Annotated in this window: 53 protein-coding genes, 3 tRNA genes and 1 pseudogene (2 of these 57 running past the window's edge); 27 read left to right on the top strand and 30 right to left on the bottom strand. The window is 26.6% G+C overall.

Annotation, left to right across the window (positions count from 1 at the left end; genetic code table 11):
* On the top strand, window positions 1-559 hold the 3' portion of the coding sequence (locus ACH5BH_RS11030; RefSeq protein WP_404303646.1) for a bifunctional transcriptional activator/DNA repair enzyme AdaA. 302 nt of this gene lie to the left of the window's left edge; only the last 559 of its 861 coding nucleotides appear in the window; its start codon lies off the left edge, out of view; its stop codon occupies window positions 557-559.
* Here the strand turns inward: ACH5BH_RS11030 and ACH5BH_RS11025 are convergent.
* The 3 genes from ACH5BH_RS11025 to ACH5BH_RS11015 form a co-directional block, all read right to left on the bottom strand.
* Window positions 547-981, bottom strand: coding sequence for a hypothetical protein (locus ACH5BH_RS11025; protein ID WP_423298379.1), 435 nt, complete (start codon window positions 979-981; stop codon window positions 547-549). The genes ACH5BH_RS11030 and ACH5BH_RS11025 overlap by 13 nt on opposite strands.
* Window positions 982-1,079: 98 nt before the next feature.
* Window positions 1,080-1,457: a DUF302 domain-containing protein gene (locus ACH5BH_RS11020; RefSeq protein WP_423298378.1), complete on the bottom strand. Its 378-nt coding sequence runs from the start codon at window positions 1,455-1,457 to the stop codon at window positions 1,080-1,082.
* A gap of 9 nt (window positions 1,458-1,466) precedes the next feature.
* Window positions 1,467-1,940 carry a DUF2721 domain-containing protein gene (locus ACH5BH_RS11015; protein ID WP_423298377.1) on the bottom strand — a complete coding sequence of 158 codons (474 nt, stop codon included), beginning with the start codon at window positions 1,938-1,940 and terminating at the stop codon, window positions 1,467-1,469.
* Between the two features lie 93 nt (window positions 1,941-2,033).
* Between ACH5BH_RS11015 and ACH5BH_RS11010 the strand changes: the two genes are divergently transcribed.
* From ACH5BH_RS11010 to ACH5BH_RS11000, 3 genes are all read left to right on the top strand, one after another.
* Window positions 2,034-2,396, top strand: a complete 363-nt coding sequence (locus ACH5BH_RS11010; RefSeq protein ID WP_423298376.1) for a S24 family peptidase — start codon at window positions 2,034-2,036, stop codon at window positions 2,394-2,396.
* A 75-nt stretch (window positions 2,397-2,471) separates the two neighbouring features.
* Window positions 2,472-3,728, top strand: coding sequence for a response regulator (locus ACH5BH_RS11005; protein WP_423298375.1), 1,257 nt, complete (start codon window positions 2,472-2,474; stop codon window positions 3,726-3,728).
* A 4-nt stretch (window positions 3,729-3,732) separates the two neighbouring features.
* Entirely contained in the window at window positions 3,733-4,968 is a 1,236-nt protein-coding gene (locus ACH5BH_RS11000) for a response regulator (protein WP_423298374.1), read from the top strand.
* A 109-nt stretch (window positions 4,969-5,077) separates the two neighbouring features.
* Here the strand turns inward: ACH5BH_RS11000 and ACH5BH_RS10995 are convergent.
* From ACH5BH_RS10995 to ACH5BH_RS10975, 5 genes and pseudogenes are all read right to left on the bottom strand, one after another.
* Window positions 5,078-6,299 (bottom strand): annotated as a pseudogene (locus ACH5BH_RS10995) (IS256 family transposase).
* Window positions 6,300-6,434: 135 nt separating this feature from the next.
* Window positions 6,435-7,700 (bottom strand): hypothetical protein, encoded by a 1,266-nt coding sequence (locus tag ACH5BH_RS10990; RefSeq protein ID WP_423298373.1) that lies wholly within the window; start codon window positions 7,698-7,700, stop codon window positions 6,435-6,437.
* 168 nt (window positions 7,701-7,868) lie between these two features.
* A tRNA-Ser gene (locus ACH5BH_RS10985) sits at window positions 7,869-7,957 on the bottom strand.
* Between the two features lie 15 nt (window positions 7,958-7,972).
* Window positions 7,973-8,059: transfer RNA gene (locus ACH5BH_RS10980), tRNA-Leu, on the bottom strand.
* A 17-nt stretch (window positions 8,060-8,076) separates the two neighbouring features.
* Window positions 8,077-8,161 (bottom strand) — tRNA-Tyr (locus ACH5BH_RS10975).
* A 103-nt stretch (window positions 8,162-8,264) separates the two neighbouring features.
* Here ACH5BH_RS10975 and ACH5BH_RS10970 point away from each other — a divergent pair.
* Window positions 8,265-8,615 carry a RidA family protein gene (locus ACH5BH_RS10970; RefSeq protein WP_404303656.1) on the top strand — a complete coding sequence of 117 codons (351 nt, stop codon included), beginning with the start codon at window positions 8,265-8,267 and terminating at the stop codon, window positions 8,613-8,615.
* A gap of 16 nt (window positions 8,616-8,631) precedes the next feature.
* Here ACH5BH_RS10970 and ACH5BH_RS10965 read toward each other — a convergent pair whose 3' ends face one another.
* Window positions 8,632-8,898, bottom strand: coding sequence for a hypothetical protein (locus tag ACH5BH_RS10965; RefSeq protein ID WP_404303657.1), 267 nt, complete (start codon window positions 8,896-8,898; stop codon window positions 8,632-8,634).
* Between the two features lie 106 nt (window positions 8,899-9,004).
* Here ACH5BH_RS10965 and ACH5BH_RS10960 point away from each other — a divergent pair, with 106 nt between their 5' ends.
* A complete protein-coding gene (locus ACH5BH_RS10960) occupies window positions 9,005-10,855 on the top strand; it encodes a GGDEF domain-containing protein (protein WP_423298372.1) in 1,851 nt (616 codons plus the stop codon).
* Window positions 10,856-10,882: 27 nt separating this feature from the next.
* On the opposite strand, the gene rraA is transcribed toward ACH5BH_RS10960, so the two are convergent.
* On the bottom strand, window positions 10,883-11,371 hold the full coding sequence (gene rraA, locus ACH5BH_RS10955; RefSeq protein WP_404303659.1) for a ribonuclease E activity regulator RraA: 489 nt from the start codon (window positions 11,369-11,371) through the stop codon (window positions 10,883-10,885).
* Between the two features lie 197 nt (window positions 11,372-11,568).
* Here rraA and ACH5BH_RS10950 point away from each other — a divergent pair, with 197 nt between their 5' ends.
* The 9 genes from ACH5BH_RS10950 (at window position 11,569) to ACH5BH_RS10910 (ending at window position 17,838) form a co-directional block, all read left to right on the top strand.
* Window positions 11,569-12,036 carry a DUF2721 domain-containing protein gene (locus tag ACH5BH_RS10950; RefSeq protein ID WP_404303660.1) on the top strand — a complete coding sequence of 156 codons (468 nt, stop codon included), beginning with the start codon at window positions 11,569-11,571 and terminating at the stop codon, window positions 12,034-12,036.
* Between the two features lies 1 nt (window position 12,037).
* A complete protein-coding gene (locus tag ACH5BH_RS10945; RefSeq protein ID WP_423298371.1) occupies window positions 12,038-12,970 on the top strand; it encodes a methyltransferase domain-containing protein in 933 nt (310 codons plus the stop codon).
* Between the two features lie 62 nt (window positions 12,971-13,032).
* Window positions 13,033-13,317, top strand: a complete 285-nt coding sequence (locus ACH5BH_RS10940) for a hypothetical protein (RefSeq protein WP_404303662.1) — start codon at window positions 13,033-13,035, stop codon at window positions 13,315-13,317.
* Window positions 13,318-13,404: 87 nt separating this feature from the next.
* The gene (locus tag ACH5BH_RS10935) at window positions 13,405-13,827 is read left to right on the top strand and encodes a disulfide oxidoreductase (RefSeq protein WP_423298370.1); all 423 of its coding nucleotides are present in this window, start codon (window positions 13,405-13,407) and stop codon (window positions 13,825-13,827) included.
* Entirely contained in the window at window positions 13,817-14,461 is a 645-nt protein-coding gene (locus ACH5BH_RS10930; RefSeq protein ID WP_423298369.1) for a DsbA family protein, read from the top strand. The genes ACH5BH_RS10935 and ACH5BH_RS10930 overlap by 11 nt, the downstream gene beginning before the upstream one ends.
* A 122-nt stretch (window positions 14,462-14,583) precedes the next feature.
* Window positions 14,584-15,765, top strand: coding sequence for a hypothetical protein (locus tag ACH5BH_RS10925; RefSeq protein WP_423298368.1), 1,182 nt, complete (start codon window positions 14,584-14,586; stop codon window positions 15,763-15,765).
* A 1-nt stretch (window position 15,766) separates the two neighbouring features.
* Window positions 15,767-16,057 carry a membrane protein insertase YidC gene (locus tag ACH5BH_RS10920; RefSeq protein WP_404303669.1) on the top strand — a complete coding sequence of 97 codons (291 nt, stop codon included), beginning with the start codon at window positions 15,767-15,769 and terminating at the stop codon, window positions 16,055-16,057.
* Window positions 16,058-16,131: 74 nt separating this feature from the next.
* Complete coding sequence (locus ACH5BH_RS10915) at window positions 16,132-16,707, top strand: TlpA family protein disulfide reductase (protein ID WP_423298367.1); 576 nt, start codon at window positions 16,132-16,134, stop codon at window positions 16,705-16,707.
* 12 nt (window positions 16,708-16,719) lie between these two features.
* Entirely contained in the window at window positions 16,720-17,838 is a 1,119-nt protein-coding gene (locus ACH5BH_RS10910; protein ID WP_404303671.1) for a pyridoxal phosphate-dependent aminotransferase, read from the top strand.
* On the opposite strand, the gene ACH5BH_RS10905 is transcribed toward ACH5BH_RS10910, so the two are convergent.
* The 8 genes from ACH5BH_RS10905 to pgp3 form a co-directional block, all read right to left on the bottom strand.
* Window positions 17,835-18,812 (bottom strand): SPM autocatalytic domain-containing protein, encoded by a 978-nt coding sequence (locus ACH5BH_RS10905; protein ID WP_423298366.1) that lies wholly within the window; start codon window positions 18,810-18,812, stop codon window positions 17,835-17,837. The two genes, ACH5BH_RS10910 and ACH5BH_RS10905, sit on opposite strands and share 4 nt — an antisense overlap.
* Before the next feature lie 63 nt (window positions 18,813-18,875).
* Complete coding sequence (locus ACH5BH_RS10900) at window positions 18,876-19,514, bottom strand: HAD family hydrolase (RefSeq protein ID WP_423298365.1); 639 nt, start codon at window positions 19,512-19,514, stop codon at window positions 18,876-18,878.
* A gap of 3 nt (window positions 19,515-19,517) precedes the next feature.
* The gene (locus ACH5BH_RS10895) at window positions 19,518-19,934 is read right to left on the bottom strand and encodes a ModE family transcriptional regulator (RefSeq protein ID WP_404303674.1); all 417 of its coding nucleotides are present in this window, start codon (window positions 19,932-19,934) and stop codon (window positions 19,518-19,520) included.
* Window positions 19,935-20,246: 312 nt separating this feature from the next.
* Window positions 20,247-21,923: an ATP-binding protein gene (locus ACH5BH_RS10890; protein ID WP_423298364.1), complete on the bottom strand. Its 1,677-nt coding sequence runs from the start codon at window positions 21,921-21,923 to the stop codon at window positions 20,247-20,249.
* A gap of 14 nt (window positions 21,924-21,937) precedes the next feature.
* Entirely contained in the window at window positions 21,938-24,424 is a 2,487-nt protein-coding gene (locus ACH5BH_RS10885; protein ID WP_423298363.1) for an efflux RND transporter permease subunit, read from the bottom strand.
* Entirely contained in the window at window positions 24,425-25,012 is a 588-nt protein-coding gene (locus ACH5BH_RS10880; RefSeq protein WP_423298362.1) for a Tgt2/MlaC family protein, read from the bottom strand.
* Between the two features lie 3 nt (window positions 25,013-25,015).
* The gene (locus tag ACH5BH_RS10875; protein WP_404303680.1) at window positions 25,016-25,837 is read right to left on the bottom strand and encodes an MlaA family lipoprotein; all 822 of its coding nucleotides are present in this window, start codon (window positions 25,835-25,837) and stop codon (window positions 25,016-25,018) included.
* Between the two features lie 70 nt (window positions 25,838-25,907).
* Window positions 25,908-26,780, bottom strand: coding sequence for a peptidoglycan metallopeptidase Pgp3 (gene pgp3 / locus ACH5BH_RS10870; RefSeq protein WP_490372060.1), 873 nt, complete (start codon window positions 26,778-26,780; stop codon window positions 25,908-25,910).
* A gap of 91 nt (window positions 26,781-26,871) precedes the next feature.
* Here pgp3 and aspA point away from each other — a divergent pair, with 91 nt between their 5' ends.
* Window positions 26,872-28,290, top strand: coding sequence for an aspartate ammonia-lyase (aspA, locus tag ACH5BH_RS10865; protein WP_423298360.1), 1,419 nt, complete (start codon window positions 26,872-26,874; stop codon window positions 28,288-28,290).
* Window positions 28,291-28,354: 64 nt separating this feature from the next.
* Window positions 28,355-29,065 (top strand): YebC/PmpR family DNA-binding transcriptional regulator, encoded by a 711-nt coding sequence (locus ACH5BH_RS10860; protein WP_423298359.1) that lies wholly within the window; start codon window positions 28,355-28,357, stop codon window positions 29,063-29,065.
* A 38-nt stretch (window positions 29,066-29,103) separates the two neighbouring features.
* On the opposite strand, the gene ACH5BH_RS10855 is transcribed toward ACH5BH_RS10860, so the two are convergent.
* Genes ACH5BH_RS10855 through ACH5BH_RS10830 form a run of 6 tightly spaced genes read right to left on the bottom strand, consistent with a single transcriptional unit; the run spans window position 29,104 to window position 39,581 of the window.
* On the bottom strand, window positions 29,104-29,934 hold the full coding sequence (locus tag ACH5BH_RS10855) for a M48 family metallopeptidase (RefSeq protein ID WP_423298358.1): 831 nt from the start codon (window positions 29,932-29,934) through the stop codon (window positions 29,104-29,106).
* Window positions 29,935-29,975: 41 nt separating this feature from the next.
* On the bottom strand, window positions 29,976-32,108 hold the full coding sequence (locus tag ACH5BH_RS10850; RefSeq protein ID WP_423298357.1) for an alpha/beta fold hydrolase: 2,133 nt from the start codon (window positions 32,106-32,108) through the stop codon (window positions 29,976-29,978).
* Entirely contained in the window at window positions 32,105-34,465 is a 2,361-nt protein-coding gene (locus ACH5BH_RS10845; RefSeq protein WP_423298356.1) for an acyl-CoA dehydrogenase, read from the bottom strand. Before ACH5BH_RS10845 ends, ACH5BH_RS10850 begins: the two co-directional genes overlap by 4 nt.
* Window positions 34,453-36,561, bottom strand: coding sequence for a 3-hydroxyacyl-CoA dehydrogenase NAD-binding domain-containing protein (locus ACH5BH_RS10840; protein WP_423298355.1), 2,109 nt, complete (start codon window positions 36,559-36,561; stop codon window positions 34,453-34,455). The genes ACH5BH_RS10845 and ACH5BH_RS10840 overlap by 13 nt, the downstream gene beginning before the upstream one ends.
* Before the next feature lies 1 nt (window position 36,562).
* Window positions 36,563-37,837, bottom strand: coding sequence for a thiolase family protein (locus ACH5BH_RS10835; protein WP_423298354.1), 1,275 nt, complete (start codon window positions 37,835-37,837; stop codon window positions 36,563-36,565).
* A 10-nt stretch (window positions 37,838-37,847) separates the two neighbouring features.
* Window positions 37,848-39,581, bottom strand: a complete 1,734-nt coding sequence (locus ACH5BH_RS10830) for an AMP-dependent synthetase/ligase (protein ID WP_423298353.1) — start codon at window positions 39,579-39,581, stop codon at window positions 37,848-37,850.
* A gap of 169 nt (window positions 39,582-39,750) precedes the next feature.
* On the opposite strand from ACH5BH_RS10830, the gene yddG reads away from it, so the two are divergent.
* Window positions 39,751-40,644, top strand: coding sequence for an aromatic amino acid exporter YddG (gene yddG / locus ACH5BH_RS10825; RefSeq protein ID WP_423298352.1), 894 nt, complete (start codon window positions 39,751-39,753; stop codon window positions 40,642-40,644).
* Window positions 40,645-40,658: 14 nt separating this feature from the next.
* Here the strand turns inward: yddG and ACH5BH_RS10820 are convergent, their stop codons facing one another.
* Together ACH5BH_RS10820 and ACH5BH_RS10815 are read right to left on the bottom strand one after the other, a co-directional pair.
* Entirely contained in the window at window positions 40,659-40,913 is a 255-nt protein-coding gene (locus ACH5BH_RS10820; protein WP_404303695.1) for a hypothetical protein, read from the bottom strand.
* A 67-nt stretch (window positions 40,914-40,980) separates the two neighbouring features.
* On the bottom strand, window positions 40,981-42,240 hold the full coding sequence (locus ACH5BH_RS10815; protein WP_423298351.1) for a biosynthetic peptidoglycan transglycosylase: 1,260 nt from the start codon (window positions 42,238-42,240) through the stop codon (window positions 40,981-40,983).
* Window positions 42,241-42,514: 274 nt separating this feature from the next.
* Between ACH5BH_RS10815 and ACH5BH_RS10810 the strand changes: the two genes are divergently transcribed.
* Together ACH5BH_RS10810 and fumC are read left to right on the top strand one after the other, a co-directional pair.
* Window positions 42,515-42,652 (top strand): hypothetical protein, encoded by a 138-nt coding sequence (locus ACH5BH_RS10810; protein ID WP_423298350.1) that lies wholly within the window; start codon window positions 42,515-42,517, stop codon window positions 42,650-42,652.
* A 22-nt stretch (window positions 42,653-42,674) separates the two neighbouring features.
* Window positions 42,675-44,072 carry a class II fumarate hydratase gene (gene fumC / locus ACH5BH_RS10805; protein ID WP_423298349.1) on the top strand — a complete coding sequence of 466 codons (1,398 nt, stop codon included), beginning with the start codon at window positions 42,675-42,677 and terminating at the stop codon, window positions 44,070-44,072.
* Window positions 44,073-44,080: 8 nt separating this feature from the next.
* On the opposite strand, the gene ACH5BH_RS10800 is transcribed toward fumC, so the two are convergent.
* Window positions 44,081-44,521 carry a YiiD C-terminal domain-containing protein gene (locus ACH5BH_RS10800; RefSeq protein ID WP_423298348.1) on the bottom strand — a complete coding sequence of 147 codons (441 nt, stop codon included), beginning with the start codon at window positions 44,519-44,521 and terminating at the stop codon, window positions 44,081-44,083.
* A gap of 371 nt (window positions 44,522-44,892) precedes the next feature.
* Here ACH5BH_RS10800 and ACH5BH_RS10795 point away from each other — a divergent pair, with 371 nt between their 5' ends.
* Window positions 44,893-47,469: a bifunctional aconitate hydratase 2/2-methylisocitrate dehydratase gene (locus ACH5BH_RS10795; RefSeq protein WP_423298347.1), complete on the top strand. Its 2,577-nt coding sequence runs from the start codon at window positions 44,893-44,895 to the stop codon at window positions 47,467-47,469.
* A gap of 61 nt (window positions 47,470-47,530) precedes the next feature.
* Here ACH5BH_RS10795 and ACH5BH_RS10790 read toward each other — a convergent pair whose 3' ends face one another.
* Complete coding sequence (locus ACH5BH_RS10790) at window positions 47,531-48,226, bottom strand: TVP38/TMEM64 family protein (RefSeq protein WP_423298346.1); 696 nt, start codon at window positions 48,224-48,226, stop codon at window positions 47,531-47,533.
* A 22-nt stretch (window positions 48,227-48,248) separates the two neighbouring features.
* Window positions 48,249-49,235 carry an endonuclease/exonuclease/phosphatase family protein gene (locus ACH5BH_RS10785; RefSeq protein WP_423298345.1) on the bottom strand — a complete coding sequence of 329 codons (987 nt, stop codon included), beginning with the start codon at window positions 49,233-49,235 and terminating at the stop codon, window positions 48,249-48,251.
* Window positions 49,236-49,387: 152 nt separating this feature from the next.
* On the opposite strand from ACH5BH_RS10785, the gene ACH5BH_RS10780 reads away from it, so the two are divergent.
* Window positions 49,388-50,245, top strand: coding sequence for an RluA family pseudouridine synthase (locus ACH5BH_RS10780; protein WP_423298344.1), 858 nt, complete (start codon window positions 49,388-49,390; stop codon window positions 50,243-50,245).
* Window positions 50,246-50,311: 66 nt separating this feature from the next.
* On the opposite strand, the gene ACH5BH_RS10775 is transcribed toward ACH5BH_RS10780, so the two are convergent.
* On the bottom strand, window positions 50,312-52,567 hold the full coding sequence (locus tag ACH5BH_RS10775; protein ID WP_423298343.1) for a methyl-accepting chemotaxis protein: 2,256 nt from the start codon (window positions 52,565-52,567) through the stop codon (window positions 50,312-50,314).
* Window positions 52,568-52,723: 156 nt separating this feature from the next.
* Here ACH5BH_RS10775 and ACH5BH_RS10770 point away from each other — a divergent pair, with 156 nt between their 5' ends.
* The 5 genes from ACH5BH_RS10770 to ACH5BH_RS10750 all read left to right on the top strand — a co-directional run.
* The gene (locus tag ACH5BH_RS10770; protein WP_423298382.1) at window positions 52,724-53,320 is read left to right on the top strand and encodes a TetR/AcrR family transcriptional regulator; all 597 of its coding nucleotides are present in this window, start codon (window positions 52,724-52,726) and stop codon (window positions 53,318-53,320) included.
* Window positions 53,310-54,197 carry an NADH-quinone oxidoreductase subunit B family protein gene (locus ACH5BH_RS10765; protein WP_423298342.1) on the top strand — a complete coding sequence of 296 codons (888 nt, stop codon included), beginning with the start codon at window positions 53,310-53,312 and terminating at the stop codon, window positions 54,195-54,197. The genes ACH5BH_RS10770 and ACH5BH_RS10765 overlap by 11 nt, the downstream gene beginning before the upstream one ends.
* A 2-nt stretch (window positions 54,198-54,199) precedes the next feature.
* Window positions 54,200-55,555 (top strand): nickel-dependent hydrogenase large subunit, encoded by a 1,356-nt coding sequence (locus ACH5BH_RS10760; RefSeq protein ID WP_423298341.1) that lies wholly within the window; start codon window positions 54,200-54,202, stop codon window positions 55,553-55,555.
* 261 nt (window positions 55,556-55,816) lie between these two features.
* Window positions 55,817-57,055, top strand: a complete 1,239-nt coding sequence (locus ACH5BH_RS10755; protein WP_404303705.1) for a hydrogenase small subunit — start codon at window positions 55,817-55,819, stop codon at window positions 57,053-57,055.
* Window positions 57,055-57,671 carry the beginning of a nickel-dependent hydrogenase large subunit gene (locus tag ACH5BH_RS10750; protein ID WP_404303706.1) on the top strand. Its footprint extends 1,126 nt past the window's final position, so 617 of the gene's 1,743 nt are visible here — the first part of the coding sequence; it begins with the start codon at window positions 57,055-57,057; the stop codon falls past the right edge of the window. Before ACH5BH_RS10755 ends, ACH5BH_RS10750 begins: the two co-directional genes overlap by 1 nt.

Genomic DNA, 57,671 nt, shown 5'->3' with positions numbered 1-57,671 from the left:
TATTATTGGAGTTACTCCAAAAGAGTATAAAGAATCAGGTAAAAATGTAAAAATTACTTATGGATATGGTTCAACTCCATTTGGGGAAGCACTTATTGCTTTTACTAAAAGAGGGGTTTCTTATCTTGGTTTTGTTGATAGTACAAATGAAAATAAAGAATCTCTTTTTAATAGATTTAAAGAGATTTGGGAAAAAGCAGAACTTATTGAAGATAATGAAAAAGCCCAAGAGTTTTTAAATAATATTTTTGTTGAAAAGAAAAAATTCGACTTGTATGTAAAAGGAACAAATTTCCAAATCAATATTTGGAAAGCTTTATTAAATATTCCAAATGGAACAATAGCAACTTACCAAGATATAGCAAATAGTATAAATAAACCAAAAGCTGTAAGAGCAGTTGCTAGTGCTATTGGTTCAAATCATATTGGATATTTAATCCCTTGTCATAGAGTTTTAGCAAAAAGTGGTGCTATGAGTGGTTATAGATGGGGAATTGAAAGAAAGAAAATTTTAGTTGCTTATGAGGCTTTGAAAAAAGAAGAAAATCAAGTTTTATAGAGATATATAGGCGTTTTATAGATATCATTTATTTCTAGTTTTTCTCTAAATTTTATATGTTTAAAAGCAAAAGTACTACTTATAATTTGTGTATTTATAGTTTCATCAAAGAGTTTATCCTCAAGTTTTTGCATTCCTTTAGGGAAAAGATAACAAATTAAAAGTTTGTTTTTTAAGTTTTGTTTTAAAAAGTTTTTTTTATATATAGTAAGATTTTTTACTCTAAATATAGTTTGTAATATTTTTGATATAAGCCAAGGAAAAAAAGATAATTCATAAGCAATAATTTTTTTATTAGGTAAATTTATTGCTAAAAAAATAGCTAAACTTCCAAAACCAGAACCTAACTCAACAATTTCTTGATAAGGTGTATTTTTTGAAAGTCTTAAAATTTCTTTAGCTACTTTTTTAGAAGAGGGCATAGGTGAGATACCTATAATTAAAGAGTTTATAGATATCACCAGAACTATAAGTAATAGAATTATTAATAGATATATCTCAAACATTAAAGAAATTTAATTTACTTAACTTCTTCAATTAGTTCTAAAAGAATACTTTGTATTTCTTGTGCTTCTTCTATTAAATCTGGATTTATATCATCAACTAATTGTACTATAGAGTTCATTGAAATATATGTTTGATTATTTTTTGAATAAACTGAAATTTTACAAGGCATAATTGATGATAATGTCATGTCACTTTCTAATAAAAGTTTTGCATAATTTGGATTACAAATATCAAGTATTTGACACTCTTCATTAAACTCAACACCTTTTGATTCTAATGTTTTAGCAACATTATGTATGTGTAAAACTCCAAATTTATAATTTGATATTTTAGATTCAATCTCATTTACTAGTTCTTGAACATTTTTATTTGATGTTTCTGTATAAACCATTATAAGCCTTTATTTTTTTAATGTAGTTTTCTTTTTGTTAATAAATGACGTAGTATAGTATATCTCTCTTAGAAATAAAATTAAAGATAAAATAAAAGATAGCATAGCAATGATAAAAAGACTTGCTATAAATAGTGAGTCTTCAAATTTAAATAAAGCACTTAAAAACATAGTTACAATTACCATAGCAATTAAAAGACCTGTACTTGTACCAAAGAAAATAGAATAATTTATATTTTGCATTCGCATTGTTAAGAATCTTCTTCTATCTTTATATTTTTCTATAGCTTTTTCTTCATCTTCTTTTGTTTTTTGATTACTTATGAAATTATCAATTTTTTCTAATTTATCAATAATTCTTGATAATCTTCCTGTAAAAACATTTAAAAGTCCAGCAACTCCAGCTAATAAAAATACAGGTGCAACTGCTAATTGAATTAGTTGAGCTACAGTGTTTACATTGTTTATGTGTTCCATTGACATTTTTTTTCTTTTTAATTTATTTTACTATATAAAAATTAATTAGTATTTAATCAAATAGTCTATATAACTAAAGTTTAAGAATAAGGTTTTATTATGGAAGAAATAAGTTTAGAGTATACAGATGTTTTTGATAAAAATAAAATAAAAAATATAAAGTTTGAAACTTCAAAAATAAAAGAAAAGTTTAATGAAAAATCGTTATTTGCTACAATGGTAGATGGAAAATCAATGCAACCTTTAATATCTCATAGAGCTGTGTTGATTGTAGATATTTCAAATAAACAACTAATACATGATGAAATATATTTACTATATTATGAAAATAAGATGTGGGTAAAAAAATATGATAGTAATAAAAAGAGTTTCATTTCAATCAATCCAAGTTATAAACATTTAGTGTATGATTTAAATAGTATTCATTTAGTTGGAAAAGTGCTTTTATTTTTTAATAATTAACCTAATAATGTTATTTTTTAAAGCAAAATCAACAAAATTATAGTAATATATACTATTACAAGGAAAATAAATAGTATGCTAGATGAAAACTTTTTAAATACACTAGATATATTATATGTTGAAAATGATGAAAAGTTAAGAGATGAATTTTTAAAAAAATTTAAAACTTTATTTAAGTCAGTTACAACAGCATATAGTATTGAAGAAGCTATAAAATCTTTTGATAAATTAACTTCAAGTGATAATGAAATTGATATTATTGTAAGTGAAGCTAATATTTCAGAGTGTTCAGGTCTTAGCTTATTAACTCATGTTAGAAATAATAATAAAAATATACCATTTGTTTTTTTTACAGATCATGCAGATATTGATGTACTTTTAACTTCACTTAGACAAGATGTAACAGCTTATTTTATGAAGCCATTAAAAATAAATGAAATTTTAGAAAAAATTGAAGAAGTTTGCAAGGTAAAAAGAAGAGATGATGAAATTGAAGCTGAACAAAATGAAGTTGAAGAATATTTACGTATAGTAAATAAGGTAGCTATTGTATTTATTTTTGATATGGATGGTAATATTGTTTATGTAAATGATTTCTTAAAAAATGTTATAAATTGTAAAGATGAGGAAATATTAGGACATAATTATCAAGCTATTTATCATCATGAAATGCCTAAAAAAATATTACAACAACAATGGGAAAGTATAAATAATGGAAATAAGTGGGAAGGTAAAATGAAATATCTTACTAAAAACAGTTCCATTTTTTATACTAATGCAACTATTCTTCCTGTTTTTAGTAAGGATGAAAAAAAAGAAATTAGAAAATTTATAAGTGTGAACTTTTTGACTACTAAAGAAGAGAATGAAAGAAGAGAATATAGAAAAAAAGTTTTATATAATCTTCAAGAAACAAAAAGAGTTTATCAAGTAGCACAACAAAAAATAGAGGAACTTAATCAACATCTAAATAAATACAAAGGTTATGATAAAGTTGAAGAATATTTAAATAAGCTTCATAAGGAAAATAAAGATAAATATGGAGAACTTCAAAGCTTAGAAAATCGTATGAAGGCTAGTAAAAAAAGGTTTGAACAATTAACTTTTGGAGTAAACGATAAAATAAATAAAATTTCAATAATGACAGCTGATATGAGAGATATTGAATTTAAAGCTTCTAAAAAAATAGATAAAGTAATTGAAGAAATAAAAATTAGAGAATCTTATATTCATAGAATAAAAGAAGAGATAGAAGAAAAAGCTGCAAAAATAAAAGACTTAGAAGATGTTGTAAAACATAGAACGGAACAATTAGTAGAAAAGAAAGGTTAAATTAGTGTTTAATTATGCATTTTTAAAAAAACTGGATATTTTATATATAGAAAGTGATGTTGAAGAAAACAATTATTTAACAGATATGCTTTGTAAACAGTTTAGAAATGTAATTTCAGAAAAATTAGGAAATGAAGGACTTAAAAAGTTCAAAGAAAATAAAGAACAAGATTTTGATATTGATATTATTATTGTAAATGAAAAACTTGAAGATTTATCTGGATTAGAAGTTTTATCTAAAATTAGAGAGATAAATAAAAATATTCCAGTAATAATTACAACTTGTAAAATTGAAACGAAATCTTTACTTCAATCAATAGAACACCAAGCAACTGATTATCTACAAAAACCCATAAATGCAAAAGATTTAGTTTTTAGTGTAGAAAATGTATGTCAAAATAAATATCATGATAAATTAAGAAAACAAGCACAAAAAGATTTAGAAGATATTATTGATGTAATTAATGAAGTTGCTTTAGTTATAAAGACAGATGAAAATGGAAATATTTTGTATGCAAATAATTATTTTTGTGAAATATCAAGTTATAGTTATGAAGAGTTAGTTAATCATAATTATGAAATATTAAAAGATCCTGCAAGTAATGAATTAGTTTTTAAAAAATTATGGGAAACAGTTTTTAAAGCAGAACCTTGGGAAGGAAAAATAAGATTTATTTCAAAAGATAATGAATTCTTTTATGTCTATTTAACTGTTGTTCCTTTGGTTGATAAAAATACTTCACAAATAAAAGAGTATATGTGGGTTAGCTTTCTAGCTACCCAAGATGAACTAGAACAAAAAGAATTTAAGAAAAAAGCAGCAAAAAATATCCAAGCTAACAGACGAATAAATACACAAGCAAGAGAGAAAATTGATGAATTAATTAATAAACTATCTTTTTATAGAAATATTGATGTACAAATAAAAACAGAAAAAGAAAGAAATGCAAAATTTACAAATCAAATAATTTTTTATAAAAAAGAGTTGTCTCAATTAGATAAAAAATTAAAAGAAACAAGTCAAAAAGCAAGTATAAAGATTAAAAAAGTTGTTTCAGATGAAAAAGTAGTAAGAGAAAAAAAAGATAAAGCAGTTACAGAGTTAAAAGGTTTAACTAAAGAATTAGATTTAAAAAATAAAACTATAAAAGAGCTTACAAAAGAACTTGATGAACAAGTAAAAACTATTGAAAAACTAATGGCATCAATTGAAAGAAAAGAAGAACAAATAGGGATTTAATAGATTATATCAAGTGCATTAATGTGTAGGATTTTAACCACTTAATGAGACCGTTAAATATTCCGTGTCAAAGTAAATTCTGATAGGAGAAATCCTATCACACTTAAACTTAAATTTTAAGTTCATCATCCAATCTACCCTCGAAAAATATAGCTAATTGTGAGAGGGTCAGGTTCCAGTTCCACATTGGCATATTCCATTTTTTAGTAGCATTTTTTATTCCCATATATAGTAATTTTAATAGGCTGTTTTCATTTGGGAAAGCTCCTTTTGTTTTTGTAAGCTTACGAAACTGTCTATGTACAGATTCAATAATATTGGTAGTATAGATAACTTTCCTGATCTCTGGTGGGTATTTGAAATATACAGATAAATTTTCCCATTTATTCTGCCAAGATTGAAGTACAATAGGATATTTCTTGCCCCCACTTTTCATCAAGTAGTAGAAGTGCATCTTCAGCAGCTTCTTTTGATACTGCTTGATACACTGGTTTTAAATCTGCCATAAACTCTTTATGATTTTTAGACGCTACATAACGTATTGAATTTCGTATTTGATGAATGATACACAGTTGTACCTCAGTTTGTGGAAATATTGCTTTTATAGCTTCTGGAAATCCTTTTAAACCATCAACAGAAGCAATAAGTATATCTTGTAATCCTCTATTGTTTAAATCAGTTAAAACACTAAGCCAAAAGTTTGCACCTTCACTCTCACTAAGATATAATCCAAGTATATCTTTTTTACCCTCCATAGTAACACCAAGTATTGTATAAACAGCTTTAGATACATACTTTCCACCATCTTTGACTTTATAGTGAATCGCATCAAGCCATACGAATGGATATATTACATCAAGAGGTCTAGATTGCCACTCTTTTACCTTTGTAATGATTTTATCAGTGATTGTACTTATAGTTGCAGTTGAAATTGATACATGATATATCTCTTCAATATGAGATGATATATCACTATAGCTCATACCTAAGCCATACATTGAAAGTATTTTCTCTTCTATCTCGTTTGATATTGTAGTTTGATGTTTTTTAACTATTTGAGGTTCAAAGGTACCATTTCTATCTCGTGAAGTCTCAAGTTCAAAAGAACCATCAGATAATCCTTTGATAGTCTTTTTATTTACACCATTCTTTCTATTCTTTTTTCCTGTGAGAACATCATTAGCAATATGAGATTCTACTTCTGCTTCAAGTGCAGCTTCTGTAAGTTGTTTGATAAGTGGAGCTAACAGTCCATCTTTACCTGTTAGATTCTTACCACTTTTAAATTGTTCTAAAACTTCATTGAAGTCAAACTCTATTTGTTGTTCCATTGTCAATCCTTGATATTATTTTATCAGATTGACACGGAATTTCTAACACTCCCTTTTTATTTAAATTATTTTATAGTTATAGGGGGATAGTTGTTTTGTTCCTATAACTATAATAATTTTAATTGTAGATGTTCTTTAATTAAAACTCTTTATTGAATAATTATTAACTTTATATAAATTCTTAATAATATTCTGATTTATCATTTTGTAACCAATTGAAAAACCATAAGGCACTTTTTGATTTTTATCATTTACTAATAATAATTCGTATGAATAATCAGTTTTAAATATTTTATAACTCATAGGAGATATATTAATTCTTTTCATATCTTTCATATCTATGATATTATCAGTTACATCTTCACCATAATATCCAGATATTGTATCTATTTCTATAAATTCTTTTGTTTTATTATAAATTTTTATATGTTTAATTGAATTATAATCATCTTTAAAATTATTTATAACTTCTACTTCTATATTTCTATCTTTAGCTCTAAATTTTTTTGGAAGATAATTAAAGTAGACTTTATCAATTTCATAAGTTAAGTTAGTTGGAAACTTATTATAGTCATCTTTAAATACTCTATGTTTATAAGTGACTTTATATCTATTTACTGTATTTGTTATTGTTGAACTAGTTATTTTAAATTTATCTGAAATAGAAGAATCATCTTTGAAAAACTTATTAAAGTTTTCTGATATGCTATCACCTAAAATATTTCTTGCAATTCTATTTATATTATTTTTACCATTATTGGGTGATATATAATTTATGTAAAGATTAATTTTATTTGGTACACTATTTTCAACAACATGAAATTTATTTAGTTGATTAAAAACAGATTTTGGTAAAACTTTTGTATTATCTACTAATGATGTTTTAATTATTTTAATTTTTTCTTTTCTTGATATATTAGCTTTATCATATAATTTTATAAATTTTTGATAATTTGATATTTCTTTTTGTAGTTCTTTTTCAATTACATTATTTTGTAAATTATTTATAAAGTTAGAATAGTCTTCTAATTTATTTGAAATATAATTACATTTTTTAAAACTTCTTCCATGGTCATTAGAGCAAGATGAATAATCAATTCTCTTAAGAATATTATTAGTTACAGAAAAACAGTTTTTCATATTTTCTCTATATTTAAAGCTCCAACCTTCTTTATACCAATTATTTATTAATATAACACATCCATTTGATGATTTATATTTAAGTCTACTGTTTCTATCAATTATAATATTTACTAATTGTTGTTTTTCATAGTTTGATATATTTTTATGTTGATTTTTTATTTTATAATTAAATGGTTCTGGAGGATTACCACATCCAGCAAAACTAATAGATAAAATTGCAGTTATTGTACTTGTTATTAATAGAGTTGATATTCTCATTTTATTCCTTTTTTAAGTTTGAACAATATATTATTGAAATTATTTTTATATTATACTTAATTTTTTAATTATTTATATGTCATATTAAATGTTTTTAATAACTTAAAAGATATAAATTATTTGGTTGGAATTTAAAATGAAAGCATATTGAAGAATTTGTTAAATAAGTGGCAGAGAGTGGGGGATTCGAACCCCCGGAGGCGTGAACCTCGCCGGTTTTCAAAACCGGTACTTTCGACCAACTCAGTCAACTCTCTACAATTCTAAAAAAGTGGTGCGAATGGTGAGAATCGAACTCACACTCCGAAACCGGAATGGGATTTTAAGTCCCACGCGTCTACCTATTCCGCCACACTCGCACAGTGTATCTCTAAAGTGGTGGTGAGGGAAGGATTTGAACCTTCGAAGCCGTAGGCGGCGGATTTACAATCCGCAGGATTTGACCACTCTCCAACCTCACCTTGATTAAGAGGTCGAAATTATATTTACTTTTTTATTAATTTAAAATTAAATTTTGAAAAATTTGATATAATTTTTGTAATTTTATAAAAAATAGGAGATATTTTGATTAATAGAGAAGAAGTAAGTGAGAGAATGAGTAGAATTGTTGAGCATAATGGTGTTGTTTACTTAGCAGGTATTGTATCTGATGATAAAGATTTAGATATAAAAGGACAAGCCTCAAGAGCTTTAGAGATTGTTGAACAAAGATTAAATCAAATAGGTTCAAATAAGCATAGTATATTAAGAGTGGAAATTTTTCTAAAAGATATTTATAGAGATTTCCAAGACTTTAACGGAGTTTGGGATGAATGGGTATCAAAAGAAAACCCTCCTGCAAGAGCTTGTGTAGAAGCAAATATGGCAAGTACAAATACTTTAGTTGAGCTAATAGTAACTGCTGTTAAAAGTTAAGTGTTTCACTTAACTTTTAATGTTCACTATGTTCTTTTATATTTGAAATAATTTTGTTATAAATCCTTTCGTATTCTTCTTTTGGCATACTATCATCTTCAATAACAGCTAAAACATTTTGCAGTTCAACTAAAAATGATTCCATTTCTTTTATTGCATCCATATCATCTTGTGTTTGTGTATTGTTTTCTAATAATTTATGTAAATCTTCAATATAATGTTCAACTTCTGGAATCATTGTATTCTCAACTAAATCTTTTAGTTTATTTTTTATTTCTGACATTTTAAATCCTTTTCAAAGTAGATTATATAATAAGTATCATAAATTACTATATAACTATTTTAAGAATAATTACTGTATGATTTTAATTATTTTTTAAGGTTGGCTTGTGAGAAAAAATATTATTTTGCAGTTTGTAGTGATGGTTTTGATATTAGCTATAGCGATTACCGCTTTAAGTTTATATAATCTAAGACATATAGGTATAAAATCTGCAATTCATAATGCACAAGCTATATCTGAAGTTGTAAAAAGTGGTTTAACTTCTCACATGTTAAATAACAATATGCACCAAGTAGATACATTTATTGAATCTGTATCTAATATGAATAATGTAAAAAATATTTGGCTTGTGCGAGGAGAACCTGTTGATAAACAATTTGGAAGGGTTGATAAAACTAAATTCCCTAAAGATGCTTTAGATAAAAGTGTTTTATTAACAGGAAAAATGGCACATAAAATAGAAGAAACTTTTACAACCACTTCTGTTAGAGTTACAATACCTTACAATGCAGTTGCTGTTAAAAATATTGACTGTTTAAAGTGTCATGATGTAGATCCTGGGGAAACTTTAGGTGCAGTATCTTTAGAGCTTGATATTAGTGCATTAAAACAAATAGGAATAGAGTCAATTTATATTATTACTTTAGTTGTTCTTTTTGCCATATTTATTATAATTTTTTTATCAAAAAGAATCTTACAACCTTATATAGAATTATTTGATAAATTTAGTATAAATATTAATAATGCAGTTCAAGGAAAATTTAAAAGAATAAATATTCCTACTTCTGGTATAAGTAAAGATATGCTTAATTTAACAGAAGAATATAATAAACTAATGGTTAACTTTAAAGATACTTCAATTGATATTGAAAAAAAACTTCATGGATTTATTGGATACCAAGCAGGAAAAGAGGGTAATGATCCTTTAAATGAATCAAAAGAGATTATCGATAATTTATCAAACCTTTATCAATTTAAAAAAGAAATTGAACTAGATGACTCAAGGGATGAAATTTATCAAAGATTGTCACAAGTATTTTCAAATAAATTTAATTTAAAAGCATTTAATTTTATTGAAATTGAAATGCTAAAAAATAAAATGACAACAGTTATTCAAAAAGGAGATTTCTTTTGTTGTAGTAAAACTATGAAAGAAACACCTGACTTATGTAGATCAGCAAGAACAAAAAATGATGTAGTATCAATGGACTTTCATAACACCTGTCCATATTTTGAAAAAAAAGATCTTTTTTATTACTGTACTAATATTTCTATTAGTAAAAATATAAATTTAATTATAAATTTTGTATTTGAAAAGAAAAATGAATTAGAAAAATTAAAATCGCAAATTACTTTTATTAAAAGTTATATTAATGAAGCAGCACCATCATTAGAGGTTAAACTTCTAATGAAGGCTTTACAAGAGTCTGCATTTACAGATGGGCTTACAGGTTTATATAATAGAAAATTCTTAGAAGAACATACTAAAAAACTAATTCCTCATGCAAAAAGAGAAGAATTAAATATTGGTGTTTTAATGTTAGATATGGATCACTTTAAAGCTGTAAATGATGAATATGGTCATGATATTGGTGATAAAGTACTAAAAGAGTTAGCTACTATTTTAGATGAAACTGTTAGAGAATCTGATCTTGTTATTAGATATGGTGGTGAAGAGTTTATTGTTTTACTTGTTGGCGTTAAAAATGAAAATGATGCCTTACACGTTGCTAATAAAATTTCTAAAAAAGTTAGAGAAAATGAAATTGATGTTTATGCGGGTGCAAAACTTAAAAAGACTGTAAGTATAGGTTTATCTATGTTCCCACAAGATTCATCAAGTTTTAATTCTGTAATTAAAAATGCAGATATAGCTTTATATGAAGCAAAAAGTACAGGTAGAGATAAGGTAGTTAGATTTAAAGAAGAGCAAGTTTCAAGTGTGGATTTATTTTAAATAGATTAAAGAACTAAGGTTTAACCCTTAGTCTTGAATTAGTTTTTCTTTAGAAATAACCACACCATCATTGTCAGCATAAATATAGTCACCTCTATTAAATGTTAAACCTTCAAAGTTAAGTTCTTCACCTCTTGAAGAGTTTGTTTTATCAAAATTTCTTAGTGGACAAGTACCAATAGCAAATAATCCAACGTTAATATTTTTAGTTTCATCAGTATCTCTTACATATCCATTTAAAATGATAGCCTTCCAGTTGTTCTTAGCCGCAAAAGCCATTAGCTTATCACCAACAACTCCAAAAAATTCTTGTCCATTATCAACTACTACTATTTTACCTTCACCATCTTCATCTCTTAGCATTTCTAAAAGTCTAAAGTTACTTTTATCTAATTTAATTGTTTCAATTTGTCCATAAAATCTTTTTAAACCACCATAGTTTTTAAATTTTGGTGATAATATTTGTAATTGTTTATCTTGATTTTCGTCACATAAATCAGCTGTATGTATATTCATATATTCTCCTTAATTATTTCTTCCCAAATTGTATGTTAGTAAAAAGAAATGTAGAAAAAGTGTAAACATTAAAAAAACTTTAAAAAAAAATATTAATTTTATAAAATAAGTGAAATAGTAACACTTGTGATAAAAAATATCATACGCTTTACAGTTAAATAAGTTATAATTTCAAAAAAATTAAAAGGTATTTATAAATGGATATTGCTTTAACAACACCAGCACTTCTATTTCCAGCTATTTCTTTGCTTTTATTAGCTTATACAAGTAGATTTCTAACTACTGCACAACTTATTAGAGGATTAAGTGCAAATGCAAGAGATGGAAGAGTACCTAAAGCTTCTAAACAAATAAAAAATCTAAAAAAAAGAGTTGATTTAATTAAATTAATGCAAATTTTAGGAGTACTTTCCTTATTATTATGTACATTTTCTATGTTTTTACTTTTTATAGAGTTTAGAATTTTTGGAAATATAGTTTTTGGAATTAGTTTAGTTTTAATGTGTGCTTCTTTAATCACTGCTATTTTTGAAATTTCAATTTCAACAGGGGCAATTGAAATTGAACTTGAAGGAATTAAAAAGTATTCAAAAGGACATAAAAAAAATAAAGAACTTGAACAAAATACTTCTGAAATAGAAGAAGTTGAAAAAGAAGAAGAATAAATTGAAAAAATTTACAACTCATAATATTCATGAAATTATGAATTATTTACAAAAAAATTTAGAGCAGAGTGAAGAAGTAAAAATAGAAGTTTTAAATCCAGATTATGGTTTTGAACTTTTTGCAGGAGAACAAATACAATTAGATGAACTTTATATATATCACTCTTATAAAGCTTGGAATGATTTAAGTGAACTTTTATTTTGTAAACTTTTAACTCCTGAAATAAGTAGTAAATATACAGTAATCTTAACTTTTAAAAAAGTAAATAAAAATAGCTCTTTTCATAATAATTCTTATACTAGTAATTATGAGAAATATGGAGAAGACTCTTTATTTTTTAGAATAAATAAAAATGAAGAACCTTCTTTTTTATATTATTATAAACAAGCATTAACAAATGCGAAAATTGAAAATAAAATAAATATCTTGAATTTAGGAATAAATAAAGCTGATGAGTTTGCTTTAATTTCTGAACTTTTAGATGAAAAAGAGATAAATTCAAAGCAATTTGTTGGAATTGATTTTTCAAAAAGTGCTATTAATCATGCAAAAAAAAGATTTCCTTATGATAATTTTAATTTTTATTGTCATGATATAAATGATCTAAAAAGTTTGAATTTAAAGAAAGCTGATTTACTTATTTCAATAGGAACTTTACAAAGTTCAACTTTAAACTTTAAAAAGTTATTTATGGATTTATTTCAAAACTATTTAGAAGAAAATGGCTCTTTGATATTAGGATTTCCAAATTGTAGATGGCATGGTTCTGAAATGATATATGGAGCAAAAGCTGCAAATTATTCTTTTAGTGAACAATCTGTTTTATATAAAGATGTTTATTTTTGTAAGAAATATTTACAACAAAAAAAGTATAGAGTAACACTAACTGGAAAGAATTATCTTTTTTTAACTGCTACATCTATAAAAAAATAAGGTGTTTGTTTTTTATTATATTTTTATGTTACAATTTATAAAATTTAACCAAGGAGTATGATATGCCTAGTCAACACATTGAAATAAAAACTTTTAAACTAGCTCACAGTACAAATGATACAGTTAAAATTGAGCATGTAGAAAAGCCTTATGGAGAATATAGTAGTCCCGTAGTTAGTATTGCTATATATTCTCATGGAGAAGAAAAGACATCTGAAGTAGAAATTCCTTATGAAAATATAGAAGAGTTTTTAAAAGCACTAAATGAGTCTATAGCTATGTGTGATTCAATTCCTAGAAATGAACTTCATGGTGAATTAAATGCAAGTGTAGGTGGAGGAGCCTAAGTTAATAACTTTATCTTATAACAATAATAAATTTTTTTGTTAACTAATCTTAGATATAATTTTTGAAAATTATATCTAGGAGTTATTTTGACAAAGTCAAGTTTTTTAATTTTACTCTCTTTTCTTACAGCTTCAATAGCTACTATGGGAAGTCTATTTTTTTCTGAAATTATGCAGTTTGTACCATGCAGTATGTGTTGGTATCAAAGAATCTTTATGTATCCATTAGTTTTAATTTTTCTTGTTAATATTTTGTATCCTGATGATAAAGTATTTAAATATGCTATGCCTCTTGTTTTAGTAGGGCTATTTTTTGCTATTTATCATAATTTACTAATGTTTGGAATTATTCCTGAAAGTGTAGTACCTTGTGTACAAGGTGTGCCTTGTTCTACTGAATACATAAATTGGCTTGGGTTTATCACAATTCCATTTTTATCTTTAAGTTCTTATCTTATTATTTTTATCTTGCTTTTATTACATAAAAAAGGATTAAAGAATGAAAAATAAATCAATTGTATTAGTATCGCTTGCTATATTATTTGCTGTTTTTACAGCTTTAGTTATCTCTTATGAAAATAAGTCAAATCAAAATATTGAAAAGCTTTCTTATACAAGTACACCTTTTATTAGAGAACACTCTACAGTTTTTGGGGATAATAAAAAAAATGTATATGTTGTAGAATTTATAGATCCTGAGTGTGAATCTTGTGCTTTATATCATAAAGTGGTAAAAGAACTTTATAGAAATTATTACGAAGATATTCAAATAGTAGTTAGATATTTAGATAATCATAAAAACTCAAAATATGCAATTAAAATTCTAGAAGCTTCAAAAAAACAAAATATGTACCAAGCTGTTCTTGATAAAATTTATGAATCACAAGGAGTTTGGGCTCAACATAACAATGAAAAACCTGAACTTTTATGGGAAGAATTAAAAGATGTACCATCTTTAAACCTTAAAAAATTAAGAGCAGATTTTGAAAAAATCAATGTAGATAATATTTTAAAATTAGATAGAGAAGATGCCACTAAATTAAAAGTAAGAGGAACTCCTACTTTATTTGTAAATGGAGAAAAACTTAAAAGATTGTCATATAAAGATTTATTTGATTTAGTTGAGTCAAAACTATATAAATAGTAGTTTATTTTTGTATCAGTTGAAATATTATGCTTTAACTCTATAGATTATATAGTAAAAAAATTAAGAAAAAGAGTGTATACTAGTAATAATAATTAAGTTAAACATTAAAGGAAGCATTGATGGTATTTTTAGAAAACCTAAAAGAATTTTTTGCAGTTGCAAAGCAGACAAATTTTAATTTAGGAGAAATTTATACACAAACTCCAAATGGTGTATATAGTGTAGGGGTAGTTTTATTTATAATTTTATTAATTGTTGTGTTTTTTATTAGAAGATCTTTTAAAATCTCTTCAGCTGTAAAGTTAGCTTCACAAATTCAAAATTCTAAAGATGTTAATGAATATAATGAAAAATTAAATAAATTAGCACAAGAACTTCCAAAAAGAGGTTTAAAGGTTGCCCAAACTATTAATGCACAAAAAAAAGAAATTTTAGAAAAAGAACTAGAATTACTAAAAACTCTAAACATAAAAGAGAAAATTGAAAAGTATAAAGAAATATCATCAAAATACGAACTAATTGCTAAAAATTCTAAAAAATATGCAATAAATGATTTAACTTCATACTATGATGAAACTTCAAAGAAACTACTTGAGGTTAATCTAATAAAAGATATAAATGAGTATTGTGAAAATGCAAGATTTGATGAAAATGATGTTGAATTTGTAAATAGTATTGTAACTTATGCAAATACAAGCTCTAACCCAGATAAAATTATAAACCCAATGCTTAATAAAATAAACTCTTTTAGTTATGGATTTAACTTAGACTTAGTTAAATTTACAAAAGCACTTTCAAAAGATGAATCAAAACAAGTTTATGTAAACTGTACAGAAAAACTTTCAGATGTACTAACTTCAGGAGAAAATAAAGTATCAGAAGTAGTTTTATCTTATTTATTAGAAAAGGGATATAAAGAGGAAGTTTATTTACATATCTCAACTTTAAATAACCCAATATACCTAGAAGATTTATATTATAATCTATTTGCCCAAAAAAATGACATAGATTTAGATTTAGCTTTTGTGGCTAATAAAACTGAAACTAATGTAGATTATGCAAGCTTTATTGACAAAACTATTACTGATAATTGGAAAGATTTAAAACTTATCAAACATATCATTAATGCTCCTAGAGTTTTAGAAACAATAGGTCATGTAAGTTTTAGATCAGTTTTAGAAAGAATAGAAAAACTTGAAACACAAGAAGAAAATAATAAAGCAATTTTAGAAGCTTTACAAACTGCAAGAAGAGCAGAAGCCTTAGCAAAAGAAGCTAAAGATATAGCAAGGTCAAAATAGTATGGATTTTTTAACTTTAGTTTTAATACTTTTGATTATTTTAGCAGGATATTTAATATATAAGCAATTTATATTAAAAACTAGTATTAAGCCCACAGCTATGAAAAAAGATGAAATAATAAGAGAATATGAACTAAAGTTAGAACAAATAAAACAAGAGTATAAAAATGACGAGCAAAAATTAAAAGAAGAGAAAATGAAGTTTATTAAACAAGTAAATAATGAGCTATCAATGAATCTTTTTTTTGATGATGTCGAGGCAAAAAAAATTATACAACACTTACTTAAATAAATATTTATTTTCACATTTAGATTTTATTAATTAATCTTAACTATAATTTTAAAAATCAAAATTTTAGGACTAATATGAAAAAGAACTTTTTAATTGCAGGTATTTTATCATCTGCTTTATTATTTACAGGATGTGATACAAAAGATTCAATTGATGAGAGTATGGTAGCAAAGCCAAAAGATAAAAAAGAAATTGGAACAAATTTTGACTCTAAAGAGTTTAAACTTCAAACTGTTGATGGGAAAAGTATTGAATTAAAAACAACTCTTACAGGAATTGATTTCAAAGATTATAAAGGGAAAGTTGTATTAATTGATGTTTTTGCTACATGGTGTCCTCCTTGTATAAAAGGAATTCCTGATATGAATAAACTAAAAGAAAAATATGCAGGAGAGTTTGAAATCATTTCAGTTTTATTTGAAAAAGATAAATCGAAAGAAGAAATTCAAGAGTTTATAAAAAAACATAATATTCAATATCCTGTAACAATAGGTGAAGAAAATTTTAGATTTACAAAAGATTTAGGTGAGGTTTCAAAAGTACCTGAATACTATTTATATGATAAAGATGGAACTTATATTAAAAAGTTTGTAGGTGAAACAGATAAGTCTTTATTTGAAAGATATATAGATAAAGCATTAAATAATTAAGGAGAGTTTTAATTGAGATATGAGAATATGAGTTCATTTATTGTAATGGATATAGTAAGAGATGCGGCAGCTTTTGAAGATACAATACATTTTGAAATAGGACAACCTGATTTAAAACCAAGTGCAAAAGTAAAAAAAAGACTCTTAGAAGCAGTACATAATGATGAATTCTCATATACAGAATCAAAAGGTTTAGCTTCATTAAGACAAGAGATTGTATCTATGTATAAAAGAAATTACAGTGTTGATATAGATAAAGAACAAGTTATTTTAACACCTGGTACTTCAGGAGCTTTCTTAGTTGCTTATACTTTAACTTTAAAACATAATCATGTCTTAGGTTTATCTGATCCTTCATATCCATGTTATAAAAATTTTGCTAGTATGCTTGATATAAAGCCTTGTTTTATGCCAATTGATAAATCAACTGATTATGAATTAACTGTTGAGCATTTAAAGGATAAAACCCTTGATGCTCTTCAAATATCTTCCCCTTGTAATCCAACAGGAAATATTTATAAAAAAGATAACTTAAGACAATTAGTACAGTATTGTGATGAAAATAATATTTCTTTTATTTCAGATGAGTTATATCATGGCTTAACATACGAAAAAAATGCAAATACTGCTTTAGAGTTCAGTGATAAGGTTTTTGTAATAAATGGTTTTTCTAAATATTATTGTATGCCTGGTTTAAGACTTGGTTGGATTATAGTTCCTAAAGAACTTTCAAGACAAGCTGAAATTATTGCTCAAAATATATTTATTTCTGCTCCCACTTTATCTCAACATGCGGCACTTGAAGCATTTGATGAAGAATATTTACAAGAAGTAAAATCAATATTTAAAGAAAGACGTGATTTTTTATATAAAGAATTAAGTGAAATTTTTGAAATAGATGCAAAACCAGATGGAGCATTTTATTTATGGGCAAATGTTTCTAAATATACAGATGATAGTTTTAGTTTTGCTAAAGAACTTTTAGAAAGTATTCATATTGCTACAACTCCTGGTATTGATTTTGGTGCTAATAAAACAAATCAATATCTAAGATTTGCATATACAAGGGATATTGAACACATGAGTGAGGGTGTTCAAAGATTAAAAGAGTATTTAAAAACTAAGTATTAAACTATAAAATCTAAACCATTAATTAAGCCTGTCTTTCCATCTTCTTTTATATAAAAACTAGACTGTTTAAGGTGGGCAAATTTATGTTCTATAGACTGATGATAATCAAAACTAGTTTTGTTTTCTTTTAGATAAATTGCCCCAATTCCTGCTTGTGTTAAAGAGATCAATTTATCATCACCTTTATCATTTTTTTCCCAAATTACTAAATCTTTAAAAATTGAATCGTTTTCATCTAACCAATTGTTTTTATCCATATCATAAGTTCTTAAGTCATTAAAACCATTCCCACTTTTAGTTCCAAATAACTCACTGGCATTATCTATTGCCTTATTTTTGTTCTTATCTAAAGCAAGAAAACCTGCACCATCTCTTAAAAGAGGTATTCTTTCAACTTTTCCATCATTATTTAAATCAAAAGCAAATTTAAGTGTAGGATTTATATTGTCAAAACCATCTAAACTATCTTTATAGTTTATAATAAGTGGGTCTATAAACTTTTCATTTCCGAGGTTTAATTTTTCTTCATGTAGTTCTTGAAAACTTTTTGAAAAAGATATTGATAGGTCTATTTCAAACTCTTTATTTGAAGTTTTAACAATTGCTTTTGTGTTAAACTCTATACTATTTTCAAGTTGATATTGTGTTTTTGTGTGTAGTCTAAAACCCCAATTTACTTCATCATTTTTAAACTTGTCTTTTTTGTTTAAGAAGAAATTATTTTGTTTATTGTCATTTAGTTTAGAAGTAATCTCTTCTAATATTTGTTTTTTTATTTTATCTTCATTTGAAAGTTTTGATTGGTCATTTGATGCTAAGTATATGCCATTTAAATCAGCTATAACAGTAGTTTTAATAGCTTTTGTTTCTCTTGCACTTTTAAGCTCATTGATCCAAGATGCAGAGTTTATAGAACTACTTTTAAATGAGTTTGAAGTAGTGTTTATAGTAACTTCAGATGATTCAATTTTCATAATAAAGCCTTTTTGTATATATAAAAATTCTATTATAGCTTTATAAAAAGGAAGCTTAAATGTTTATATACTCCCTAGTAAGCTTTCAAGTTCTTCTAATGAATTTATGAAAAAATCAGCTTTAGAAAAGTCATGTTTTACAGTAAAATTATTATGAACTATAGCACATTGAATATTTGCATTTACAGCAGAACTAAGGCCTCTTTGTGAGTCTTCAATAACTATTGCTTCTTCTTTTTTTGCATTAAACTTTTTAAGACCTGCTAAATAAGGGTCGGGGTAGGGTTTAGCTCTTTTATATTCTTCTACACATAGACTAAAATCCATAAATTGGGTAATACCTCTGTTTTTATGAATTAATTCAAAGTCAACTCTTCTTGAAGTTGTAACAATTCCCATTTTATATTTTTTGGATAGTTTTTCTAATGTTTTTTTTACATTTGGAATTTCGATATCTTTTGTTATTAAAAAGTTTTGATAGTATTCATCTCTTTGAAATCTTTTATTATCAATTATTTGTTTTGAAATACCTTTTTTAAAAGCAAGTTCCCAAGCAGTACCACCTCTTGCCATTATTTCAAGATAAATATCAAGCTCAAGGGTTATTCCTAGTTGTTTTAAAGCAATTTTATTTGCTTCATAATACCATTTTTCTGTTTCTACAAGTACTCCATCATTATCAAATAGTATATATTTTTTCATATACTATTTTTTTCTTACCTTATCAAATTTATCAAATTCTTCATCATAGAAAATACCTAATTGACAATGAGTTACTTTTATATCTGAGTTTTTTATAGAAGAACCAACTTTTTTAAGAGTTGAACCTTTTTCTTGTGCTAGTTTCCAAGCAATTTCACATTGTACTTTTTTATTATTTGCTGAATTTTTTGCTAATGTATTATAAATATCATCATTCATTTGTGAAAATTTTAATTTACCAAAAACACCTAGCTCACAATTTGTTATTTTAATATTCATATCTTTTGCAATTTGTGCCATATTTTTAGGTTTAATACCCATTAGTTTAGCTGCTTTAAAAGCTCTTATGCAAGATAATTCGCCATTTTCATCTAAATTGTTTAAAACTAGTTGTTTTTGAGTAGAATCAAGTTTTACCATCTTATTATCAAAGTTCCTTATTATCATTAAATTGTAATTATATTTAAAAATATTTATATTATCATTATTTTTTAGCACAAATATTATACAGTTTTATATATTAAAATTAAGCATAAAAAAACAGAACGCCTAGGGGGTAGCGTTCTGTTATTGACTTGTATATTATTTGTAGGAGAGTCAAGTTGAAAAACTTGTATATCAAAATTAAGTCTTTTGCTTAATTTGTATTACAATTATAAACTCCGAAGATTAATCCTTTTTAAATAAATAGTTAACAATGAGTAAATAGGACAAGAAATATCCTAATTTAAATTATAAACTTTTAGGAATTGTAATTTTTACTTCTAAACCCTTGTTGTTTTCATCATTATATTTAAAAATTGTATTGTTTGCTTCAATAAATCCTTTTAAATGTCTTTTTACTAAATCTTGAACAATATATAAACTAAGTCCAACTCCAGAAGATTTTTTATCTTTTGTTGTAAAGTAGGGTTCAAAAATTTTATCAATATTAGATTTCTCAACTCCTTGTGCATTATCTTTTATTGTTATAATACAATCATTATGTTTCTCTTTTATATCTACGAATATTATTGGAGTTTTAATTTTTTTTTCTTTAATTGCTTCTATTGAATTATTTATTATATTGATAAGAATATGAATAATTTCTGTTTCATAAGTATATAAAGAACAGTTATGGATATTTTTTTCTATATGGATATTTTGTTCTTCAAATTTTTTTTCAAGTACACGTATGACTCTTTGAAAAGTATCTTCAATATTAAAGCTATTTTTCTGAGAACTTCTTAAAAAATAATCTCTAAACTCATCTATAGTTTTTGATAAATTTTGTGTAGTGTTAATAATTTTAGCAAGAGAATTATTATAAAGTTTTTTATTTTTTGAATATAAATTATATTCTATTTTCATACCACTAGCTACGGTTGAAATTAAAGATAAAGGTTGTCTCCAATGATGAGCAATATTTTCAAGTACATTACTTAATGAACCTAGTTTAGCTTGTTGTGTTATTAGATTTTCTTGTTTTTTAATCTCTTCTAATCTTAATGATCTATTTACAGCTAAAGAAACTAAGTACGAGAAAGAGTCAATAAGTTTAAGTTCAAACTTTGTTGGTTTTTTACTTTTTTTGTAATATATAGCAAAAGTACCTAAAACTTCATTGTTTTTAGTAAAAAAAGGTTCTGACCAACAAGCATTTAGGTTTAGAGGTTTTGTCAATTCTAAATAATCACGCCAATATGGATGAGTATTTATATCTTCAACAATAATTCTCTCTTTTGTGTAAGCAGCAGTTCCACATGAACCTACACCATGAGCAATAGTTAGTGTTTTTACTGCGTCATTATAGTATTTAGGAAGACTTTTTGTAAAACTTTCTTTGAATTTAGTTTTTTTATCATTTAAAAGTAAAATTGAACAAATCATATTTTTATTAATTTTTTCTGCTTCTGTAATAATAAAATTAAGAGTTTTCTTCAATGAATAATCTTTTAATATATATTCAAGAGTTTTTTGTGTGATTGTATGAAGTGATTCATACTCTTTTTCTTTGGTAATATCTTTTGAAATACAAATAATTGCTACAAGTTTATTATTTTCATCTAAAACAATATCTTTTTTAGATTCAAAGTAAACTTTTGTACCATCATTTAGAGTTAATATTTCACAAAAATTATGCTCTTTTTTAGTATCAATAACACTTTGGTCATTTTTTGTAAAAGTTAAAGCATCTTCATTTTCAAATAATTCTAAATCAGTTTTTCCAATAATTTCATCTTTTGTATAATTAGTATATTTACAAAAAGCATCATTACAAAGTATATATTTACCTTCAAGATCTTTAAAATATACTAAGTTTTCAAACAAATCAATAGTTTTTTTTTGATATAGATATTCATTTAATGTATTCATAATATTAATATTAACATATTTAGGTTGTATGTTCTTTGAATCTTTATTAAACATTAAAAAAGTAGCTATTAAACTACTTTTTTAAAGGGTTTAAATATTATAAGAAGTCTTGGAAGTAAAAGTAAAGCAGAAGCTAAAATAGTTGCCATTACTACTACTGTTAAAAGACCAAAATATATAGTTGGAATTAAGTTTGATAAAACTAGAATTGAAAAACCAACTATAACCACTAAAGATGTATAGTACATAGCATAACCGATACTTTCATGAGCTCTTTTCATGCTATTTAAATAGTTATGATCATGTTTAAACTCTTCTTTGAATCTATGGATATAGTGAATAGTATCATCAACACCAATACCAATAGATATAGCAGCAATTGTAATAGTCATAATATCTAAAGGAATATTTAGCCAACCCATAATACCAAATATGGCAGATATTGGAATAATATTTGCTAAAATAGCAACAACAGCAATTTTAAAAGATTTGAATAATATTAAAAACATAATAAACAAAATAACAATTACAAAGCCTAATGTATTGATTTGAGAATCAAATAGAGATTGAAGCATATTATTATATAAAATCATAAGATTTGATAATCTAAATGAAGTATATTCTGTACTTATCAATTCTTCTAAATCCTTGTTTATTTTATTTATAAGTTCATTTCTTCTTAATTGTGGATTTGAGTCCATGATTCTAACTGTAACTCTAGCTTCATTATTTTTTATATTTACATAAGGATTTAAAATGATATTTTTATACTCTTGAGGCAGTTTATTATAAAGTAAAGCTAAAGTAACACCATCTAAAGCTTCTCCTTCATTTAGTAGTTTACCTACTCTAAGTAATGTAGCTAGAGATTGAACTTTACCTATTTCATCTAAAGATTCTAAATATGTATGAACTTTTTTTATTGTTTCCATTTTATCTGCTGTAAACCAATATTGTTCATTATTAGTATCTTGTGAAAATTCATTTTCAAAATCATCAAAACCACTAAATTCATCATTTGTACTTTTTTGTTGTACTTTCTTATCTTCTTTGAATTTAATGATTACATCTAAAGGAGTAGTTCCTCCTAACTGTTCATCAATAACTTTCATCCCTTTATATATTTCAGTATCTTTCTTAAAATAATTAATAAAGCTATTTTCAACTATAAGTTTAGATGCACCAGTTAAAGAGAAAATCACAAGTATAATACTTGAAACAATAATAAATGAACCTCTTTTTTCAACTGTTTTAATACAAGTTGGGATAAGTGCAAAAGTGTCTTGTTTTAATTTTGCATTTTTTTCAGCTTTTTTTTGCAAGAAAATCAAAATAATAGGAAAAACAATAAATGCAATAATAAGAGATATCGCAATACCAGCACTCATCATTAAACCTAAATTTTTAACTGGCTGTATTTTTGATAAAACTAATGAAGCAAAACCTGTAATAGTAGTAAGAATAGCAAAAAAAGATGGATTTAATTTTGATAAAACTGTATTGATTACTAACTTATACTGGCTTGCATTTTTATATTTATTATTTAATTCTCTATATCTTACGATTAAATGAAGTACAATTGATAAAGTAATTATTAATTGTAATGAAATAAAATTAGAAGATATAACAGTAACTTCAAGGGAAAATAGGCCTAAAATACCTGCTGTTGATACAACAGAAAGTAAACATATAGTTATGGGTAAAACAACCCATCTAAGATTTTTGAAAATAATCCAAAGAATTGTGATAAGTAAAAAAACTAAAGTAGAACCATAAATTAAAAGGTCATTTTTAACATAACCAATAATATCATTGGCTATCATATTTATACCACCTAAAAAGATAGTACCATTTGAATCATATTTTTTTATGATATCTCTAATAGCTTGTATATCATGACTCTCTTTTGCTCTTGTAAAATCTCTATGTTTTTTAAACTCAATAATAGTTTTATTTAATAGCTCTTTCTCTTCATTTGTAATTTTACCCTCTCTTTTAAGTTTTAGTAAAGAGTTTCTTTTTTCAAGTAATGTTCTATATTTTTCATCATCTTTTAAACTTAAAACTAAGGCAGTTGTTTTATAAGTTTCACTTACTAAAGTATTTGTATAAAGTTCTGAATTTAAAAACTCTTTTTTTACAAGTTCTTTATTAAAGTTTCCATCTTCTATTTTATTAACTCCATCAACCAAACTTGCTATTGGTTTAACTGGCGATTGAAGAAGAGGAACATTTAAAATTGAGGTTACTTTTGTAATTGCATCGATTTGTAAAAAATCATCACTCATATTCTTAATTGTTTCAAGACTATTTGAAGATAATAAATCATCATTTGGACTAAAAGTTACAAGTAAAAAATTTGGGTTATGATATCTTTTACTAACTTCTCTAACAAATTTTAAATCTTTGTCATCATCTAAAAGTAAAGTTTCAGCAGAAGCGTCAATTTCAAGTTTTGTACTATAGTATCCTAAAATGCCAACTGCAAGTAATAAGCTTATTATTACTGCAATTGGATATTTAAAAATTATTCTGTCATAAAGTTTTTTAATCATCTATTTTTTTGTGTCTTTTAAAATCACAAGTAGTTCATCAAAAGTTTTTTCTTTTAAAAGTCCTGCAAATTGTTTTCTGTAAGTTTGCACAATACTAACACCTAATAAATCTACATCATAGATAAACCATTCATTACTTTTTCTATTTTGATAAAAATTATAGTTTATTTTATAAATTTCATCTTTTCCTACAACTTCTGTTTTTAGTTGTAATCTTGATTTTTTATATGGTGTTAATTCAAGAATTTTTACTTTTTGATCTGTGTAAAGTTCTAATTTGTCAACATAAGAGTTTTTAAGTTTATTCTCAAAAGCTTTTAAAAACTCTGCTCTTTGAGCATTATTTATTTTAAGCCATGTTTCTTTACCTAAAGAAATCTTACCCATAAGTTCATAATCAAAAACTTCATCAATTAAAGCAAAAATTTTATTTGCTTTATTTGTAGTATTTAAATCTTTTTGTTTTAAAACATCTAATGCACTATCAACTTTAGATGTCATTACACTTACTATTTCATCTTTTTTTACAGCACTTGCACTTGTAAATAGTGCAGTTATTAAAAGTAAAACTTTTAAAATATTTTTCATTACTTATTCCTTAATTTGTTGATTTCTTCTTTGTTCATATATATCTCTTAAGAAAGGATATAAATCTAAAGCATCTTTTTTGATATTTTCATATTGACCTAGTTTTAATGAAATACTATTAGTTGTTTTAAGACCCATAATTCCCATAGCTTCAAGATTATTATTTGGTATTTTATAAGGAATATCACTTGAACCTGTTGTTGAAATAGGACTTATATATCCATCTGGAACCATACTAAACATATCTCTTAAGTTTGATGGGCCTAAGATAGGCAATACTATGTGGAAACCACTTCCTACTCCATAATAACCAAGTGTTTGTCCAAAGTCTTCATCATACTGTTTCCAACCAAGTTCATTTGTAGCTGGATCCATAAATCCACCTAATCCCCAAAGACTATTTACTACAAATCTTCCAAGCTCAACACCTGCATTTTCAAATTTTAATTGAAGTAAATTATTTGTAAATCTTATGGGAAAAAGTAAGTTGTCAAAAAAGTTTGAGACACCAACTCTTACAGTTTGAGGTAATACATAAGCATAACCTTTTGCAATAGGATTCATTACATTCATAAATAAAAAATCATTAAATGTAGTCATAGCTCTATTGTAACCACTTAAAGGGTCAAAGACTTCCTTTTGTGTTTCTTGTGAAAACTCATTATCAAATTCACTTCCAAAGTCATCTTCATAAGAAGCAACTTTTTCTACAGTTGTAGTTTTTGTAGTTGCTGATGGATTTGGTGTTTGTATTTTGCCATTATCTTTTGTTGCACAAGCATTAAAAGTAAAAGCAATAATTATTGATAGAATAATACCTTTCAATTTATTTCCTTGCATTTTTATTAAATATTATATAAAAAAAATGTAGAAAATATGTTGAAGTAAAATATTATTAATTATTCAAGGTATTTAATACTTTTATTGCTTGAAGTGGATCTACTTGAATGCCATTTATTCTAAAAGCATAATGTAGATGAGGTCCAGTGATTCTACCTGTTGTTCCGCTGAGACCTATTTTTTGACCTTTTTTCACAAAATCACCCACTTTAAAATTCATTTTACTTAAGTGGTAATAACAAGAATAAACTCCGTGACCATGGTCAATTACTATAGAATTTCCTGCGTAAAATCTATTTTGAGCGATTTTTACAATTCCTGAATTTGAAGCAAAAATAGGTACTCCTATTTGTGCTCTAAAGTCTGTACCGCTATGATATGATTTAAGTTCATTGTTATAAACTCTTTTTGTTCCAAATGCACTTGTAATTTTGGAATTTATAGGATAAATAAAATCTTCTTTCCATAAAATTTTATCGCTTACACTTCTGTAAATATCCATAGCTTCTTTATATTCCCTTTTTGTTCTTTGAACTCTTTTCTTACTTGGTTTAAATATTGATTTTGAAACATTTATAGTTTCGCTTTTATATTTTCCATCTATTACATTTAGTTTTATTGATTTGAAATATTTTTTATTACTTTTAAAATAAGAAATAATAACTTTATACTTTTTTGGTTTTTTATAATATGAAATTGGTATTAAAGCATAATATTCATTTTTTTTAAAACTATTTTTTTTAAAATTTAGATTAAAAGGTTCTTTATCTAAAAGAGTTAATTTTGGTTCTTTTATATCTATTGCTTGAAGCCTTAAAAGTGCAGTTTGTGCATTTTTTATAGTGTTTTTTTCAAAGTATAGTTTAATCTCTTGTGCAAACATAAAATTGCATAATAAAATAAGTGTTAGTAGTTTTTTAATTATCATTCTAAATTGTAACAAAATCTTTTTTAAGTTTAAACAAACTAATAGAAAAAGAGTGTAAAATAATAATTATTAAATTGTTTTGAGGATTATTATGAAGAATAAATATAGAATTGAGTGTGATTTATTAGGTGAAAAAGAGATTTCAAATAAATATTATTATGGAATTCAAACTTTAAGAGCAAAAGAAAACTTTTCAATTTCAGGTGTGCCTTTATCAAATTTTCCAAAACTTATTATTGCTTTAGCACAAGTAAAAAAAGCTTCTGCTTTAGCAAATAATAAACTAGGACTTCTTGATGATAAGATATGTGATGCAATTTGTTCTGCTTGTGATGAACTTTTTGCAAAAAAATATCATAAGCAGTTTATAGTAGATGTTATTCAAGGAGGAGCTGGAACTTCTACAAATATGAATGCAAATGAAGTAATAGCTAATATTGCATTAGAATTAATAGGAAAGAAAAAAGGTGAATATGAGTTTATTCATCCAAACAATCATGTAAATATGTCTCAATCTACAAATGATGTATATCCTACAGCTGTAAGATTAGCTCTTTATGAATACCTTTGTAAACTTCAAAATAAAATGAAAACTTTAAAAGAGTCTTTTTCATCAAAAGCAAAAGAGTTTGAAAATATTATAAAAATGGGGAGAACTCAACTTCAAGATGCAGTTCCAATGACATTAGGACAAGAGTTTAACTCTTTTGCTTTAATGATAGATGATGATATAAAAGTAATCGAAATGGCAAAAGGTTTAGTTGCACAAATGAATCTTGGTGGTACAGCAATAGGAACAGGAATAAATACAAACTCAAAATATGCAGCACTTGTAAAAGAGAAATTAGAAGAAGTTACAAATAGACCTTTTGTAACAGCTTGTGATTTAGTAAAAGCCACACAAGATACTTCTACTTTTGTTCATGTATCAGGGGTTTTAAAATCAATCGCTACAAAAATATCAAAGATATGTAATGACTTAAGACTTTTAAGTTCTGGTCCAAGAACAGGAATAAATGAAATAAATCTTCCAAAAATGCAACCAGGAAGTTCAATCATGCCAGGAAAAGTAAATCCAGTAATTCCAGAAGTTGTAAATCAAGTAGCTTTCCAAGTAATAGGATATGACACAACTATTTCTTTAGCTAGTGAAGGTGGACAGTTACAGTTAAATGTTTTCGAGCCAATAATAGCCTACAATCTTTTTCAATCTGTAAATATGATGTGTAATGCCTTTGAAACTTTAGCTTTTAAATGTGTTGATGGAATTACAGCAAATGAAGATGTATGTAAAAACCAAGTTTTAAACTCTATTGGTTTAGTTACAGCACTTAATCCATATATAGGTTATCACAATGCAACTGCTGTTGCAAAAGAAGCACTTGATACAAATAGAAGTGTATATGATATTGTTTTAGAGAAAAAATTACTTTCAAAAGAACAGTTGGATGAATATTTAAAACCTGAAAATATGACTCATCCCTCATTTTCAGGTGAATGTAAACTTTAAATAATGACATCTTTATTACAAACTTGTTATAATCCCCACAAAAAACATAATTGGAGTATTTTTTATGGGTAGAGCCTTTGAATATAGAAAAGCCGCAAAAATGAAAAGATGGGGAGCAATGTCTAGAGTTTTCCCTAAATTAGCAAAAACTATTGAAATAGCTGCAAAAGCAGGGGGAGCTGATCCTGAAATGAACTCAGCATTAAGAACTGCTATTTTAAATGCAAAAGCTGAAAATATGCCAAAAACAAATATTGAAGCAGCTATTAAAAGAGCAACTGGAAAAGATTCAGCAAATTATACAGATGTAAACTTTGAAGGTAAAGGACCTCATGGCGTACTGATTTTTGTAGAAACAGCAACAGATAATAATACAAGAACAGTAGCAAATGTAAAAATGCACTTTAATAAAAATGGTGGTTCAATGGCACCAACTGGTTCATTAGAGTTTATGTTTGATAGAAAAGCTATCTTTGAATTTAACAAAACTGATGATATGGATTTAGAAGAGTTAGAACTAGAATTAATTGATGCAGGACTTGAAGAAATCGAAGAAGAAGATGGAATTGTATTAGTTACAGCTGATTATAAAGATTTTGGTACTTTAAATAAAGCATTTGAAGATATGGGAATTGAACTTACAAAAGCTAAATTAGAGAGAATCTCAAATAATCCTCAAGAGTTTACAGAAGAACAACAAGAAGAGATTGGAAAGTTATTAGAAAAACTTGAAGATGATGATGATGTTCAAGCTGTTTATACAAATATGGCTTAATTTAGACTATAAGAACAAAGAGTAAATTCTCTTTGTTTTTAATATACTTGTTTACCTAAAAGATTACTTTTACTACTATTTTGTGTAGTTAAACTTCTAGATTTTGAAATACCTTTTGCTTTTATTTTTTCAATAACTCTTTGAATATTTGCTATTCTTGTACTTGAACTTGGGTGAGTTGAGAAGAACTCATTTGTTTGTTTTTTACCCTTACTCATATTTTTCCAAAAGTTTAAAGCTTCATGTATATTATAACCTGCTTTTGCCATAAGATAAATACCTATTTCATCGGCTTCATTTTCTTGTAGTCTTCCATAAGGAAGCATAACTCCTAGTTGAGTTCCTACTCCATAGGCTTGATTAAATACATTTGTATATTCAGGTGCAGTTGAAGCTAATACTACATTTCCAATTACTTGTAATCCTTGTTGAACCATAGCAGAGCTCATTCTTTCAGCTCCATGTCTAGCTAATGCATGTGCAACTTCATGTGCCATTACTGTTGCTAATTGATCATCATTTTGTGCAACTTCTAAAATTCCTGTATAAACTACTACTTTTCCACCAGGTAAACAAAAAGCATTTTTTGCTTTATTTTCTACAAGTTTAAATTCCCATTTAAAATCAGGTCTATTAGCAACTTGTGCAATTTTTAAACCAATATTCTTAACTCTTTTTGCATCTTTAGTATTCGTAAGTACTTTTGATTTAGATAAGGCTTGTTTGTATGATTTTTCACCCAATGCTAACTCTTCTTTAGGTGACATAAAAATCATTTGAGACCTATTTGTGTAAGGTGTTTTTTGAGTACAACCTACAATAATTAAAGATATAAGAGTTACTAAAAAAAGATTTTTCAATAACTTCATAATGTTTCCTTTATTCTTTTTTATAATTATACTAAAACTTTTTAGTGTAAAAACTGTGGATATAGATTCTTTTTAATAAATTTTAGAATTATTTCAAAAAGCTCTTCTTTTCCATCTGTATTTATTATAATATGCTTATTATCTTCTGTAATAACAAGTTCTTTATCTTTTGAACTTATCTTTTCAAAGATTTCATAAGCACTACTTGCATTAACTATAGGATCATCTTTTGCTTGAATAATTAAGCAAGGTTGAGTTACATTTATTAGTTTTTGTCTTGTTTTATCCATTAATATACTTAATTGCTTAATTGAATCAACATAAAATTTATCATAATTTACTTTTGGATTTTCAGAATTGTTTTCTATATAATCTTTTGAATATTCATTGCTATTAAATAGTTTTACAATTTCATTCCAAAAAGATACAGCAGGTAAAAGAGTTTTTACCCTGATATCTTTTAGATTTAATGCAGCATTTATACAAACAATAGCTGTAAATTCATGATATATCTTATTTGCACTAAGAAGTGACAATAATCCTCCTGTTGAAAATCCAATAATAAATACTTTTTTATATTTTATAGAAGCAATAGTTATTGTTTGAGATACACTTTTGTACCAATCTTCCCATTTTTTATTTTTCAAATCTTCTGGGCTAGTTCCATGTCCATCCAATCTTGGAGAGTAAACAGCAAAACCATTTGAGTGTAAATAAATACTTAATTGTTCAACTTCTTTTGGGCTTGAAGAAAAACCATGTACTGTAATAATACAAGTATCACTTGTTTCTAAGTCTAAATATTTATTTTCTCCAATATCAATATTTTTTACATCTGCAAACTCTTTAAACTTCATATAACTTTTTAAATATGAATCTTTTTGTTGTTTTATAAGAAGTTTTACGATTTTTTTATTTATTTTATCTTCACTATTTTCTACATAGTCTTTTGTTATTTTTACAACTTTCTCATTTACTAAAACTTCATTTAAAATTACTTTTAAAATGTTTTTTATTCTTATTGTATGATGAGTATAACTAGCTAGAAGTTTTTGTTTATTGATTATATATTCATCATTCGCATCATATAAGATATCATCATCTATTGCTATTTTTAAAACTTCTTCATACTGTTCATATTTTTCATAAGAGATTAGATAAATTAAATCTTTATCAATATCATCATCTAAAAAATAGTTTCGGTTTCTTAGTTTATTTATTACTAAATAAATCAATCTTTTAAATACTTTTATATTAATTCTTTTTTTTGGATATAAGAAAAGTACTAAAATAAAAATATGATCAAAATTGATAGTTAATGACTGATAAATTGTGTTCATAAAATTATGTGTAGTTTCATATCTAATAGCACTAATTGTTTTAGAGTGATTAGGTTCATTTTGATAGGCTTGAAGAAGTTGCTTTGTACTAATAGGTTCTAACACCTGAATAATAATTTTAGAATTTAAAACTATATTAGTTTCTATTTCTAACTCTTCTTTGAAGTTTTTACCTATATTATCTATAAGCTTTTCAACCATATCAATTAAAAAGTTTCTGCCATTTCTAATTTTTGAATAAGAAATATTAATAGGTACTATCATTGTATCATTTTCATTTATTTCACTACAATCATTTATAAAATACTTTCTTTGAAATTTTTTGAAATTCTTTATTTTATGGTTAAAATAGTCTTGTCTTAAAGCTTGAGAGAGAAGGGCAAAATAGCTGGCACCTGTATAAATTCTTTGACAAGTTCCATCTATCTTTACACAAAAGTGTTTACCTATTTTTTCTATATCTTTTGCTTTTACCATTCTTCCTTCTGGAAAAACCATCCAGTCTTTACATGACGTAACTAAATCTCCTATAATATGATTGTTTCTTAGGGGGTCTGATTTTTTCATAGCACCTAAATTGCTTAAAAAATCTCCAAAATAGGTTTTAAATAGTGAATCATCAGCAATAACTCCTACTTTTTTCCCTGTTAGATTATACATGGTATAAGGTACAAGCATTGCTTCGGTTCTTGTAAAGTGATTTGCTACAAATATTCTAGGATTATTTCTAGGTATATTTTCAATACCTTTTATTTGTACATTTGCATCTAAAATCTTTTCTAGCAAACTTAAAATATAACCATTAGTATTTATTAGCAAATCTTTTTTTTTCATCGTGAAGCCTTATATTCGTCAACTTTAAAAGAATCAACACTTACAACTTCTTGTTTTAGTTCGTGTGCTTGAATCATTGATGTTGCTTTTTCTTCTGTGATTAAACCTTTTTGAATCAATTGTTCAACCATATCTTTAAACTCACCTTGTTCTATATTTTTTTCTTTTATAGCAGTTTTGAGAATTTTAAAATTATCTTGGTTTTGTCTATTTAATTTAACTGCTTTTTGAAGTTTTGAGAATCTATCTTCTTCATTTTTATCTATAAAAATATTTGAACAAAGCTCTTTTAAACTATCTTCATTGTTTAATGTATTTATAATTTTTGCATTTAATTTATCTGCTGCTTTTACTCCAAAAGGATTTAGTTTTACTATTGGTAAAAGCCAAGATAAACCACCAAGATTTGAGATTATTTCTTCTCTTGCTATTTGAATATCATTGAAACAATAATCACAAATATATTTAACTAAGTCTTTATGTTCTTCTTTTGGATTGTTTTCAAACTCTCTTAATGTTGCAGTAATTAAATAAAGGTTTGAAAGTATATCTCCAAATCTTGCACTAATATTTTCTCTTTTTTTAAGTGCAGGTCCTAAAATACCTAAGGCAAGGTTTGTTAAAAATGTAAATTCTGAACTAACCCAAGTTACTTTTTGTTTGTATCTACTAAACTCACCTTTTTCACAAACGATATAAGCTCTTGTAAAATAGTAAAATAAACTTTTACAAAATGATGTATATCCTAAACCTACATGGGAAAAGAAACCTTTATCAAAACTTTCAACATTGTTTGCTTTTAAAGCGTTTATTTGTTTATAAATATATGGATGAGATTTTATTAGTCCTTGTCCAAATTGCATTAAATTTCTAGTTAAGATATTTGCTCCCTCAACTGTAATAGAAATAGGTAAAGCAAAATAAGCATGAGCTAATAGATTGTTTTTACCTCTAATAATAGCACTACCACCTAAAACATCCATAGAGTCATTTATAACTTCTCTAAACTTCTCAGTTGCATGATATTTCATAACTGAATTAATAACACCTGGTTTTTGACCATTATCAATTGCATCTAAAGTATAGTTTCTACTTGCATTTAACATATAAGTAAAAGCAGTTACTTTAGCAATTTTTTCTTCAACACCTTCAAAGTGGTTGATACTTAATCCAAATTGTTCTCTTAATTGTGAGTATGAACTTACAATATTTAAAGCATATTTACTTCCACCTAAAGATACAGAAGGAAGTGAAATACCACGACCTATAGATAAAGATTCAACTAACATTTGCCAACCTTTACCAATACCATCAATTCCACCAATAATATCTTCTAAATCAATAATTACATCTTTACCATATAAAGGTGAGTTTACAAAAGGAATTGTAAGAGGGTCATGTCTTCTTGAATTATCAACACCATCTTTTTTATGGTCAACTAAACCAAAAGTAATTCCAAGATTCTCTTCTTCACCTAATAAATGCTCAGGGTCTTTTAAAACAAATGCAAGACCAATAAGTGTTGCTATATTTCCTAAAGTAATATATCTTTTCTCAAAATTAAGTTTTATTTTTATTTTTCCTGATTCATCTTTGAATAAAACCCCATTTGATTTAATAGATGTTGCATCACTTCCTGCATTTGGTTCAGTAAGACCAAAACAAGGTACTTGCTTACCTGTTGCTAAATCTTTTAGGTATTTATCTTTTTGTTCATTTGTCCCATGCTTTTCTATTAACTCAGCAGGACCTAGTGAATTTGGAACCATAACTGTAATAGCTAAAACTTGAGATCTTGATACAAGCTTTTCAATCACTTTTGAGTGTGCAGTTGCACTAAATCCAAGACCACCATATTTTTTAGGAATTATCATTCCAAAGAATTTTTTATCTTTGATAAACTGCCAAACTTCAGGACTTAAATCTCTATCTTGGAAGATTTGCCAATCCGTAGTCATAGCACATAATTGTTCAACTTCATTATCTAAAAAGGCTTGTTCTTCTTGTGTTAATTCAGTGACTTTTTCTTCTAAAACTTCACTAAAATTTACTCTTCCTTTGAAGTAACTTGATTCAATCCAGTTTGTACCTGCTTGAAGTGCTGCTTCTTCTGTTTGTGAAATTTTTGGAAGTAAACCATTTTTGTTTATAAAATCAACAAGTTTTTTCGTAATAAACTTTATTCTTAAAGGCTGAATTAAAAATAATGCAGCTAAAGCAAAGAATATAAGCCAAGATATTACACCAAAGTCAAAGAATATTAACGAATAAACCCCAACAACTGTAAAATAAGCATATAATGGGAAACTCATATATCCCAAAACTAAAAGTATTAAAATTAAAATTAGTGTTTCCATAATGTTTCTCCTGTATTGAAGTCCTTGTCCTGTTCTTGAAGTTTTAATAATAAAGAGCTTGGTTTAAATCTTTCCCCATAAGTTCTTTCATATTTTTCTAAACTTTTAACAACATTTTTAATCCCAATTTTATTTGCTAAAGTACAAAGCCCACCTTTATATGGAGGGAAACCTGTTCCTGTAATCATAGCAAAGTCTATAATATTTGGATCATCAACAATTCCTTCTTCTAAACATCTTGAGGCTTCATTTATCATAATAAATATACATCTATTAATAATATCCTCGTCATTTAAAATTTTACTCTTGTTATCTAGCATAGACGTAACATTAGTATTTATATCTTGTACTTTTTTATTTTTGTATGTATAAAAACCAGAACCTGTTTTAACTCCTAATTCTTTTTTGTTGTAGATTTTCTCTATTATAGGTGCTACTGGCATTCTTTGACCATAAGCCTCATTTAAAATAGTAGCAACTTTATAACCAATATCAATTCCAACTGTATCAGCTAAAGTAAAAGGCCCCATTGGCATACCAAAGTTTTTGATAAGTTTATCAATATGTTTAATATCTCCATGCTCTTCTAAAATAAATGCAGCTTCATTTAAATAAGGAAGTAAAATTCTATTTACAATAAATCCTGCACAATCTCCTACTAAAATAGGAGTTTTACCACAAGAGATTAAAAGTTCAAAAATTTTGTTTATAGTCTCTTTTGATGTATGTGAAGTTGGTATTACTTCTACTAGTGGCATCATATTTACAGGATTAAAGAAGTGAACTCCTAAGAAGTTTTCTTTGTTTTTAATATCACTTGATAGTTTTTCAATAGATATAGATGAGGTATTTGTAGCAATAATTGCATCATCTTTCATACTATTTTCTAAGCTTTTAAAAGCATCTTTTTTTGCTTTTTCATCTTCAATAATAGCTTCTATAGCAATATCACTATTTTTTAAACCTTCAAATTTATCTGTGTAAGTGATTTTATTTAGTTTAAAATCAACTTGATTTGCTGTCATTCTTCTTGTTTTTACTAAGAAGTCATATATTTTAGATACATCTTTTAAAATGCTATGAATTTGCTCAATTTTTCTAACTTTGATTCTTACATTTTGAAGATACTTAGAAAATAGCCAAATAATACCTTTACCCATAACTCCATTTCCTAAAATAACAGCATTATTTATAGGATTAGAAGTTTTTTCATAATTTTTATTTAGTTTTTGGAAAGTAAAAAATAGTTTAATCATATTTTTTGATTCATGAGTTATTGCTATTTTTGAAAACTCTCTTGCTTCTACTTTTAAACCTTCTTCAAAAGACTTATCAAAAGTGTTTTTGATAACTTCTAGTGCTACATAAGGAGCTTTGAAGTCTTTATTTACTTTTCTTTCTAAATTTTTATAAGCTTTTGAAAATACAATTTCTCTTAAAGGCCATGTTTCAAGTAAAGCAAATTTCTTTCTACTTTTTACTTCGTTTTTTATAGCTTTTTGTATGAAATCTTCAAGTTTAAACTCTTTTTGTCCATCATCAAAAATCTCATCAACAAGTTTTATTCTATAAGCTTTTTTTGCATCAAGATTTTTACCACTTAAGATAATATCTAAGGCATTTACAAGTCCTACTATTTTTGGAGCTCTTAAACATCCTGCAAAACCTGGGAATATTCCTAGTTTTATTTCAGGAAAAGCAAGTTTAGTTTTAGCACTTGTTGTGGCAACTCTATAAGTACAAGCTAAAGCTAATTCTAAACCTCCACCCATACAAGCGCCATTTATATAAGCAATAGATGGAAATGGAAGATTTTCTAATTTATTAAAAATAGAGTGTACTTTCATAAGAAGTTCATAAATCTCTTCTTCTTTACTTAAAGTCTCAATCTCTTCAATATCAGCACCAGCAATAAAAATATTTTTCTTAGCACTTTGAACTAAAAGAGCTTTTATAGAAGAATTGTTTTTTATTACATCTAAAGTCTCATCAAATTCACTTAAGACTTTTGTAGATAGTTTGTTTACTTTTTCATTTTCTAAGTCAAAAGTAATTCTTGCAATACCATCTTTGATTTCTAAATTTAAATTCTTCATTTTACACCTCCAATAAGAAAGCTGCACCTTGTCCACCACCAATACATAGTGTTGCTAAGGCTTTTTTAGCTTTTCTTCTTCTAAGTTCTTTAAGTGCAGTTAAAACTATTCTTGCACCACTCATTCCAACAGGGTGACCAAGAGCTATAGCTCCACCATTTATATTTAGTATAGATTCATCAATTTCACCAAGTGCATCACTTCCAAAAGTTTTTTTACAAAAGCTTTTTGATTTAAAAGCTTCTAAATTTGCTATTACTTGTGCTGCAAAGGCTTCATTTAACTCTATTACATCTATATCTTTTAGTGAAGTTCCTGTTTTATCAAAAAGTTTTTTAGTTGCATAAACAGGCCCTAAGCCCATTCTTGAAGCTTCTAATCCTGCATAAGAGTAGTCACTTATAAAACCAAGTGGTTCAAGATTTAACTCTTTTACTTTTGATTCAGTAGTAACTATTAAACTACAAGCTCCATCTGATACTTGTGATGAGTTTCCAGCTGTAACTGTTCCACTTAATCTATCAAAAATAGGTCTTAGCTTTGAAAGACTTTGCATATTTTGATTAAATCTTACTCCATCATCATCAATAATAGAAGCATCTTTTGTCATGATAGGATGAATTTCATCTTTTAAAACTCCATGTTCTATGGCTTTTTGAGCTTTTAGATGAGAGTTTAAGGCATATTCATCTTGGGCTAATCTACTGATTTTAAACTCATTTGCTAAGTTTTCAGCTGTAATACCCATGATTTTTCCAGATATTGGGTCAGTTAATCCAGATATTAATCCAATCACAGGTTTTAAAAAACTTGGTCTAAAACTTCCTAATATTTTAAGTTTTTCTTGAAAACTTCTTGCATAAGTTAGTTTTGTAATAAGTCTTCTTAATTTGTCACTATGAAGCAGTGGAATATTACTCATAGATTCAACTCCACCTGCTAGGTATAAATCACCTTGATTTGTATGAATTTTTTCAATAGCTGATGAAATTGCTTGCATTCCAGAAGCACAGTTTCTATGAACTGTATATGCAATAGTACTTTGAGGGAAACCAGCTTTTATAGCTAATACTCTTGCTATATTTGCTGCATTTGCAGGTTGAGCTACATTTCCTATTATTACTTCATCAAAAAGTTTATAATCAAGATTATTTCTACTTACAAGCTCTTTTGTAATAATAGCTCCAAGTGTATCTGCACTAACTAAATCTAATTTGCCATTTGCTTTAGCGATAGGACTTCTAAGTCCGTCTATTATTGCTATTCTTTCTTTCATGATGGCTCTCCTAATACATACTATTTATGTCATTTTCATACTTTTGTTCAATAAAGGCTCTACATATTTTCATTGAAGGAGTTAATTCTCCTGTTTCAATTGAAATATCATTTGTTATTAATTTGTATTGAACTACTTTCTCCCACTCATTTAAGTCTTTATTTACCTCTTTTATATGATTATTTATTTCAGAAGTAATTTTTTCATTATTATAATACTCTTGTATTGTTAAGTGTTTATTTAGTCTTTTTGCTTCATTAAAAATCTCCTTATCTACAAAAAGTAGGGCAGTTGTGTACTTTCTATTATTTGCTATTACTACAGCAAACTCAATGTATTTATTTTTTGCTAATTTTTGTTCTATTTTCACAGCCGCTACATATTCTCCTGTTGATGTTTTAAAAACTTCTTTTTTTCTACTAGTGATATATAAATAGCCTTGTTCATCTACTCTTGCTATATCGCCTGTATGTAACCACCCTTGATTATCAATAGTTTCATTAGTTAGTTTTTCTTGATTTAAATAGCCTTTCATTAAAGAAGGGCCTTTTACTAATAGTTCACCTTCTTGGGAAATCTTAATTGTAGCACTTGGAATTACTCTTCCTGAAGAGCCTAATTTATTGTTATTTGGATAGTTTGTAGAAATAACTGGTGAAAACTCTGTAAGTCCATAACCTTGATAAATAGGTACACCAATATTATTAAAAAAAACTGCAATATCTTTAGGAAGAGCAGCACCACCACTTACAAGTTTAGTAAGTCTTAATCCAAAAATTTCTCTAAATTTACTATAAACAACTTTATCGAAAATCGTAAAATAAAAGCTATCTTTATTCATATTTTCATTTTGAGCATACTCAAAAGCCTTTGAGGCTAAAAATCTACTGATAAAAGGTTTATTCGAGATATTTGTTTGAATTTTATTGTATATTTTTTCAAGTAATCTTGGAACAGCTGTCATGATAGTAGGTTTAACTACTTTTAAAAGATTTGCTACGTTTGTAATATCATCTACAAAATAAATACTAATACCACGACTTAAATAATAACTCATAACAGTTCTCTCAAAAATATGAGCTAAGGGTAAAAGAGATAAGGCTGTTTCATTTTGTTTTAATGATATGAGTGTATTAATATCATGAAGTTGAGAGATTATATTTTTATGTGTAAGCATTACACCTTTTGGAGTTCCTGTATTTCCACTTGTATAAATAATAGAAAATATATCATCTTCATTTGGTTTATGTGGTTCAAATCCTTTTGAGTCACATATTTGTTGTCCTATAACTAAAATATCATCAACATTAAAAAATCTTTCTTCTTTAATACAAAAATTATGAGTGATAAAAATAAGATCACTATGTTCATCTTCTATATCTTTTATTCTTTCTTCATTATCAATAAAGATATATTTGATATTTGCATCTTGTATTTCAAAATTCAAGTTTTTTGAAGAGATATTGGCAAAAATAGGAACACTTATAGCACCAATTTCATGAATAGCAAAATCAAAGATTAACCAAAAAGGAGATGAGTTAGCAAAAATAGCAACTGTATCACCAGGTTTAATACCTAAATCTTTCATTGCTAAACTTAAACAAATAACTTTATTTTTAAAAGTTTCAATAGAAATATTTTTGTATTTACCATTTTCTAAATAGTTTAGAAAAGATTCATTTTTGTAGTTATTTATTATGTGAGAGAAAAGCTCACTGAATGTTTTAAAATTATTTGAATCCATAGTGTATCCTTTCACTAATGAACATTTAAAACTATTGTACCATTAAAATTAAAAAGAAATAGAAATTATTTTTTTAATATAAATCTTTTATTATTTTTTAAGAAAACAAGTATTAAACAAGAAAGTTGTACAATTCTTGCTAAAAAATTTTATTTAATAATGAGGTAATATGGAAGTAAAAAGAGGTAATATATTTGGAGTATTTGCGATATTATTATGGGCATCATTGGGTTTATTCTCTATTATGACTACAAATATTCCTGCGTTTCAATTAACAGCAATGTCATTTTTTGTTGCTTCTTTTATAGGTTTAATTTTATTAAAAAAACAAGATATTTCTTTTAACAAATTATTCAAAATACCTATAAAAGGCTGGATTATTGGTATTTGTGGTTTATTTGGTTATCACTTTTTCTATTTTTTAGCCATGAAAAATGCACCAGCAGTAGAAGCAAATTTGTTAAATTATTTATGGCCTTTATTAATTGTAGTTTTTTCAGCTTTTTTACCAAATGAAAGGCTTAAATGGTATCATATATTAGGAGCCTGTTTAGGTTTAATAGGAGCATTTTTTCTAGTATCAAAAGATGGTAGTTTTAATTTTGATATGCAATATATGTGGGGATATATATTTGCTTTAATAGCTGCATTTACTTGGTCTTCATATTCTGTTATATCAAGAACACTTTCTCATATTCCAACTTATGCAGTAACAGGTTTCTGTATAGCTACAGCACTTTTTTCTGCTACTTGTCATTTTATATTTGAAACAACAGTAATTCCAAATATGAGTGAACTTTTTGGAGCTTTAATGTTAGGTTTAGGACCAGTTGGGGGAGCTTTTTATTTATGGGATTATGGAGTTAAAAATGCAGATATAAAGTTATTGGGTTCAATTTCATATTTTACTCCACTTTTGTCAACACTTTTATTAGTTATGTTAGGTTTTGGAGAGTTTACATTTGCAGTTATAATGGCTTGTATTTTTATTATTTCAGGTTCTTTTATAAGTTCAATTGCATATTTTAAATTAATTAAGAATTTTATATTTAATAGAAAATAAAAGGTTAAATCCTTTTATTTTTCTAATCTCATTTCATCTAAAGCTTGGATTATTTCTAAAGCTTCTTCTTCATTTATATCATTTTTTTCTAAATCTTCTACAACATTATCAAAGAACTTTTTCATTTCTTTTAAATCTTCAAACTCTTCTTTATCATCACTTGTCGCTTTCCATGATTGAGTTATATTCGCAAGTTCAAGTAAACTTTCATCAAGTTCAGGAATAAACTCTTCTTTAAGTATCTTTTCTAATTTTTCAACATTTGACATATCTTTATCCTATTTTTTTGTGATTATAACAAAAGTAGCTTTATTTCTAAAGAAGTTGTCATAAGTTTTATTCCTTAATATTTAATTTGTTCTTCAATATTTTTATATCCTTTGAAGTTGCTAAAATTTTTTTATTTTTAATTGCTTTATCATATAAATCTATTAGTTCTATAATATCTTTTTCAAATAAGATATTTTTTTCCTTTGCATTATTTACAGTTTGTACTATCTTATTTATAAGTAATTTGGATTTTATATTAGATACTCGTTCTATTAAAAAAAATGACTGTGCATTAGTTGGTTCTTTAATAAGCTCATCCCAAAAATAATTCATTGCATCAGTAATTCCGAATACATTTTTTTCAAATCTTACAGCAGATAGATAAACTTCTAACTGATCATTTTTAGAAATTATCTTATTAAACCATATTGCTAACATTATTTCTATGATTTTTCTTCTATAAGTTTTATTTAAATCTTGAATAAATAAAGTTCTTACAATTTGTTGAGTAATTGTTGAACCACCTGCTTTTGAAGTGCCAGTAAGAATGCTTTTTAAACCTCTTGTTAATCCTTTGAAACTCACTCCTATATGATTTTTAAATTCTTTATCTTCAATAAAAATCAATATATCTTTTAAATTATTTAAATCTATATTTTGGCGATTTGTTTCATATTTTGCTAATTTTGCCCTATATATAATGTACTCAAAATTGCTGACTAAATTTAAATTTATTATTTTAGAAATATTTTTTGTAAAAATATAAAGAGGTTTTTCATGTACATCGAGCAAAGCCATTCTATAAATATACATATAGAATATAAAAAATATAAGAAATGCTATAATTATAAAATAGTTTATAAGAGAGTTATCTATTAGTTTTAGAGTTATTATTAAAACAACAATTACTATACTTGATATTGTAGATAAAATATAAAATGGATAAGCTACATATGTAGACCATCCTGGAAATAGTTTTACTGATAATGGCTGATCTGCTCCTTCAATACGCCAATTTGGCAATATTAATTGAATACTTCCATATGTTATTCCTAACATTCTTCTTAATATTATAACTTTCCTAGTCGCAAATAATATAGATTTTTGTCTGTCTGCAAAATATTTTAATGTAATACTAGTGAAAAATATTATGAATAAGATAATAAGAGAAATTACAAACTCAGTTGATAGTGTATCTTTAAATAAATTTGATATTTTTTCATTATAACTTACTATAAGGGATCCAACTGCTGTGCTAAATATTAAGGTTATATTTGAAGCATTAATAAAAATACGTTCTTCTGATTCAAGTAATTTAGATGACATTTTGTACTCTTCCAAAGCAATATCTCGATCATTAAATGTATAAGTAGGGAAATGCTGTTTCCATTCATTATTTAAATTTTTATCTATAATCTAATCCTTTATATTTAATTTGTTAATTATATACTAAATAACTTAAGAAAGTTTTTTCTATTTATTGCGTAAAAATTCATAATTGACAATAGCTTGAAAATATATCTATGCTTTATTAAAATTAAGAGCAATTTAAAAAACTATAATATATAATGATAATTGATATCAAAATAGGAGTAAGAAAATGGAATTACTTTTTATAATGTTAATATGTATTTTGTTTGTTGGAGCAGTTTCATTGTTATTAGTTCTAAAATTAGATAATTTTTTGGAAATGCAAGAATTAATTTCAAAAAAAGAAATATTCAATAAAAATAAATAAATTTATATCAAAAGGAACGTAAATGCAATATAGAGTAGAAAAAGATACGATGGGAGAAATGCAAGTACCAAATGATAAGTATTGGGCAGCTCAAACTCAAAGAAGTGTAGAAAATTTTCCAATTGGTGAAGAAAAAATGCCAAAAGAAGTAGTTGAGGGGTTTGCGTATCTTAAAAAAGCTTGTGCTATAGTAAATAATAAACTTAAAAGATTAGATGATAAGAAAACAAATGCTATTTCACAAGCTTGCGATGAAGTTATTGATGGAAAACTTGAAGGAAATTTCCCTTTAGTTGTTTGGCAAACAGGTTCAGGAACTCAATCAAATATGAATATGAATGAAGTAATCTCTTCAAGAGCTAGTGAAATTTTAGGAAGTGATTTTAGAGTTGAAAAGCCAGTTCATCCGAATGATGATGTAAATAAAGGTCAAAGTTCAAATGACACTTATCCAACTGCTATGAGAATTGCTTTTGTTTTAGAGATACAAAAAAGATTAACTCCATCTATAAATAAGTTAAAGACTACATTTGAGAATAAAGTAAAAGAATTTGAAGATGTTGTAAAAATAGGAAGGACTCATTTACAAGATGCAACTCCACTTACTTTAGGACAAGAAATATCAGCTTATGTAGATATGCTTGATAAAGCTTTATTACAAATAGATGATTCTATGAAATACATAGTTGAACTTGCCATTGGTGGTACAGCTGTAGGAACAGGACTTAACTCTCATCCAGATTTTTCTCCAATGGTTGCAGAAGTTCTAAATGATTTAACAAATACAGAATATAAGTTTAAATCTCATCCAAATAAATTTCATGCTTTAACAGCACATGATGGAGAAGTAGTATTAAGTGGAGTTTTAAATGCCCTTGCTTCAAATCTTATGAAAATAGCAAATGATATTAGATGGCTTTCTTCTGGACCTAGATGTGGAATAGGTGAGATTAGTATTCCTGAAAATGAACCTGGAAGTTCAATTATGCCAGGTAAAGTAAACCCAACTCAAAGTGAAGCTATGACAATGGTTGCTGTTCAAGTTATGGGAAATCACACAACTGTAAGTGTTGCTGCTTCACAAGGTAACTTTGAGTTAAATGTATTTAAACCAGTAATTGCTTTAAATATTATTCAATCAATTAGATTATTAAGTGATACAATGTTTGCATTTAATGATAAATGTGCAGTTGGTATCGAAGCAAATAAATTTAATATTGAAAAATATTTAAATGAATCTTTGATGTTAGTTACAGCTTTAAACCCTTATATAGGATATGAAAAAGCAGCTCTTATAGCTAAAACAGCACATAAAAATGGGACTTCACTAAAAGAAGAAGCTATGAATTTAGGTATTTTAACTTATGATGAATTTGATAAGTATGTAAGACCCCAAGAGATGATAAAAGCTAAAGTGTAAGAGAAATCTTACACTTTAATCACATAAATACCCTCAAAATCTACGCAAACTTCATTATCTTCAATTATTGAAGAGTTTATTTTTATAGAAGCACTACCTTTTTGTTTTATTTTATTTTCAAGTTTTTTAATCTCTTCTATTGAAGGTTTAATTGTGTGACAAGAGATGTTTTTTGTTACAGGTTTTCTATAAGAGTTCTCATTTTTTATAACAACAATATTTTTACTATCAATATTTAATTCCTGTGAAAGTAACCAACACATACTCCACGAAGAGATGATTGTCATAGTACTTAAACTTCCACCAAAGGCAGTTCCTTTATCATTTATATTTATATCCAATGGAGCTTTTGTAATTAATTCTTTTTCACTATAACTCTCAATTTCAATATTCATAAGCTTAGTTAACGGTATCTCATTATGTAGTTTATTTTGTAATTTATTAATCAAAAATTTTCCTATTATAATTAATTTTACTAAAATTATAGTCTTAAATACTTAAAATAATAGAAATTCTTGTTTTTTAATTTTTACTTAAATCTAGCACAAAAATTGTACATATCAATAAAAAGTTGAATTTGAAGAAATTTAAGAAAAGTTAATAAATTTACCAAAATAGTTTTAATAAACTCTTCTTATTGCCCTTAAATACTAATTTTCTATAGTAATAGTTTGATAGAATAGCTTAAACATAGCTCTTTTTGTAACTTTTATTTACATAAATTAAAACTTGTACAATAGTTTACAATTTTTGTACATACTTATTTTTTCGTTTATGTTATAATATTTTAAACTTTTTAAATCAAATAGGAGATAAATATATGAGTTTATTAGCTGATTACAAAGCACACACACAAGAAAGACTTAATGAAGGTGGATTACCTCCATTAGCTTTAACTGCTGAGCAAACTGCTGAATTAGTAGAATTACTAAAAGCAGATTCTGTTGAGGAAGCAGAGTACTGTTTAGAACTTTTCAAAAATAAAATTAACCCAGGTGTTGATGACGCTGCTTATGTTAAAGCTGCATTTTTAAATGACATTGTTCAAGGAAATGTTTCATGTTCTGTAATTTCAAAAGCTGATGCTATTGAAATTTTAGGAACAATGATGGGTGGATTTAATGTTACACCATTAATTGAGGCACTTAAAGTAGAAGAAGTTGCTGAATCTGCTGCTGAGCAATTAAAAAATACAATTTTAGTATATGATGCATTCAATGATGTAAAAGATTTAATGGATGCTGGAAATGCTAAAGCTAAAGAAGTTATTGAATCATGGGCAAATGGTGAGTGGTTCACTAACAAACCAGCTTTAGAAGAAGAAATTAAATTAACTGTTTATAAAATCCCTGGTGAAACAAATACAGATGATTTATCTCCTGCAACTGTTGCATTTACAAGACCAGATATTCCATTACATGCAACTGCAATGTTACAATCAAGAATGGAAAATCCATTAGAAACAATGGCTACTTTAAAAGAAAAAGGTAACCCTTTAGCTTATGTTGGTGATGTTGTGGGTACTGGAAGTTCTAGAAAATCAGGAATTAACTCTGTTCAATGGCACATGGGTAGAGATATTCCAGGTGTTCCAAATAAAAGAACAGGTGGTGTTGTAATTGGTTCTATTATTGCTCCAATTTTCTTCAATACAGCAGAAGATTCAGGATGTTTACCAATTGAAGCTCCAGTTGATAACTTAGAAACTGGTGATGAAATTGTTGTTAAGCCTTATGCTGGTGTAATCGAAAAGAATGGAGAAGTTGTTTCTGAATTTAACTTATCTCCAAATACTTTAACTGATGAGATGAGAGCTGGTGGTAGAATTCCTTTAATTATTGGTAAAGGTTTAACTGCAAAAGCTAGAGAAACATTAGGTTTAGGTGCATCTGATTTATTCTTAGCTCCAGAACAACCAGCTGATAGTGGAAAAGGTTTCTCTCAAGCACAAAAAATGGTAGGTAGAGCTTGTGGTATTGAAGGTGTTAGACCAGGTATGTACGTTGAGCCAATTGCTACAACTGTAGGATCACAAGATACAACTGGACCAATGACAAGAGATGAGATTAAAGAACTTGCAGCATTATCTTTTGGTGCTGATATGGTTATGCAATCATTCTGTCATACTGCTGCTTACCCAAAACCAGCAGATATTAAATTAAGACATACATTACCAGACTTCATTAACTCAAGAGGTGGTGTTACTCTTAAGCCAGGTGATGGAATCATCCACTCATGGTTAAATAGATTATGTTTACCAGATACAGTAGGTACTGGTGGAGATTCTCATACAAGATTCCCAATTGGTATTTCATTCCCAGCTGGTTCAGGTCTTATTGCATTTGCAGGGGTTACAGGTATGATGCCATTAACTATGCCAGAGTCTGTATTAGTTAAATTTAAAGGTGAAATGCAACCAGGAATTACTCTAAGAGATTTAGTAAATGCTATTCCTTACCAAGCTATTCAAGATGGATTATTAACTGTTCCTAAGAAAAATAAAAAGAATGTTTTTGCAGGTACAATTATTGAGATTCAAGGTTTACCAGATCTTAAAGTTGAGCAAGCATTCGAATTATCTGATGCAGCAGCAGAAAGATCAGCAGCAGCTTGTTCTGTACAGTTAGATAAAGAACCAATTATTGAATACTTATCTTCAAATATTGCTTTAATTGAAAAAATGATTGAAGAAGGTTATGAAGATGCTAGAACTCTTCAAAGAAGAGCTGATAAGATGAAAGAATGGATAGCAAATCCAGAATTATTACAACCAGATGAAGATGCAGAATACAAAGCAGTAATTGAAATTGATTTAAATACAATTACTGAGCCAATTTTAGCTTGTCCAAATGATCCAGATGATGTTGATACATTATCAAATATTTTAGCAGATGAAAAAAGACCTAAAAATATTGACGAAGTATTTGTTGGTTCTTGTATGACAAATATTGGATTATTCAGAGCTTTAGGTGAAGTTCTTAAAGGTGAGGGTGAAGTTCCTTCTAAATTATGGGTTGCACCTCCAACAAAAATGGATGAAGCTCAATTAACAGAAGAAGGGTACTACGCTACATTTGCAGCAGCTGGTGCTAGAATTGAAATTCCTGGTTGTTCTTTATGTATGGGTAACCAAGCACAAGTAAGTGAAGGTTCTGTTGTATTCTCTACATCTACAAGAAACTTTGATAACAGACTTGGTAAAAACTCAAAAGTTTACTTAGGATCAGCAGAAATGGCAGCAGTATCTGCACTTCTTGGAAGACTTCCATCTAAAGAAGAGTATATGGATATTGTACCTAAGAAAATTACTGAACAAAATAAAGATGGAGTTTATAAATACTTAAACTTCAATCAAGTATCTAAAGATCACTTAACTACATTAGTTACTTCAAGATAATCTTAAATTAAAACAAAGAGGAAATATCCTCTTTGTTTATTTTAAAGATATTAAATATTTTTTATTTAGTTCTTCTTTTCTTATAATCAAAATATATAAACACAGCATAAATTAATATCCCTAAAGCACTTATATAATATAAACCTTCTTTTAATTCATCAATATTACTAGAAAAAAATGAAATAGCTATAGCTAAGGGGGCTATTCCAAGAATGGTTGCAGAAATAAATTTTAAGTACTTCATACCTAAAACACCTGCTATTAAACTTACTCCATCGTTTGATAAAAATGGTGATATTCTAAAAATAACTACACTAAAAAAACCATAGTTATTTACCCAAAAGTCTAATTTATCAAAATTTTTTTCACTAATATATTTTTTTAGAGTATTTTCACTAAGTGAGCTTCCTATAACATAAGCTAGAGTTGAAGCTAAAAATACCCCTGTTAAGCTTATTAGAATAGAAGGTATAAAACCATAAACTAAGGCAGCTATTATCATAGGAAGCCAAGATGGGAAGACAACTAGGAATAGTTGAAAGACCATGATTAGTATTAAAATAACAGCACCCCAAATACCATAAGATTTTATATGATTTGAAATTTCTTCTTTATTTCCTGTATTAAAAACTTCCCATAATTCATTTATATTATTCTTAAAACTATCATTTATAAAATATAAAATTATCATTAGTATCATAAAAATAAAACTTGTAATAATTGGGATATATTTTATATATTTTTTATCTATATTCATTTTATCTCCTATGTTTATTGGTTTATTTTTTTTCTTGAGTTTCACATAGATCTAAACTTGTTAATATAGCAAAATGATCAGAACCATAATAGGGTAATCTTTGTATTTTATTTACTTTAAAATGACTACTATGAAAAAGATGATCTAAAGGCCATCTAAAAAACCAGTATTTTGCATTATATGTGCTATAGATACCTCTTCCTACTCTTGGATCTAAGAGTTTACTAATTTCTTTGAAGGTTTTAGTAGATTTTGACCAAGCTACATCATTTAAATCCCCTGTAACAATAGTTGGCAACTCTTTTTCTTTTAGACTTTTTGCTAACATAATTAGTTCAATATCTCTATTTGTTGATTTTTCATTTTCAGTTGGACTTGGAGGTTTAGGGTGTAAAAAATGTGCTTTGATTTTTTGCTTTGAAGGTAATTGTATTTTAGTATGTATTGAAGGTACTTTATCTTCAACTAAATATTTTATTTCTGAACACTCTATTTTAAACTTTGAATAAAGGTGCATACCATAAAGATTTTCTAAGGGGCATTTTACATTATATTTGTATTCTTGTTCCAGTATATTTAGCTTTTTTTCCCACCAAGTATTTGTTTCTAATGTGATAATAATATCGGGATTATATTTATTTACAAGTTCTATAAATCCTTCTACATTTTTATTGTGCATTAATACATTTGCTGTCATTATATCTATTGGATTATTTCTTTCTTTTATATCTTCCACTTCTTTAGGATAAAAAATAGTGTAAGGAATAATTTGTATGGACTGATATAATAAAATAAAAAAAGTAATGCCAATTAAAAATATAGAAAATATTTTCGATAAATCTAAAAAAATGATTTCTAAACTTAATAATAAAAAAGCAAAAACAATAAAGTTTAATCTAGGAAACTCCCAAAGTCTTACAGTCCAATGTCTATGCTTAAGTAATGGTAATAAAGTTACAGACATTAAAAAAAATGTTAATAAAAAAAATATAATATCTACATTATTCAAAGTTTGCCTTTTGAAAATAAAATTATTAAAATACTAACATAAGTACTCTGTTATAAAGCTATTTTAAATTTTATTTTTATAGTGTATAATTTCAAAAAATAAAAAGGTTTTATTTGCCCTATATATTAAAAAAAATTAATGTTTCAAAGAGTATGAAAATAGAAGAATTTTTATCAAAAAATACAAATTTAGATAAAAATACTATTAATAGTTTAGTATCAAAAGGAAAAATTTTTAATGATAAAAACAAAAGAGTACAAAAAAACGAATTAGTAAAAGAGGGCTATATAAATGTATATGTTTTTGAACCACAAAGTAGAGGATTAAAACCTTTATTTGAAACTTTTCATTTTGCTATTTTTGATAAACCTTCTGGTATAAAAGTTCATCCTAGTGCTATTGATAGTGAGTATACTTTACTTGATGAAATTCAATTTTACTTAGGAAAAGAAGCATCTTTAGTTCATAGAATAGATGCTCAAACCTCAGGTTTGGTTTTAGTTTCTAAAAATCCATATAGTCAAATGGTTTTAAACAGTATGTTTGAAGAAAAAAAATATGATAAGAAATATTTAGCTTACGTAGAAGGAAAAATAAAAGAGTCTTTAAATATAAATAGTAAAATAACTAATAGTAAAGGTTTAATAAAATTAAAAATGGTAACATCCAATAAAGGCAAAGAGTCTTTAACAAAAATAAAACCTATTTTTTATAATCAAGAAAAAGATATTACATTAATAGAAGCTATTCCCATAACTGGAAGACAACATCAAATTAGAGTACATTTAGATTCAATAGGTCATAGAATAATCGGAGACCCTATATATGGAATAGATGAAAAAATTTGTGATAAAATTCTTAAAAAAAGTATGAGTCAAGAAGAAATAAATGACTTTACAAAAGCACATAGATTGATGCTTCATGCTTATTGTTTAGAATTTGAATTTATGAATATTAAGTATAAAATTGTTTCAAAACAAGATTTTAAAGAGACTATAAAGAGAGTGTAAAATAACTGTGTCAATTCTTTTATTTTATCAGATTGACACAGATTTTTTAATGCTCCCAATTCTGCCTTATTTACTTGAAAATTTCATTTCATCTGTATTCTGAACAATATTTTCCGCAATTTTATTTGTTTTATTAGCTATATCATTTGTTTTATTTGAAATATTTGCATTTTGTTGAGTTTTAGAATCTAGTGAATTAATTGCATCGTTAATTTGTTCAATTCCAACTTGTTGTTCTTTTGTAGCATTTTCAACGTCATTTATTAATTCAAGTGTTTTTGATATATTATTATCTAAACCTAAATATCCATTTATCATATCTTTTGCAATTTGCTTACCTTCATTAGCTTTAGTAGTAGCAGATTCAACTAATTGTTTTATCTCATTTGCAGCTTCAGCACTTCTTGAAGCTAAATTTCTTACTTCTTGTGCAACAACAGCAAAACCTTTTCCAGCTTCACCAGCTGTTGCTGCTTCTACTGCTGCGTTTAGTGATAAAATATTTGTTTGGAATGCTATTTGATCAATTACAGTTATTGCTTCATTTATTGCACTTACTTCATCATCTATTTTATTCATTGCTATTGTAGTATTCTCAGCTAACTGCTTACCTTCATTTGCTGAATTATTTAGCTCTTTTGCATAGTTCGCCATTTTTATTACGTTGTTTGTATTATGTGAAATATTACTTGTAATTTCTTCTAATGATGCTGCTGTTTCTTCTAATGCAACTGCAGATTCATTTGAGTTTGTGTTTAAAAGATTTACATTTTCAAGTAGAATCTTACTACTATTTGAAAGATTTATACCAGTATTTTTATTTTCATCTAACATTTTATTAATAATATTATAAAAAGTATTTAAGCCTTTCTCTATCTTTCCCGTTGGGGTTTGTATTTTTTCAGTAAAATCTAAATTATTGTATGAGTCTAAAACCTTTAAAATTCTATTTAAATCTTCTCCTACATTTTTTGACATTATTTTAAGCATTTCATTTATAATATTTTTAAGCTCTTCTAAATTTTCATTTTGAGTTGATTCTTTTATTGTTTGCTTGATTTTACCTTCTTTTACATTTTCAACTACATTTTTTACTTCTTGAATTAGATTTATATCTTGATCTATATTTTTTTGAATAATAGAAACGTTTTGATTTATTTGATTTGCCATTTTCCCAAATTCATCATTTGTATTGATTTTAATTTTTTTTGTGGAATTTACTTCTTTATTTAGATATTTGAAAAAAGAATCTAATCCATTTGAAATAAGAAGCAAATTATTATTTAATGTCTTAGTTTTTAATATAAGTGTGATTGTAATTAGAATAAAACTAATAATACCTGTAATGATGGCAAACCATTTTATAGCTATAGCATCAACTAAATATTCTTCTGTAGGAACTGAAATAGTTAAACCCCATTTAATATCACTATTAGCAATTTCAAAAGGTACCATTATAAATTCTGACATGAAATTATTTCTTTCATCAATTTCTCTAAAAACAGCTTTTTTATTTTGTGAAATTTTTTTAGATAATTCTAGTAGTTTTGTATTTTTCGTAATAGTGGATATTTTTTTACCTAAAACATCAGTATCTGGATATCCTACAATTGTTCCATTTTGTGTTATTAAACTAGCATATCCATTATTGAAAATCTTAATATTTTTTATACTATTAGACATTTTTTTTAGTGCAATATCCACACCTACTGTTCCTATAAATTCTCCTTTAAAATATAAGGGAACAGATACCGCAGTAATTAATGTTTTTATTCCATTAACAGGATAAAAATATGGCTCAGTTATATACTCTTTTCCTGTTTTTTTTGAACCTGTTACCCATGTTCTATTTGGATAATTCTCATCAGCGCCAGGTAAAATATCAATTTTATCACCAGTTTTTACAATAAAAGGAGCAAATCTCCCGTCTTTATCATGACCATTTTTGTTAGCTAATAATGGTGAATTCTTAAATAAAACTCCTGAGTTTATTTCTACCCAAATCCCAAATACACTTGAATTTTTGATAAGAATCTTTTTGATTAATTCAATAATATCTTGTTTTGTATAATTTTGATTTTGATTTAAAAAAGTTTCTAAACTAGCAGCAAAACTATGCGATATAACAACAGCCTTATTTAAATCCTCTTTAGATTTATAAGCATTTATTTCAGCTAAACTTGTAAGATAATCTTTTGCACTTTTTTCGCTACTTGTAAAAGATTTATCTTGTATTAGATAAGTACTTATTCCAGATGAAACAAATATTATTAACATAATCGTAAATAATAGATTTCTTGAAAAACTTGAATTCTTCTTCATTTTTATACCCTTAATTTATTTAAATAAATAATATTAAAAAAAAATCGAATAAAAATCTAATCTTAAATGATATTATATTTATATATTTGTATGATAAAAACTCATTCACTATTAATTAGAAATAGTGTATTATTAACAAAACAATTTTAAGGATTTATCATATCTAGTTCAAAAGAGACTAAAAAAAATAATATTATTGAAAATTCATTAAAACTTTTTTCTCAAAAAGGTTTTTATAATACAACAATTCCTGATATTGCAAAAGCTATGAAAATGAGTGTTGGAAATATGTATAACTACTTTTCTTCAAAAGAAGAGTTAGCAAAATATGCCATTAAATATTCTACTAATATTCTTGCAGCACAGTTAAGACAGATAAACCAAATGGATATAACTTCTAAAGAAAAGGTATATCTTTTTGTACAAAGATATTTTGAAAGTGTAAAAAACTCACCTGAGGTAGTAGAATACTTTTTAAGAGTTTATTTATCAAATAGAGAAGTATTCAAGCAAGGTTGTGAAGGCTTTTTATGTGTTGGAGAGTTTGTAACAGAAGTTATGATTCTTTTAGATGAGGGAGCTCAAAATAAAGAGTTTAGAGAACAAGATTTTTTCCCTGCCTTTGCTATGATTATGGGTTGTTTAGGTGGTTTTGCTTTTTTAAGTGGAGAAGCTGTACTTGATAAGGATTTATTAGAATATTCAGATGCAATTGCTGATAATATATACAGAGCCTTAAAGTATGAAGAGTAATAAACCTACAATTGTATGGTTTCAAGCTATCACTTGTAATGGCAATACCCACTCACTTCTTAGTGCAAATTCTTCAAGATTAGAGCTATTCTTAAATAGCTTTAATCTTATCTATCATCCTTCTCTTACTATTGATATGAGTTTAGATGATATTTTAAGTCTTGAAAATATTGATTTTTTATTAGTCGAAGGAGCTATAAGCTCAGATGATAAGTACTATTCAATTAATAAAAGCTCAACAAAACAAATATTAGAAAATCTATCAAGTAAAGCAAAATATATTATAAGTGTAGGTTCATGTGCTTCTTATGGAGGAGTACATAAAAAATTTGAAAAAGATAATAGTATTTTAGGTGTTGAAAATATTATAAATAAAATTAAGTATAAAAATTTAAAACATGAAATAGTAAACCTTACAGGTTGTCCTGTACATCCTGAATGGATACTTCAAACACTTTTTACTTTAAACAATTTTGAGAAAATTACATTAGATAGTGAGAAAAGACCAATTGAACTTTATAGTAATTTAGCTCATCATGGTTGTACAAGAAATGAATATTTTGAGTGGAAAGTTGAAGGAAGTTTTGGGCAAAAAGAGGGATGTTTATTTTATGATCAAGGTTGTCGTGGTCCTATGACACACAGCTCATGTAATAAGATTTTATGGAATGATGTTAGTTCTAAAACAAGAGCTGGAATGCCATGTATTGGTTGTACTGAAAAGGATTTTCCAAGAGATAATATGCTTGAAACAAAGAAAAACATTGGAATACCACTTGAAGTACCACTTGGAATTCCTAAAAGAGCATATCTTTCAATAACAGGTGTTGCTAAAACTTTTAAAATAGATAGATTAAATAAAAAACTAATGGACTAATTTTGAAAACAATAGATATAGTTGAACGAATAGAAGGTGAAGCAAGACTTAATTGTACTTGGGAAGATAATATTGTAAAAGATGTTCAGATTGACTTTTTAAATTTTAGAGGGTTTGAGTATATATTAGAAGAAAAACCTGCTCTTGATGCACTTATTTATACTCCAAGAATTTGTGGTATATGTGGGCAAGCTCACTTAAAAGCTACAGTAGAAGCTTTAGAAAATATCTATAAAAGTATAAATGAAGAATTAGTTATTACAAAAAAAGCAAAAATATTAAGACAAATAGGTTTAAATATAGAAATCTTAGATTCTCATATAAAATGGTTTTATATGTTTATTTTACCTGATGTGATAAAACTAAAAGAAAAAGATTTAAATCAATATACTCCACTAAAAGGTCAAAGATGGCTTGAAGCTTGTAAAGTAGCAAGTGAAACTATCAAAGCTTTAGCAATTCTTGGAGGGCAATGGCCACATACTTCATATATGATACCAGGTGGAGTTGTAAGTGATCCAACTCTTCTTGATTTAACTTCTATGATTAATTATTTAGATTCAGCTACTTATTTTTTTGAAAACTCTATTTCAGGAGTTAGTTTTGATAAATATTTATCTTTTAGTAGTGTTGATGATCTAAATCTTTTAAATGGAGATTTAAAATATTTTACAAATTTAAGTTTTGAATATTCACTTCAAAAATATGGTACATCTTATGATAGACATATAGCTTTAAGTGACTCATCAGTTTCCAAAAGAGGAAGATTAAGACAAAGATTTACAGATAAACTTGATTTAACTAAAATAAAAGAAAATACACAAAGAACTTTTAGCATAGAAAATGATATAAAAGATAATCAAAAGCACACTTGGTCTAAAGCTGTTACCTATGACTCAATGTTCTATGAAACAGGGCCTTTATCAAGATCTTTGGTTTCAAATAATCAGTTTATTAGTCAGTTACATAAATCATATAAGGATTCTGTTTTCACAAGAGTAATGGCAAGAGTAGATGAAATAGCACGCCTTTTACAAAGTACAAAACAGTTAATAAAACAAGTTGATATAAGTGAAGAATCATATATAAAACCAAAAATATCATTAAAAGATATACCAAATGCTAGTGCTAAATCAGTTGTGGAAGCTTGTAGAGGTTCTCTTTATCACAATATTTCTTTGGAAAAAGGTATTATTAAAAAATATGATGTAATTACTCCAACAGTTTGGAATTTGGGACCACAGATAAAAGATGAAAAGGGTGTGGCTCAAAGAGCTATTATTGGCTCACCTTCACTTGATATAGCAAAGATAGTGCTTAGAAGTTTTGATGTTTGCTCTGTTTGTACTACTCACTAAATAACTGTTACTTTTTTATACAAAATTAAAAATATTAAATAAATAATAATTAAATTATAAATGAAAAATTAATTAACTAGTATATGAATAATCATTCAACAAATAACCACAAGATGGTTACTCCTTGCCTTTTTCCTCTAAAAACATAAACTAAAAGCTATTTTAATGCTAGAAAACAATAAATATTATTAAGTAAACAATAAGTTTCATAGTGTTAGTTTTACAATAGTAAATGAATATTCATTTTTTAAAGGGGAGTGTATGATTGATTCTGCAGAAATGGTAAAAAAAGTTTTTACCCAAAAGTCAGGTAGAGTGGAAACAAATAAGGGTGAAGAATATTATAACTCTTTATTTGAGAAAGCTAAAGGAAGATTATCAGCTTTAAGAGCTCAAGAGCCACTTAAAGATATTGATATGATGGATGTTATTGAGAGTGAAGGTGTAAATAGAAGGGATTTCATGAAGTGGGCAAGTGCTACGACTGCTACACTTATGTTACCTCCTATGTTTACACCTTTAGTGGCAGAAGCAACCGAGCTTATGAATAGGGTTCCTGTTGTTTGGATTGAACTTCAAGACTGTGCTGGAAATTCTGAGGCATTACTTAGAAGTTCGGCTCCTACAGTTGATGATTTACTTTTTGATGTAATCTCTTTGGAATTTCATGAGGCATTACAAGCAGCAGCTGGACATGATGCAGATAAGCAACTTGAAGAAGCTGTTCATCATTTTAAAGGTAAATATTTATTATTTGTTGAAGGTGCTATTCCTATGGCAAATGATGGAAAATATGGAACTATTGGTGCAATGGGTGAGACTTTCCATGATCACTTACAAAGAATGTCAAAAGACGCAGCAGCAGTTGTAGCTGTTGGTACTTGTGCTACATTTGGAGGTATTCCAGCAGCAGCTCCAAATCCAACTGGTGCAGTTGGTGTGATGGATTTAGTAAAAGGTAAGCCTATTGTAAATATTCCTGCCTGTCCTGCAAATCCTGCAAATATGGTTGGGGTTATTTTACATTATGTTTTAACAGGTCAAGTTCCTGAGTTGGATTCATTACTTAGACCAAAATTTGCATTTGGATATAGAATTCATGATAACTGTGAAAGAAGAGCACATTTTGATGCAGGTGAATTTGTAGAAGAATGGGGAGATGTTGGTGCTGAAAATAACTGGTGTTTATATAAAGTTGGTTGTAAAGGCCCAATGACATTTAACAACTGTTCTATCATTCGATATAACGAAGGTGCCAACTGGCCTATTGGTGTAGGGCGTGGTTGTATTGGTTGTTCAGAACCAGATTTTTGGGATAAATATGCTTATGAAAGACCAATGGCAAATGCAAATATAAAAGCTCCTACGGGTGGAGTTGAAAAAACAGTTGATGAGTTTGGTCTTGGGCTATTAACAGCTACTACTGTTGGTATTGGTGTTCATGCAGTTGCTTCAGCAGTTGCGGGTAAAAAATCAGGTGAAGAAGGGGAAGAAAAATAATGGCAAAAAAACACTTAGTAATTGATCCAATTACAAGAATTGAAGGACATCTTAGAATTGAGGCAATTATAGATGAAAACAATGTTGTAACTGATGCTTATTCTTCTTCTACAATGTTTAGAGGAATTGAAGAGATTTTAAAAGGAAGAGACCCAAGAGATTGTGGTTTACTTGCTATGAGAATTTGTGGTGTTTGTACAGGTACACACTACCAAAGAAGTATTGAAGCAGTTGAACATGCTTTTAATGTAACTATTCCAAAAAATGCAAGGTTAGTGAGAAACTTAATTCAAGGTGCTTTATATGTTCATGATCATATTGTGCATTTCTATCATTTACATGCACTTGATTGGGTTGATATTACAAAAGCGCTTGAAGCTGATCCTAAAAAAACAGTACAAGAAGCTCAAAAATGGGCAAATGTTTCAGGTCAAAAGCCATGGAATGCTAGTGAAGATAACTATAAAGCAGTTCAAGAAAGAGTTACAAAGTATGTAAAACAAGGTAGACTTGGTATCTTTGGAAACGCTTACTGGGGTTCTAAAGGTTTTAAACTTACTCCTGAACAAAATTTAATTGGTTTATCTCACTATCTTGATGCACTTGAAATTCAAAG

The sequence above is a fragment of the Arcobacter rhizosphaerae genome (genome assembly GCF_049472155.1).
Lineage (GTDB): Bacteria > Campylobacterota > Campylobacteria > Campylobacterales > Arcobacteraceae > Arcobacter_B.
This window is presented reverse-complemented; position numbering and strand designations above follow the sequence as displayed.

Excerpts from the sequence above, each read along its gene's own strand:
- ACH5BH_RS11020 (WP_423298378.1), bottom strand. The coding sequence starts at position 1,457 with ATGGTTTATACAGAAACATCAAATAAAAATGTTCAAGAACTAGTAAAT.
- ACH5BH_RS10820 (WP_404303695.1), bottom strand. The coding sequence starts at position 40,913 with ATGTCAAATGTTGAAAAATTAGAAAAGATACTTAAAGAAGAGTTTATT.
- ACH5BH_RS10840 (WP_423298355.1), bottom strand. The coding sequence starts at position 36,561 with ATGAAGAATTTAAATTTAGAAATCAAAGATGGTATTGCAAGAATTACT.
- ACH5BH_RS10830 (WP_423298353.1), bottom strand. The coding sequence starts at position 39,581 with ATGGATTCAAATAATTTTAAAACATTCAGTGAGCTTTTCTCTCACATA.
- ACH5BH_RS10940 (WP_404303662.1), top strand. The coding sequence starts at position 13,033 with ATGCCTAGTCAACACATTGAAATAAAAACTTTTAAACTAGCTCACAGT.
- ACH5BH_RS10965 (WP_404303657.1), bottom strand. The coding sequence starts at position 8,898 with ATGTCAGAAATAAAAAATAAACTAAAAGATTTAGTTGAGAATACAATG.
- ACH5BH_RS10895 (WP_404303674.1), bottom strand. The coding sequence starts at position 19,934 with ATGGTAAAACTTGATTCTACTCAAAAACAACTAGTTTTAAACAATTTA.
- ACH5BH_RS10915 (WP_423298367.1), top strand. The coding sequence starts at position 16,132 with ATGAAAAAGAACTTTTTAATTGCAGGTATTTTATCATCTGCTTTATTA.
- pgp3 (WP_490372060.1), bottom strand. The coding sequence starts at position 26,780 with ATGATAATTAAAAAACTACTAACACTTATTTTATTATGCAATTTTATG.
- ACH5BH_RS10815 (WP_423298351.1), bottom strand. The coding sequence starts at position 42,240 with ATGTCATCTAAATTACTTGAATCAGAAGAACGTATTTTTATTAATGCT.
- rraA (WP_404303659.1), bottom strand. The coding sequence starts at position 11,371 with ATGAATATACATACAGCTGATTTATGTGACGAAAATCAAGATAAACAA.
- ACH5BH_RS10990 (WP_423298373.1), bottom strand. The coding sequence starts at position 7,700 with ATGAGAATATCAACTCTATTAATAACAAGTACAATAACTGCAATTTTA.
- ACH5BH_RS11025 (WP_423298379.1), bottom strand. The coding sequence starts at position 981 with ATGCCCTCTTCTAAAAAAGTAGCTAAAGAAATTTTAAGACTTTCAAAA.
- ACH5BH_RS10855 (WP_423298358.1), bottom strand. The coding sequence starts at position 29,934 with ATGAAGTTATTGAAAAATCTTTTTTTAGTAACTCTTATATCTTTAATT.
- ACH5BH_RS10850 (WP_423298357.1), bottom strand. The coding sequence starts at position 32,108 with ATGAAAAAAAAAGATTTGCTAATAAATACTAATGGTTATATTTTAAGT.
- ACH5BH_RS11005 (WP_423298375.1), top strand. The coding sequence starts at position 2,472 with ATGCTAGATGAAAACTTTTTAAATACACTAGATATATTATATGTTGAA.
- ACH5BH_RS10950 (WP_404303660.1), top strand. The coding sequence starts at position 11,569 with ATGGATATTGCTTTAACAACACCAGCACTTCTATTTCCAGCTATTTCT.
- fumC (WP_423298349.1), top strand. The coding sequence starts at position 42,675 with ATGCAATATAGAGTAGAAAAAGATACGATGGGAGAAATGCAAGTACCA.
- ACH5BH_RS10920 (WP_404303669.1), top strand. The coding sequence starts at position 15,767 with ATGGATTTTTTAACTTTAGTTTTAATACTTTTGATTATTTTAGCAGGA.
- ACH5BH_RS10860 (WP_423298359.1), top strand. The coding sequence starts at position 28,355 with ATGGGTAGAGCCTTTGAATATAGAAAAGCCGCAAAAATGAAAAGATGG.
- ACH5BH_RS10835 (WP_423298354.1), bottom strand. The coding sequence starts at position 37,837 with ATGAAAGAAAGAATAGCAATAATAGACGGACTTAGAAGTCCTATCGCT.
- ACH5BH_RS10810 (WP_423298350.1), top strand. The coding sequence starts at position 42,515 with ATGGAATTACTTTTTATAATGTTAATATGTATTTTGTTTGTTGGAGCA.
- ACH5BH_RS10780 (WP_423298344.1), top strand. The coding sequence starts at position 49,388 with ATGAAAATAGAAGAATTTTTATCAAAAAATACAAATTTAGATAAAAAT.
- ACH5BH_RS10790 (WP_423298346.1), bottom strand. The coding sequence starts at position 48,226 with ATGAATATAGATAAAAAATATATAAAATATATCCCAATTATTACAAGT.
- ACH5BH_RS10775 (WP_423298343.1), bottom strand. The coding sequence starts at position 52,567 with ATGAAGAAGAATTCAAGTTTTTCAAGAAATCTATTATTTACGATTATG.
- ACH5BH_RS10930 (WP_423298369.1), top strand. The coding sequence starts at position 13,817 with ATGAAAAATAAATCAATTGTATTAGTATCGCTTGCTATATTATTTGCT.
- ACH5BH_RS10905 (WP_423298366.1), bottom strand. The coding sequence starts at position 18,812 with ATGAAAATTGAATCATCTGAAGTTACTATAAACACTACTTCAAACTCA.
- ACH5BH_RS10885 (WP_423298363.1), bottom strand. The coding sequence starts at position 24,424 with ATGATTAAAAAACTTTATGACAGAATAATTTTTAAATATCCAATTGCA.
- ACH5BH_RS10845 (WP_423298356.1), bottom strand. The coding sequence starts at position 34,465 with ATGGAAACACTAATTTTAATTTTAATACTTTTAGTTTTGGGATATATG.
- ACH5BH_RS11015 (WP_423298377.1), bottom strand. The coding sequence starts at position 1,940 with ATGTCAATGGAACACATAAACAATGTAAACACTGTAGCTCAACTAATT.
- ACH5BH_RS10880 (WP_423298362.1), bottom strand. The coding sequence starts at position 25,012 with ATGAAAAATATTTTAAAAGTTTTACTTTTAATAACTGCACTATTTACA.
- ACH5BH_RS10900 (WP_423298365.1), bottom strand. The coding sequence starts at position 19,514 with ATGAAAAAATATATACTATTTGATAATGATGGAGTACTTGTAGAAACA.
- ACH5BH_RS10890 (WP_423298364.1), bottom strand. The coding sequence starts at position 21,923 with ATGTTTAATAAAGATTCAAAGAACATACAACCTAAATATGTTAATATT.
- ACH5BH_RS11010 (WP_423298376.1), top strand. The coding sequence starts at position 2,034 with ATGGAAGAAATAAGTTTAGAGTATACAGATGTTTTTGATAAAAATAAA.
- ACH5BH_RS10765 (WP_423298342.1), top strand. The coding sequence starts at position 53,310 with ATGAAGAGTAATAAACCTACAATTGTATGGTTTCAAGCTATCACTTGT.
- ACH5BH_RS10925 (WP_423298368.1), top strand. The coding sequence starts at position 14,584 with ATGGTATTTTTAGAAAACCTAAAAGAATTTTTTGCAGTTGCAAAGCAG.
- ACH5BH_RS10755 (WP_404303705.1), top strand. The coding sequence starts at position 55,817 with ATGATTGATTCTGCAGAAATGGTAAAAAAAGTTTTTACCCAAAAGTCA.
- aspA (WP_423298360.1), top strand. The coding sequence starts at position 26,872 with ATGAAGAATAAATATAGAATTGAGTGTGATTTATTAGGTGAAAAAGAG.
- ACH5BH_RS10795 (WP_423298347.1), top strand. The coding sequence starts at position 44,893 with ATGAGTTTATTAGCTGATTACAAAGCACACACACAAGAAAGACTTAAT.
- yddG (WP_423298352.1), top strand. The coding sequence starts at position 39,751 with ATGGAAGTAAAAAGAGGTAATATATTTGGAGTATTTGCGATATTATTA.